This is a genomic window from Kribbella sp. NPDC056951 (assembly GCF_042674205.1).
In the GTDB taxonomy this organism is placed as follows: Bacteria; Actinomycetota; Actinomycetes; order Propionibacteriales; family Kribbellaceae; genus Kribbella; species Kribbella yunnanensis.
The window spans coordinates 173,015-228,213 of record NZ_JBHUQZ010000007.1; the positions used below are offsets into that span (position 1 = coordinate 173,015).

At 67.2% G+C, this 55,199-nt stretch carries 54 protein-coding genes and 1 tRNA gene (2 of these 55 running past the window's edge); 38 read left to right on the top strand and 17 right to left on the bottom strand.

Annotation, left to right across the window (positions count from 1 at the left end; translation table 11 throughout):
* The 3 genes in view from ACFTSF_RS26560 to ACFTSF_RS26570 are tightly spaced (at most 9 nt apart) and all read left to right on the top strand, a layout consistent with a single transcriptional unit that may run on beyond the window.
* On the top strand, positions 1-651 hold the 3' portion of the coding sequence (locus ACFTSF_RS26560) for a TetR/AcrR family transcriptional regulator (protein WP_380156522.1). The gene continues 21 nt to the left of window position 1, outside the view; only the last 651 of its 672 coding nucleotides appear in the window; the start codon falls outside the window, past its left edge; it ends in the stop codon at positions 649-651.
* A 1-nt stretch (position 652) separates the two neighbouring features.
* Positions 653-1,798 carry an N-methyl-L-tryptophan oxidase gene (gene solA, locus ACFTSF_RS26565; RefSeq protein ID WP_380156524.1) on the top strand — a complete coding sequence of 382 codons (1,146 nt, stop codon included), beginning with the start codon at positions 653-655 and terminating at the stop codon, positions 1,796-1,798.
* Positions 1,799-1,807: 9 nt separating this feature from the next.
* The gene (locus ACFTSF_RS26570) at positions 1,808-2,200 is read left to right on the top strand and encodes a RidA family protein (protein ID WP_380156525.1); all 393 of its coding nucleotides are present in this window, start codon (positions 1,808-1,810) and stop codon (positions 2,198-2,200) included.
* A 40-nt stretch (positions 2,201-2,240) separates the two neighbouring features.
* On the opposite strand, the gene ACFTSF_RS26575 is transcribed toward ACFTSF_RS26570, so the two are convergent.
* A tRNA-Arg gene (locus ACFTSF_RS26575) sits at positions 2,241-2,314 on the bottom strand.
* A 159-nt stretch (positions 2,315-2,473) separates the two neighbouring features.
* Between ACFTSF_RS26575 and ACFTSF_RS26580 the strand changes: the two genes are divergently transcribed.
* The 3 genes from ACFTSF_RS26580 to ACFTSF_RS26590 all read left to right on the top strand — a co-directional run bounded on the left by ACFTSF_RS26580 (position 2,474) and on the right by ACFTSF_RS26590 (position 9,507).
* A complete protein-coding gene (locus ACFTSF_RS26580) occupies positions 2,474-3,958 on the top strand; it encodes a PrsW family glutamic-type intramembrane protease (protein ID WP_380156527.1) in 1,485 nt (494 codons plus the stop codon).
* A gap of 90 nt (positions 3,959-4,048) precedes the next feature.
* Entirely contained in the window at positions 4,049-7,831 is a 3,783-nt protein-coding gene (locus tag ACFTSF_RS26585) for an AAA family ATPase (RefSeq protein WP_380156529.1), read from the top strand.
* Entirely contained in the window at positions 7,828-9,507 is a 1,680-nt protein-coding gene (locus tag ACFTSF_RS26590; protein ID WP_380156531.1) for an ABC transporter, read from the top strand. Before ACFTSF_RS26585 ends, ACFTSF_RS26590 begins: the two co-directional genes overlap by 4 nt.
* Here the strand turns inward: ACFTSF_RS26590 and ACFTSF_RS26595 are convergent.
* Positions 9,504-10,589 carry an epoxide hydrolase family protein gene (locus tag ACFTSF_RS26595; RefSeq protein ID WP_380156533.1) on the bottom strand — a complete coding sequence of 362 codons (1,086 nt, stop codon included), beginning with the start codon at positions 10,587-10,589 and terminating at the stop codon, positions 9,504-9,506. The two genes, ACFTSF_RS26590 and ACFTSF_RS26595, sit on opposite strands and share 4 nt — an antisense overlap.
* Before the next feature lie 111 nt (positions 10,590-10,700).
* Between ACFTSF_RS26595 and ACFTSF_RS26600 the strand changes: the two genes are divergently transcribed.
* Complete coding sequence (locus tag ACFTSF_RS26600; RefSeq protein WP_380156535.1) at positions 10,701-11,177, top strand: MarR family winged helix-turn-helix transcriptional regulator; 477 nt, start codon at positions 10,701-10,703, stop codon at positions 11,175-11,177.
* 17 nt (positions 11,178-11,194) lie between these two features.
* On the opposite strand, the gene ACFTSF_RS26605 is transcribed toward ACFTSF_RS26600, so the two are convergent.
* Complete coding sequence (locus ACFTSF_RS26605; protein ID WP_380156537.1) at positions 11,195-11,809, bottom strand: SRPBCC family protein; 615 nt, start codon at positions 11,807-11,809, stop codon at positions 11,195-11,197.
* A gap of 48 nt (positions 11,810-11,857) precedes the next feature.
* A complete protein-coding gene (locus tag ACFTSF_RS26610) occupies positions 11,858-12,436 on the bottom strand; it encodes a single-stranded DNA-binding protein (RefSeq protein ID WP_380156539.1) in 579 nt (192 codons plus the stop codon).
* Positions 12,437-12,568: 132 nt separating this feature from the next.
* Here ACFTSF_RS26610 and ettA point away from each other — a divergent pair, with 132 nt between their 5' ends.
* The 4 genes from ettA (at position 12,569) to ACFTSF_RS26630 (ending at position 15,778) form a co-directional block, all read left to right on the top strand.
* Positions 12,569-14,251, top strand: coding sequence for an energy-dependent translational throttle protein EttA (ettA, locus tag ACFTSF_RS26615; RefSeq protein WP_380156541.1), 1,683 nt, complete (start codon positions 12,569-12,571; stop codon positions 14,249-14,251).
* A gap of 104 nt (positions 14,252-14,355) precedes the next feature.
* Positions 14,356-14,691 (top strand): ArsR/SmtB family transcription factor, encoded by a 336-nt coding sequence (locus tag ACFTSF_RS26620; RefSeq protein ID WP_380156542.1) that lies wholly within the window; start codon positions 14,356-14,358, stop codon positions 14,689-14,691.
* On the top strand, positions 14,691-15,161 hold the full coding sequence (locus tag ACFTSF_RS26625; RefSeq protein ID WP_344159152.1) for an SRPBCC domain-containing protein: 471 nt from the start codon (positions 14,691-14,693) through the stop codon (positions 15,159-15,161). Before ACFTSF_RS26620 ends, ACFTSF_RS26625 begins: the two co-directional genes overlap by 1 nt.
* Positions 15,158-15,778, top strand: coding sequence for a dihydrofolate reductase family protein (locus ACFTSF_RS26630; RefSeq protein ID WP_380156544.1), 621 nt, complete (start codon positions 15,158-15,160; stop codon positions 15,776-15,778). The genes ACFTSF_RS26625 and ACFTSF_RS26630 overlap by 4 nt, the downstream gene beginning before the upstream one ends.
* Here ACFTSF_RS26630 and ACFTSF_RS26635 read toward each other — a convergent pair.
* Both ACFTSF_RS26635 and ACFTSF_RS26640 read right to left on the bottom strand, forming a co-directional pair.
* Positions 15,762-16,631: an aminoglycoside phosphotransferase family protein gene (locus tag ACFTSF_RS26635; protein WP_380156546.1), complete on the bottom strand. Its 870-nt coding sequence runs from the start codon at positions 16,629-16,631 to the stop codon at positions 15,762-15,764. The genes ACFTSF_RS26630 and ACFTSF_RS26635 overlap by 17 nt on opposite strands.
* 41 nt (positions 16,632-16,672) lie before the next feature.
* Positions 16,673-17,107 (bottom strand): MarR family transcriptional regulator, encoded by a 435-nt coding sequence (locus ACFTSF_RS26640; protein WP_344159161.1) that lies wholly within the window; start codon positions 17,105-17,107, stop codon positions 16,673-16,675.
* A 94-nt stretch (positions 17,108-17,201) separates the two neighbouring features.
* Between ACFTSF_RS26640 and ACFTSF_RS26645 the strand changes: the two genes are divergently transcribed.
* A complete protein-coding gene (locus tag ACFTSF_RS26645; protein ID WP_380156548.1) occupies positions 17,202-18,548 on the top strand; it encodes an FAD-dependent oxidoreductase in 1,347 nt (448 codons plus the stop codon).
* On the opposite strand, the gene ACFTSF_RS26650 is transcribed toward ACFTSF_RS26645, so the two are convergent.
* The gene (locus ACFTSF_RS26650) at positions 18,545-19,015 is read right to left on the bottom strand and encodes a MarR family winged helix-turn-helix transcriptional regulator (RefSeq protein ID WP_380156550.1); all 471 of its coding nucleotides are present in this window, start codon (positions 19,013-19,015) and stop codon (positions 18,545-18,547) included. The genes ACFTSF_RS26645 and ACFTSF_RS26650 overlap by 4 nt on opposite strands.
* Before the next feature lie 118 nt (positions 19,016-19,133).
* Between ACFTSF_RS26650 and ACFTSF_RS26655 the strand changes: the two genes are divergently transcribed.
* The gene (locus ACFTSF_RS26655) at positions 19,134-19,700 is read left to right on the top strand and encodes a YceI family protein (RefSeq protein WP_344159168.1); all 567 of its coding nucleotides are present in this window, start codon (positions 19,134-19,136) and stop codon (positions 19,698-19,700) included.
* Positions 19,701-20,292: 592 nt separating this feature from the next.
* On the opposite strand, the gene ACFTSF_RS26660 is transcribed toward ACFTSF_RS26655, so the two are convergent.
* Complete coding sequence (locus ACFTSF_RS26660; RefSeq protein ID WP_380156552.1) at positions 20,293-20,892, bottom strand: TetR/AcrR family transcriptional regulator; 600 nt, start codon at positions 20,890-20,892, stop codon at positions 20,293-20,295.
* 74 nt (positions 20,893-20,966) lie between these two features.
* Here ACFTSF_RS26660 and ACFTSF_RS26665 point away from each other — a divergent pair, with 74 nt between their 5' ends.
* The 3 genes from ACFTSF_RS26665 to ACFTSF_RS26675 are packed head-to-tail and all read left to right on the top strand — an operon-like array spanning position 20,967 to position 24,103.
* A complete protein-coding gene (locus ACFTSF_RS26665; protein ID WP_344148808.1) occupies positions 20,967-22,112 on the top strand; it encodes an acyl-CoA dehydrogenase family protein in 1,146 nt (381 codons plus the stop codon).
* Between the two features lie 15 nt (positions 22,113-22,127).
* Entirely contained in the window at positions 22,128-23,348 is a 1,221-nt protein-coding gene (locus tag ACFTSF_RS26670) for an acetyl-CoA C-acetyltransferase (protein ID WP_380156554.1), read from the top strand.
* Complete coding sequence (locus tag ACFTSF_RS26675; protein WP_380156556.1) at positions 23,348-24,103, top strand: SDR family oxidoreductase; 756 nt, start codon at positions 23,348-23,350, stop codon at positions 24,101-24,103. The genes ACFTSF_RS26670 and ACFTSF_RS26675 overlap by 1 nt, the downstream gene beginning before the upstream one ends.
* A gap of 12 nt (positions 24,104-24,115) precedes the next feature.
* Here ACFTSF_RS26675 and ACFTSF_RS26680 read toward each other — a convergent pair whose 3' ends face one another.
* Positions 24,116-24,682: a TIGR03086 family metal-binding protein gene (locus tag ACFTSF_RS26680; RefSeq protein WP_380156557.1), complete on the bottom strand. Its 567-nt coding sequence runs from the start codon at positions 24,680-24,682 to the stop codon at positions 24,116-24,118.
* 53 nt (positions 24,683-24,735) lie between these two features.
* Between ACFTSF_RS26680 and ACFTSF_RS26685 the strand changes: the two genes are divergently transcribed.
* The 4 genes from ACFTSF_RS26685 to ACFTSF_RS26700 all read left to right on the top strand — a co-directional run bounded on the left by ACFTSF_RS26685 (position 24,736) and on the right by ACFTSF_RS26700 (position 28,689).
* The gene (locus tag ACFTSF_RS26685; RefSeq protein ID WP_380156559.1) at positions 24,736-25,713 is read left to right on the top strand and encodes a helix-turn-helix transcriptional regulator; all 978 of its coding nucleotides are present in this window, start codon (positions 24,736-24,738) and stop codon (positions 25,711-25,713) included.
* Between the two features lie 207 nt (positions 25,714-25,920).
* Positions 25,921-26,823 carry a GNAT family N-acetyltransferase gene (locus ACFTSF_RS26690; RefSeq protein ID WP_380156561.1) on the top strand — a complete coding sequence of 301 codons (903 nt, stop codon included), beginning with the start codon at positions 25,921-25,923 and terminating at the stop codon, positions 26,821-26,823.
* A 3-nt stretch (positions 26,824-26,826) separates the two neighbouring features.
* Positions 26,827-27,735, top strand: a complete 909-nt coding sequence (locus tag ACFTSF_RS26695) for a GNAT family N-acetyltransferase (RefSeq protein ID WP_380156562.1) — start codon at positions 26,827-26,829, stop codon at positions 27,733-27,735.
* Between the two features lie 69 nt (positions 27,736-27,804).
* Positions 27,805-28,689, top strand: coding sequence for a GNAT family N-acetyltransferase (locus ACFTSF_RS26700; protein WP_380156564.1), 885 nt, complete (start codon positions 27,805-27,807; stop codon positions 28,687-28,689).
* Here ACFTSF_RS26700 and ACFTSF_RS26705 read toward each other — a convergent pair.
* Both ACFTSF_RS26705 and ACFTSF_RS26710 read right to left on the bottom strand, forming a co-directional pair.
* On the bottom strand, positions 28,686-29,141 hold the full coding sequence (locus tag ACFTSF_RS26705; RefSeq protein WP_380156566.1) for a MaoC family dehydratase: 456 nt from the start codon (positions 29,139-29,141) through the stop codon (positions 28,686-28,688). The genes ACFTSF_RS26700 and ACFTSF_RS26705 overlap by 4 nt on opposite strands.
* Before the next feature lie 10 nt (positions 29,142-29,151).
* Positions 29,152-29,907, bottom strand: a complete 756-nt coding sequence (locus ACFTSF_RS26710; RefSeq protein ID WP_380156568.1) for an SDR family oxidoreductase — start codon at positions 29,905-29,907, stop codon at positions 29,152-29,154.
* A 142-nt stretch (positions 29,908-30,049) separates the two neighbouring features.
* Between ACFTSF_RS26710 and ACFTSF_RS26715 the strand changes: the two genes are divergently transcribed.
* The 4 genes from ACFTSF_RS26715 to ACFTSF_RS26730 are packed head-to-tail and all read left to right on the top strand — an operon-like array spanning position 30,050 to position 31,729.
* Positions 30,050-30,424: an acyl-CoA thioesterase gene (locus ACFTSF_RS26715; RefSeq protein WP_380156570.1), complete on the top strand. Its 375-nt coding sequence runs from the start codon at positions 30,050-30,052 to the stop codon at positions 30,422-30,424.
* Positions 30,421-30,840 carry an acyl-CoA thioesterase gene (locus tag ACFTSF_RS26720; RefSeq protein ID WP_344148841.1) on the top strand — a complete coding sequence of 140 codons (420 nt, stop codon included), beginning with the start codon at positions 30,421-30,423 and terminating at the stop codon, positions 30,838-30,840. Before ACFTSF_RS26715 ends, ACFTSF_RS26720 begins: the two co-directional genes overlap by 4 nt.
* Positions 30,841-30,855: 15 nt before the next feature.
* Positions 30,856-31,275, top strand: coding sequence for a globin (locus tag ACFTSF_RS26725; RefSeq protein ID WP_344148844.1), 420 nt, complete (start codon positions 30,856-30,858; stop codon positions 31,273-31,275).
* Between the two features lie 25 nt (positions 31,276-31,300).
* A complete protein-coding gene (locus ACFTSF_RS26730; protein WP_344148847.1) occupies positions 31,301-31,729 on the top strand; it encodes an OsmC family protein in 429 nt (142 codons plus the stop codon).
* Positions 31,730-31,803: 74 nt separating this feature from the next.
* On the opposite strand, the gene ACFTSF_RS26735 is transcribed toward ACFTSF_RS26730, so the two are convergent.
* Both ACFTSF_RS26735 and ACFTSF_RS26740 read right to left on the bottom strand, forming a co-directional pair.
* Positions 31,804-38,514: a glycoside hydrolase family 88 protein gene (locus ACFTSF_RS26735; protein WP_380156572.1), complete on the bottom strand. Its 6,711-nt coding sequence runs from the start codon at positions 38,512-38,514 to the stop codon at positions 31,804-31,806.
* Positions 38,515-38,643: 129 nt separating this feature from the next.
* Positions 38,644-39,390, bottom strand: coding sequence for a mechanosensitive ion channel domain-containing protein (locus tag ACFTSF_RS26740; RefSeq protein WP_344148857.1), 747 nt, complete (start codon positions 39,388-39,390; stop codon positions 38,644-38,646).
* A gap of 209 nt (positions 39,391-39,599) precedes the next feature.
* Between ACFTSF_RS26740 and ACFTSF_RS26745 the strand changes: the two genes are divergently transcribed.
* The 7 genes from ACFTSF_RS26745 to ACFTSF_RS26775 all read left to right on the top strand — a co-directional run bounded on the left by ACFTSF_RS26745 (position 39,600) and on the right by ACFTSF_RS26775 (position 45,389).
* Complete coding sequence (locus tag ACFTSF_RS26745; RefSeq protein ID WP_380156574.1) at positions 39,600-40,589, top strand: hypothetical protein; 990 nt, start codon at positions 39,600-39,602, stop codon at positions 40,587-40,589.
* 50 nt (positions 40,590-40,639) lie between these two features.
* Complete coding sequence (malQ, locus tag ACFTSF_RS26750; protein ID WP_380156576.1) at positions 40,640-42,757, top strand: 4-alpha-glucanotransferase; 2,118 nt, start codon at positions 40,640-40,642, stop codon at positions 42,755-42,757.
* A gap of 121 nt (positions 42,758-42,878) precedes the next feature.
* Positions 42,879-43,475 carry a lytic polysaccharide monooxygenase gene (locus ACFTSF_RS26755; RefSeq protein ID WP_380156578.1) on the top strand — a complete coding sequence of 199 codons (597 nt, stop codon included), beginning with the start codon at positions 42,879-42,881 and terminating at the stop codon, positions 43,473-43,475.
* Between the two features lie 80 nt (positions 43,476-43,555).
* Positions 43,556-44,044, top strand: a complete 489-nt coding sequence (locus tag ACFTSF_RS26760; protein ID WP_380156580.1) for a hypothetical protein — start codon at positions 43,556-43,558, stop codon at positions 44,042-44,044.
* Between the two features lie 73 nt (positions 44,045-44,117).
* Complete coding sequence (locus ACFTSF_RS26765) at positions 44,118-44,399, top strand: hypothetical protein (RefSeq protein ID WP_344148870.1); 282 nt, start codon at positions 44,118-44,120, stop codon at positions 44,397-44,399.
* Entirely contained in the window at positions 44,386-44,784 is a 399-nt protein-coding gene (locus ACFTSF_RS26770; protein WP_344148873.1) for a DUF5130 family protein, read from the top strand. Before ACFTSF_RS26765 ends, ACFTSF_RS26770 begins: the two co-directional genes overlap by 14 nt.
* Positions 44,781-45,389 carry a GNAT family N-acetyltransferase gene (locus ACFTSF_RS26775; protein WP_380156582.1) on the top strand — a complete coding sequence of 203 codons (609 nt, stop codon included), beginning with the start codon at positions 44,781-44,783 and terminating at the stop codon, positions 45,387-45,389. Before ACFTSF_RS26770 ends, ACFTSF_RS26775 begins: the two co-directional genes overlap by 4 nt.
* On the opposite strand, the gene ACFTSF_RS26780 is transcribed toward ACFTSF_RS26775, so the two are convergent.
* Positions 45,338-45,952 carry a hypothetical protein gene (locus ACFTSF_RS26780; RefSeq protein ID WP_380156584.1) on the bottom strand — a complete coding sequence of 205 codons (615 nt, stop codon included), beginning with the start codon at positions 45,950-45,952 and terminating at the stop codon, positions 45,338-45,340. The genes ACFTSF_RS26775 and ACFTSF_RS26780 overlap by 52 nt on opposite strands.
* 235 nt (positions 45,953-46,187) lie before the next feature.
* Here ACFTSF_RS26780 and ACFTSF_RS26785 point away from each other — a divergent pair, with 235 nt between their 5' ends.
* Positions 46,188-47,297, top strand: a complete 1,110-nt coding sequence (locus ACFTSF_RS26785) for a serine hydrolase domain-containing protein (RefSeq protein ID WP_380156586.1) — start codon at positions 46,188-46,190, stop codon at positions 47,295-47,297.
* On the opposite strand, the gene ACFTSF_RS26790 is transcribed toward ACFTSF_RS26785, so the two are convergent.
* Positions 47,284-47,814 carry a hypothetical protein gene (locus ACFTSF_RS26790; protein ID WP_380156588.1) on the bottom strand — a complete coding sequence of 177 codons (531 nt, stop codon included), beginning with the start codon at positions 47,812-47,814 and terminating at the stop codon, positions 47,284-47,286. The two genes, ACFTSF_RS26785 and ACFTSF_RS26790, sit on opposite strands and share 14 nt — an antisense overlap.
* Before the next feature lie 38 nt (positions 47,815-47,852).
* Positions 47,853-50,423, bottom strand: coding sequence for an aminopeptidase N (gene pepN / locus ACFTSF_RS26795; protein ID WP_380156590.1), 2,571 nt, complete (start codon positions 50,421-50,423; stop codon positions 47,853-47,855).
* 111 nt (positions 50,424-50,534) lie between these two features.
* Here pepN and ACFTSF_RS26800 point away from each other — a divergent pair, with 111 nt between their 5' ends.
* The 3 genes from ACFTSF_RS26800 (at position 50,535) to ACFTSF_RS26810 (ending at position 52,765) form a co-directional block, all read left to right on the top strand.
* Entirely contained in the window at positions 50,535-51,131 is a 597-nt protein-coding gene (locus ACFTSF_RS26800; protein ID WP_380156591.1) for a DsbA family protein, read from the top strand.
* Between the two features lie 121 nt (positions 51,132-51,252).
* Positions 51,253-52,287 carry a hypothetical protein gene (locus ACFTSF_RS26805; protein WP_380156593.1) on the top strand — a complete coding sequence of 345 codons (1,035 nt, stop codon included), beginning with the start codon at positions 51,253-51,255 and terminating at the stop codon, positions 52,285-52,287.
* A gap of 10 nt (positions 52,288-52,297) precedes the next feature.
* Positions 52,298-52,765: a ribose-5-phosphate isomerase gene (locus tag ACFTSF_RS26810; RefSeq protein WP_344148897.1), complete on the top strand. Its 468-nt coding sequence runs from the start codon at positions 52,298-52,300 to the stop codon at positions 52,763-52,765.
* Here the strand turns inward: ACFTSF_RS26810 and ACFTSF_RS26815 are convergent.
* Entirely contained in the window at positions 52,729-52,914 is a 186-nt protein-coding gene (locus ACFTSF_RS26815) for a hypothetical protein (RefSeq protein WP_344148900.1), read from the bottom strand. The genes ACFTSF_RS26810 and ACFTSF_RS26815 overlap by 37 nt on opposite strands.
* Positions 52,915-52,924: 10 nt before the next feature.
* Between ACFTSF_RS26815 and ACFTSF_RS26820 the strand changes: the two genes are divergently transcribed.
* The 3 genes from ACFTSF_RS26820 to ACFTSF_RS26830 form a co-directional block, all read left to right on the top strand.
* Complete coding sequence (locus ACFTSF_RS26820; RefSeq protein WP_380156595.1) at positions 52,925-53,749, top strand: Fpg/Nei family DNA glycosylase; 825 nt, start codon at positions 52,925-52,927, stop codon at positions 53,747-53,749.
* Between the two features lie 63 nt (positions 53,750-53,812).
* Positions 53,813-54,907 (top strand): PP2C family protein-serine/threonine phosphatase, encoded by a 1,095-nt coding sequence (locus tag ACFTSF_RS26825; protein WP_380156597.1) that lies wholly within the window; start codon positions 53,813-53,815, stop codon positions 54,905-54,907.
* A 30-nt stretch (positions 54,908-54,937) separates the two neighbouring features.
* Positions 54,938-55,199, top strand: partial view of a hypothetical protein gene (locus tag ACFTSF_RS26830; RefSeq protein WP_344149275.1) — the 5' portion only. 170 nt of this gene lie beyond the right edge of the window; the window shows 262 of its 432 coding nt (coding positions 1-262); it begins with the start codon at positions 54,938-54,940; the stop codon falls past the right edge of the window.

Below are 55,199 nucleotides of genomic sequence, written 5' to 3' on the forward strand. Positions count from 1 at the left end.
GAGCGTCCCGCCAAACCTGCACTGACCCGTGAAGGCATCATCGACACGGCAGTGCGGGTGATGGATAGCGAGGGTCTGCAGCGCGTCACGATGCGCCGCCTCGCGCAGGAGCTCGACACCGGCCCCGCCTCGCTTTATGTGTACGTCGCCAACACCCACGAACTCCATGGCGCGATCCTCGATCGCCTGCTGGCGCAGGTCGACCTGACACCGGCCCAGCACGCAGACGACTGGCGGGAGGCGTTGCAGCAAGTCCTCGGCAGCTACACCGACCTGCTGCTCGCCCATCCGAGCCTGGCGCAGTCCGCGCTCAACACCCGCCCCGACGGGCCTAACTATCTAGCGCTGGTCGACAGCTTGCTCGGCCTGCTCGCCGCCGGGCGAGTACCCGCCGGCCAGGCGGCCTGGGGTTTGGACTACCTCCTTCAGACAGCCACCGCCACGGCCGCGGAACACGCTACCGACGGCAAGGACGGCAACTCCGAAGCCGAGTGGCAACGACTCAGCGAATCCATCACCAGCGCCTCGGCACAGCAGTTCCCGCACCTGACCGAACACGGCGCCGACCTGCTCTCCGGTACGCCGTCCGAACGCCGCCGCTGGGCGGTCGACATGCTCATCAACGGCATCATCGCCACGGCCAGGCCCTGACATGCGCACCGATGTGGTCGTCGTCGGCCTGGGAGCGTTCGGTTCGGCAGCGCTGTGGCGGTTGGCTGCTCGCGGAGTGAACGTGGTCGGGATCGAGCGTCAGGCGATCGGTCACCCGCTCGGTTCCTCGCACGGTACGACGCGGCTGTTCCGGGTCGCCTGTATGGAGCACCCCGGGCTGACTGCGATCGCGCGGAAGTCGCTGGAGCTGTGGACCGAGCTGGGGGAGCGGACCGGCGAGACGTACGTCCGGCAGACCGGCTCACTGAACGTCGGTGCGCCCGACAGCAGGCCGGTCAGCGGCGCACTTAGGGCCGCAACCGAGGCCGGCGCGCCAACCACCGACCTGTCTCACCACGAGCTCAGGGCGCGGTACCCGCAGTACGGCGGTCTCGCCGCCGGCGATGTCGCTGTACTGGATCCAGGTGCGGGGATCTGCTTCGCCGAACCGATCGTCCGCGCGCACGTCACCGAGGCCCGCCGCCTGGGTGCCGAGGTCTACGAGCACACGATGGTGACCGAGATCGACCCGCGCGCCGACGAAGTGATCGTGCGCACGCCGACGGCTGAGTTCCACGCCGATCAGGTCATCGTGTGTGCGGGCGCCTGGCTGGGGTCGCTGTATCCCGAGTTGCCGCTGACACCTCGCCGTACGCCGATGTTCTGGTTCGCACCGAAGGACCCGGACTCGGAGGCGTTCCGGCTCGCGAACTTCCCGTCGTTCATCTGGGAGCTCGCCGATGGACGCGGCCTGTGGGGCCACGGCTCCGACGACGGCTTCGGTGTGAAGGTCGGCCTCGAGGGCGACACCTCCCACGTGACCGGCTTCGCCGCCGACGACCTGGACCGCTCGATCCGCCCGATCGAAGACATCGCCGAACTGGCCGCCGCCGTCGGTCATGCCTTCCCCGGCCTAGACCCGGCACCCGTCCAGGTCATCCCGTGCATGGTCACCGACTCACCCGACGGACAGTTCCTGGCCGGCCGGTACGGCGATCGCGTGGTGGTCGCCGGCGGCGACAGCGGTCACGGCTTCAAACACAGCGGCGGACTCGGCGAACTCCTCGCCCAGATAGCGATGAAGGAAACGCCGTACACGGACGCATCCTTCATCGACCCCCATCGCTTCGGACCTTCCGTGCCCTAGGTTTCGAGCATGACCGTCGACTTGCTGAACCCGGACGACCTGCCGACCCCGACGATGTACAGCCACGTGGCGATCGCCACCGGCACCAAGCTGGTCTTCATCGCCGGGCAGGAGCCGGAAGATCTCCAAGGCGAACTGGTCGGCCCCGGCGACCTCGCGGTCCAGGCCCGGCAGACGTTCGCGAACCTGGCCCGCGCCCTGGCCGCGGCCGGCGCCCGACCCGATCAGGTCACCCGGCTCGGCATCTACCTGGTCGGCTACCTCCGCGAACACCAGGCAATCGTCCAGGCAGCCCGCCACGAAGTGTTCGGCGACCACAAGCCGACCGACGTCATGATCGGCGTCGCGGCCCTCGCCCGCCCCGAGCAACTCATCGAGGTGGAGGCCATCGCCGTCATCTGACCGCCTGAAGCTGCGTCCTCGCAGGTCAGGGGGTGGTTTGCGCGCCAGGCAGGACTCGAACCTGCGACCAACGGATTAGAAGTCCGACGCTCTATCCAGCTGAGCTACTGGCGCATGCCAGGAAGAGTCTGTCAGATGGGCGGGTGATCGCGCTGCCGGGTTACCGGGTGTGGCGTGCTTCGGCGGTGGGGAAGTACAGGGTTGTCGTTCCATCCCGGTAACGCCGCGTGGGCGGTTCTGCCCTCGGGTGGATGATCCAACTAGGCTGCGGGCATGAGTTACCCCTCACCAGGCCCGGCCGGGTCGCCGCAACCCGCGGCGTCGTCGGCGTACCCGCCCGGCGGACAGTACCCACAGCCGAACGTGCTCGGGAACCATCCGGTCCCTGGGCAGCAGCGGAACCGGCGGGTTCTGATCGGCATCGTGATCGCCGTCCTGATGGCGATCGCCGGGCTGGCGATCTTCGCGATCGTGGCGAACTCGACGGGTGCGGGTGGTTTCACCTGGGGGATGGCGTTCGCGATGGTCCCGGTGATCCCGGTGATCGGGCTCTACCTCTGGCTGGACCGTTACGAACCGGAGCCGACCAAGTACATTCTGTTCGCGCTCTGCTGGGGTGCCTTCATCGCGACGCTGGTCGCGATCTTCATCAACACCGAGGTCGCGAAGCAGTTGGCCGAGACCGGCGCCGGCGGCGACCGGTCGGCCGTCTTCGTCGCCCCGCCGGTGGAGGAGTTCGCCAAGGGCTCCGTGATCCTGCTGCTGGCGCTGGTGCGCCGCAAGGAGTTCGACGGCATCATCGACGGTCTGGTGTACGCCGGGATGGTCGGTGTCGGCTTCGCCTTCACCGAGAACATCCTCTACTACGGCCGCATCTTCAGTGAGCTGTCCCACGAGGCCGGTAGCGACGAGGGCCTGCGTGGCGTCCTTGTCCTCTTCGTCCTGCGCGGCGTGATGTCGCCGTTCGCGCATCCACTCTTCACCTCTTTCACTGCGATCGGGATCGGCATCGCCGTCCGCCATCGCAGTACGGCGGTGCGGTACCTGGCCCCGGTCGTCGGCTACCTGGCCGCCGTACTCGCGCACGCAGCCTGGAACGCCTCGGCCAGCTGGGCCGAGGGCACCGGCTTCCTGGTGGCCTACTTCCTGCTGATGGTGCCGATCTTCATCGGCATGGTGGCGTTCGCGCTGGTACTGCGGTCCCGCGAAGGCAAGATGATCGCCTCGCGGCTCTACGACTACGTGCGGTTCGGCTGGATGGTCGCCCCGGAAGTACCACTGATCGCCACGATGCGCGGCCGCAAGGCCCTCCGCCAGAACGCCCGGCGGTACGGCGGTCAGGCCGAAGCCGCCGCGAAGGCGTTCCAGCAGAACGCGACCGACCTCGCCTACCTGCGGGACAAGATCGTCCGCCAGGTGATCGGGCCCGAGGCGCTGCAGGACGAGAAGCGGCTGCTCGACGAGCTACGTGCCCGGCGAGCCAGCGTCCCCTTCCCGCCGATGCCAGCCTTCCCCCAGGCGATGCCCCCGGGCGGACCAGGTGGGCCCGGGATGCCGGGACCGGGCGGTCCCGGGGTCCAGGACGCACCGATCGGGTACGGCGCGCCGCAGCCTGGCCCGGGTGGTTACGGAGCGCCCCAGCCGGGGTATCCCTCGGGGCAACCCGGTTACCCAGCGGGCCAGCCCGGTTACCCATCGGGACCCCCTGGTTCGCAAGGATCGCCGGGAGGATACGGTCCGTATCCACCATCGCAGTGACTGCCACCCGTCCACGCCGCCAAACGGGGATGACGATGACTTTGCTTCTGTGCTGTCCGACCGGGCACTCTGTGCTCGTGGGCGGACGCCGTGGCTGACATCAAGTCAGCAGCTGGTGAAGGTCCGGAGCCACAGGTTCCGGGCCGGGACCAGCCTGCCCAGGAGCTGGCCAACTTGATCGCGCAGTCCGAGGCCGGTGCCAAAGGCAAGGGCTTCTGGCGCCGCCGCCGCCGCAAGAACACCACCCCCGAGCCCACTCCAGCCCCCGAGCAGAACCCCGCCACCGACGAGCCGCCGAAAGCGACCACGCCTGGCGACCCCACCGAGCCCGCCCACGCGGCGGCCAGCGGGTCAACCGGGGCGAGCGGTGAGTCCGCCGGGTCAACCGGTACGGCGAGCGGTGAGTCGGTTGCGGCGACCGGTGGGGTCGCTGAGGCAACGGGTACGTCGAGCGGTGAGCCGGCGGAGACTGCTGCGTCGGCGACCGGGAAGTCCGCGGAGGCTGCTGAGGACAAGAGCAGCGCGTCCGAGGCTGCTGAGTCTGCGAGCAGCGGGTCCAAGGGATCTACCGAGCCCGCGGCCGGCGGTTCCGAGGCGGCTGCCGAGCCTGCGAGCGGTGCGGACGTGAAGGCTGACGGTTCTGGTGCGGATGAGTCTGCCAAGCCGGGTGACGCGGCGGCGGATGATGGCGCCGAGGTGTCTGCAGGCGAAAGCTCGGCTGAGGTGAGCGCCGCTGACGCTGGCGAGGGTGAGCCGAAGGACGAGAACTCCGCCGAGGTGGCCGAATCAGCTGATGGCGGTGCGGCAAGTGTCGATGCCGAGGATGGTGCGGCGGAGGTAGTCGGCGAGGTCGCCGCCGAGAGCGTGGATAAGGCTGAGAACGCGGGCGAGGGTGTGGCGGCGAAGGGTGAGCGGCCGCGGCCGACTGTTGGTGTGGTGTACGAGCCGGATGAGTCTCCGGACGGGTTCCCGCTCGAGTATGGCAACATCATCGTGGGGCTCCCCAAACAAGCTGATGGATCGTCGGTCGAGGTCGACGAGGCGCGGGCGTACGCGGAAGAGCTAGCCGCTGTCCAGTCCGCAGGCATGGAGTCGGCGCAGGCCGAGGAGCCGGCCGAGCAGGCCGCAGCCGACAAGCCTGGCGAAGATGTCGCGCAGGCCGAGCAGGCTGCAACCGACCAGCCCGGCGACGAGGCCGCCGAAGCCGCGGAGGCCGCCTCGGAGCAGCCTGCGGCCGAGGCTGAGCCGGCGTCCGACCACTCTTCGGACCAGGTCGAGACGGCTGAGGCGCCGGAGGGCGCGGTCGTCGAGGACTCGAAGGAGTCGGCTGAGTCGGCCGCTGGTGACGAGTCTGCGGATGACGTTGCGGAGCCGGTAGCCGAGGAGCCTGCCGACGAGAAGTCGGCCGAGGATGGTGCGCCGGCGGCCGCGGACGGCGAGCAGGCGTCGGATGGCGAACAGGCGTCGGGCGATGCTGAGGTGGCGTCGGGCGCGGAGCCGGCGGCTGCGGTTGCCGAGAAGGCTGCTGAGGTTGCCGAGGGCGAGTCCGGTGCTGGGGTCGCGGAGACTGCTGCAGGTGAGGCTGCGGAGGCTGTGGCCGGCGCCGAGGCAGACGCCGAGCAGGGTTCGGAGGACGCCGTAGAGGGTGCTCAGGAGTCCGCTGACGCAGGTTCGGCTGAGGAGCCCGAGGACGAGTCCGCCCGGGAGTCGGCTGACGCCGGTTCGGCTGAGGAGGGCGGGGGCGAGTCCGTCCGGGAGTCGGCTGACGCGGGATCGGCTGAGGAGGGCGGGGACGAGTCCGCTCAGGAGTCGGCTGAGGTGGCTTCGGCTGATGGGGCTGCTGAGGGCGACTCTGGTGGTGAGGTCGCGGAGACTGCCGCGGGTGAGCCGGCGGAGGATGTGGTCGCCGAGGAGGCGGCTGGTGCTCCGGCGGTGGCTGCTGCGGACGGCGAGCAGGCGTCGGGTGACGCTGAAGTGGCATCGGCCGAGGCGGACTCGGCTGAGGAGTCCGATCAGGAGTCTGCTGACGAGCCCGCCGAAGAGCCCTCGGAGGATGCTGAGGCGGTTGAGGTTGAGCTGACTGCTGAGGAGTTGGCTGAGCGGTTGGCGGCTGAGCAGGCTGCTATGGCGCTGATTACCTCGTTGATGAAGTTGCGGGGGGCGTTGGCTGGGAGTCGGTTGCCTTTGGATGTTGTGGGGGCTGATGAGGCTCGGCAGCAGCAGAAGGCGATGCTGGATCAGCTGGATGACTACATCTTGCCGCGGCTCGTGCAGCTGGAAGCTCCGATTTTGGCTGTGGTGGGCGGGTCTACCGGTGCCGGCAAGTCGACCTTGGTGAACTCGGTGATCGGGAAGGTCGTGAGCGAGCCGGGTGTACTGCGGCCGACTACGCGGTCGCCGGTGCTGATTCATCACCCGGCTGATGCGGACTGGTTCATCGGTGACCGGGTGCTGCCGGGGATGGCGCGGACTACCGCGGAGAGCCCTGGGGGCATGGAGGATCCGGGGCAGCTGCGGTTGGTTGCTTCGGACACTGTGCCGCGTGGGCTTGCGGTTCTGGACGCACCGGACATCGACTCGGTTGTCGAGGCGAACCGGGACCTGGCTACCCAACTGCTTGCGGCTGCTGACCTCTGGTTGTTCGTGACGACGGCGGCGCGGTACTCGGATGCGGTGCCGTGGGAGTTCCTGCAGAGTGCGTCGGATCGCAGTACGGCGGTTGCCGTGGTGCTCGACCGCGCACCGGCGGAGACGATCGACGACATCACGGGGCACCTGGCGCAGATGCTGCTGGAGCGTGGGCTCGGCGACTCGCCGCTGTTCTCGATTCGGGAGACGGTTGTCGACGGCAACGGAATGCTGCCGGGCGAGACTGTTGCTTCGATCAAGGACTGGCTGGTCGACCTGGCGGCCGACGCTGAGGCGCGGGCGGCGGTTGTGCGCCGGACGCTTCATGGTGCGGTCACCTCGATGGTGAAGACGACGCCGCCGTTCGCGGCGGCGGTGCGGGCCCAGGGTGACACTGCGGTCGAACTGCGGTCGAGCGTGGAGGCGGCATACGACCAGGCGGTCAAGGACATTGCGACCTCGACCCAGGACGCGAGCCTGTTGCGTGGCGAGGTGCTGGCCAGGTGGCAGGAGTTCGTCGGGACGGGCGAGCTGCTGAAGGGTCTGCAAGGCAACTCGGGCAAGCTGCGCGAGAAGGTGAAGAAGTCGATCGCCGCTGCGCCGGCCCCGACCCGCGATCTGAACGATGCGATCGAATCCGGGTTGTCGTCGTTGCTGGTCGAGCAGGCCGAGGCGGCTGCCGAGCGCGCGGAGAAGATCTGGCAGGCGACGCCGGCCGGACGCCAACTGCTCGCGGTGGCCCGGGCCGCGGCTGAGCCGGCCACGGAGACCGGGGCGGACACATCGACCGGCTCCGAGATCGCCCTCGGGGCGATGTCGCCGGAGTTCCAGGCGAATGCCGAGCGGGCTGTGCGGGAGTGGCAGGCCGGTGTGCTCGATCTGGTGCGCCAGGTCGGTACCGAGAAGCGGCTGGCGGCGCGCATCCTGGATGCCGGGGTGAACGGGCTGTCGTTGTCGGTCATGGTGGTCCTTTTTGCCGAGAATGCGGGCATTCCGACCGGTGCCGAGGCGAGTATCGGGGTCGGTAGCGCGGTCGTCGGGCAGAAGCTGCTGACCGCGGTCTTCGGCGACGCAGCCGTCCAGACCCTGATGTCGAAGGCACGCGCTGATCTTGACGGTAAGGTTCATGCCTTGATGGATGCCGAATTCGCCCGGTATCTGGCTGTCCTCGACCAGCATCCGGTCGATCCCGAGGCTGCCAGGCAACTGACCGAGGCCGCGCGCGCGGTGGAGGACTGCACGTGACGGAAACGACGGAGACGGTCAAAGGCCCGGTACGGGGTGCGACCGACGTCCTGACCAAGATCGACGCTCTCGAGAAGGCTTCGGCCGCCGGCCAAGGCCGGCTCGATCCGGTGGTGCTGTCCGAGGCCACCCAGATCGTCGACCGCGCCGGGCAACGCCTGCGGATGTCGGGTGAGCTGACCGTGGTCGCGCTGGCCGGCGCCACCGGCTCCGGGAAGTCGTCGCTGTTCAACGCGATGACCGGCCTGGACCTGGCCGCGATCGGGACCCGCCGCCCGACCAGCTCGATGCCGCTGGCCTGTGTCTGGGGTGAGGAGCCGGCCGGTGAGGTGCTGAACTGGCTGGGTATCCCACGCCGGCACCAGGTGCAGCACCGCAGCTCGCTGGAGGACGCGCAGTCGGAGGACCTCGACGGCCTGATCCTGCTCGACCTGCCTGACCACGACTCGATCGAGGTCGAGCACCGGTTGATCGTCGACCGCCTGGTCGAGCTGGTCGACATGCTGGTCTGGGTCGTCGATCCGCAGAAGTACGCCGATGCGGCCCTGCACGACCGCTACATCAAGCCCTACGCCTCGCACTCCGGCGTGATGGTCTTCGCGCTGAACCATGTCGACAAGCTCACTCCGGACCAGCGGAAGAGCTGCCTGAACGACCTTGAGCGACTGCTGAAGACCGACGGCCTGAAGGCCCCGACGGTCGTCGCGACCTCGGCTGTCAGTGGCGACGGACTGGACGAGGTGCGCGGCCTGCTGGTCAAGCGGGTCAGCAACAAGCGCTCGGCCCGGGAGCGGATCGCCGCCGACGTGGATCGCGTCGCGGACCGGATGGCGAAGCAGTGCGGCACGGCCAAGACTCCGGAGATCGCCGAGGCCGAGGTCACCGAGCTGGTCGAGGCGCTCTCGGATGCGAGCGGTCTGCCGGTGGTCGTCGACGCCGTACGCCGGTCCTACCTGCAGCGCGCTCAGGCCGCGACCGGATGGCCGTTGACGAAGTGGATCGGCCGGTTCCGCCCGGATCCGCTCCGCGGACTGCAGCTCGATGAGGTCTCCCGCCAGCAGGGCAAGGCGTTGCGCAAGTCCGCGACGAGCGAGGTCGCGAGTGCGCGCATCTCGTTGCCTGCGGCAACACCGGTGCAGCGGGCCCGGATGGACAGTGCGGTCCGCACGATCACCGACCGGGCCGCGGCAGGTCTGTCGCGGCCGTGGGCCGATTCCGTGCGGACGCAGATCCGGCGTCGTGAGGAGTCGCTCGGCGACGAGCTCGACCAGGCCGTGGCCCGGACCGACCTCGGCAACACCACCAACCCGGGTTGGTGGGGTGCTGCGAAGTTCGTCCAGTGGTTGCTGTTCCTGGTGGCGCTGGGTGGTGCGGCCTGGCTGCTTGCGGCACTGGTGGCGCGGATCGCCGATGCCGGCGATGTGCCGCTGCCGGGCGCGGGCGGAATCGCCTACGCGTGGATCATGCTGGTCGGTGGTGCAGCCCTTGGCGTCGGCCTCGCGGTGCTTTGCCGGCTGGCGGCTGTCAGCGGCGCTGCGCGGCGGGCCCGGGCAGCCGAGCAGGCGCTGCGCAGCGAGCTCGAGAAGGTTGCCGACAGCCACGTCGTGGCGCCGGCCCGAGCCGAGCTCGATGCCTACAGCACCTGCCGCGACGCCCTCGCGATCGCTCGCGGCTAGACCTCGCGGAGGCTGACAAAGAAGGTCCGGATGTCCTCGGCGAGGAGATCCGGCACCTCCATCGCCGCGAAGTGCCCGCCGCGATCGAACTCGGACCAGTGCCTGATGTCGTACAGCCGCTCGGCCAGTGGCCGCACCGACTGGGTGATGTCGTAGGGGAAGACGGCGACCCCGAGCGGGACTGGGCATGGTTGAGCTCCTCTTGGTGTCTCGTGGTGCAGCCGCGCCGAGGAAGCTGCGGTGGCCGTCAACCAGTAGAGCGAGATACCGGTGAGCAGCCGTTCGTCGGTGATGGTGGAGCGCGGGTCCGTCCACTGTGCGAAGCGCTCGGCGATCCAGACCAGCTGACCGACCGGAGAGTCGGTCAGTGCGTACCCGATGGTCTGCGGCGTGAGTGCCTGCAGAGCCTGGTACGGCGGACGATTCGCCATCAGCTCCCGGACCTTCTGCAGGCGGGCCTCGTCGACAGGGGATAGGTCGACCTCGACGGTCGGATCAGGCCGTGTCGGGAGGTAGTTGACGTGCACCCCGACCACTTGCTCGGGAGCCGCCGCTCCGAGTGCCATCGAGATTCCTGACCCGAAGTCGCCGCCCTGTGCGCCGTACCGCTCGTAGCCGAGGCGGCGCATCAGCTCGGCCCAGGCCAGCGCGATCCTGTCGACGCTCCAGCCGCGCTCGTGCGTCGGTCCGGAGAAGCCATATCCCGGGATCGACGGAATCACCAGGTGAAAGTCGCGTGACAGCGGCTCGATCACGTCGAGGAACTCGAGGAACGAACCCGGCCAGCCGTGGGTCAGGATCAGCGCGAGCGCGTCCGGTCGCGAAGATCTGACATGGACGAAGTGGATGGTCTGGCCGTCGATCTCGGTGCGGAAGTGCGGCAACTCGTTCAGCGCGGCCTCGTGTTTGCGCCAGTCGTAGCTGGTGCGCCAATGGTCGGCAAGCTCCTGGAGTCGTGCCAGCGGGAAGCCGTAGTCGGACCCGGCGTCGGTCACCTCGTTCGGCCAGCGGGTGCGGCCCAGGCGGTCGGTTAGGTCGTCGAGGTCGGCTTGGGGGACGGCGATGTGGAAGGGGGTGATCATGTCCTCACTCCTGCGGAATCGATCGGCGGCGAAATGTTAGGGCGACTAACGTTAGTGTTCCGAACGGTAACACAATCGTTGGTCGGCCGAACGATTCGCTAGACTCGCCGGATGGATGGTGCGGAGAGTGAGGCTGCCCGGTGGGCGGGCATGCCCACCTGGCTGCTCGGGCAGACGGCTCAGCATGCTGCCCGGCTGGTGGTCGACGGCTTCTCGTCTGTCGGTGCTCGCGGCTACCACTACCGCCTGCTGGCGACACTGGACGACTTCGGCCCGGCCAGTCAGGCGTCGCTGGGTCGTCGGAGCGGTATTCACCTGAGCGACATGGTCGCGACGATCAATGAGCTGGCCGAGCTCGGGTTCGTCGAGCGTGCTGCCGATCCGTCCGATCGTCGGCGCAACGTCATCTCGCTGACCACGGCGGGGAAGCGGCAGTTGCGACGGCTGGAGAGCAGGCTGGCGGCTGCTCAGGAGGAGATACTCGCTCCGTTGTCGGCCGAGGAGCGACGGCGGTTGACCGCGCTCCTGTCGACCGTGCTTGATCACCACAACCGCCAAGCCGGCGTCCCGGACGAGCGGTGGCGTTGACTGCGAGATAGGGCAGGTTAGAGCTCGACGCCTGGGGCGAACTGGGCCATCGAGACCTTGGCGGCCTCCAGCAGGTCCTCCTCGCTCGTCGTGCCCGAATCGCGGACGACCTTCAGCCAGGCGCGGACGGACTGCTCGTTGAACTTGAGCATCTCCGGGGAGTCGGCGAACGTGACCGGGTTGTGGTCGTCTGGAAGCCCGGCGACGTAGAGCGCCAGGCCGAGGAGACCGCCGTCCCAGCCAGGGCCGACGTACAGAGCGCCACCGGCGCCGGGCGCCGGGATCCCCGTCACGACGTGCTCCAGCTCGAGATCCGTCGAGTTGCCGGCCGCAGGGTGCAGCCGGATCTCCAGAAAGCTGTTCGGTCCGCCGTACGTCACCTTGAAGCCCTTGGGGGGCTCGCATTCGAGGATGTCGCCGCCTGCCATGTCCTGCAGCTGGAAGCTGCCGCCGACCTGGAAGTCGCCGGTCGTCGGCCAGAACCAGCGGGCCAGCCGAGTCGGGTCGGTCAGTGCGTCCCACAGCTCCTCGGGTGTCGCCCGGTACGCGCGGCGCATCTGCAGGCTCACGGTCTCGCCGGTGCGGCTGACCTCCCGCTGGACAGCGTTGATGTGCTCGAGAATGTCGATCATGCCGTCCAGAATGCCGGGCGCTGCTTATATAAGTCAAGGCTGAGATAGTCATGCCGCCTCGGCCTCCCGGGTGGTCGGGGTGAGGGGGAGAGGCTTGGCGGGGAACTCGTCGGGTGGGTAGGGCGCGACAAGGTCAGGGTCGGGCGCGGCTTGGTGAAGAGGTGCGGGAGCGGTGGGAGTGATGGCGCCTTGAGCGGCTACGGGCCCCGGTGACATGGGGTCGGCGGGTGTCGCGGCGTTGGGGTCTGGCCAGGCTGCTTCGGTGCGGGGTGCGGACTTGGTGAAGGTGGTGGTGCCTCGGGAGAGGTCGTGGCCCACCGAGAGGGCGTCCAGGACTACTCGGGAGCGTTGCTCGCCGGCGTCGGTGGTCCATTCGTAGGTGCGGAGGCGGCCGGTGACGATGACTGGCTGGCCGACGTGGACCGATTCGAAGGTGTTCTGGGCGAGGGCGCGCCAGCATTCGACGTTGAACCAGGTGGTGGGTCGGTCGGACCAGCCGCGCTCCGGCTGGAAATGCCGCGGGGTGGAACCGATCCGGAAGCTGGCTTGCGGTGTCCGGCCGCCGACTTCCTTGAACTGGGGTTCGCTGCCGACCCAGCCCTGCACTGTCACGTAGGTCTCGCTCATCGTGGCCACTGTCCTTTCGATCGCTTTGTCACCGGAGAAGATGCAGGCGATCGGGCCTCGAATCAGCGCTGACTTGGGGCCTGTGGACAACCGGTTGGGCTCGGGCGGTGCCGAGCGCATAGGCTCTGGGGTATGGCGGAATTCATCTACACCCTTCGCAACGTCCGGAAGGCGTTCGGCGACAAGGTCGTCCTCGACAACGTCACGCTGAACTTCCTGACCGGGGCGAAGATCGGCGTGGTCGGGCCGAACGGCACCGGCAAGTCCTCGCTGTTCAAGATCATGGCGGGGCTCGATCACGCCTCCAACGGTGAGGCGCGGCTGGCGGAGGACGCCACGGTCGGGATCCTGCTCCAGGAGCCGCCGCTGACCGAAGGCAAGACCGTGCTGGAGAACGTCGAGGAGGGGGTCGGCGACACCAAGCAGAAGCTCGACCGCTTCAACGAGATCTCCGCCGAGCTGGCCGACCCGGACGCGGACTACGACACGCTGCTCGCCGAGATGGGCGACCTGCAGACCGAGCTCGACCACCGCAACGCCTGGGACGTCGACGCGCAACTCGAGCAGGCGATGGACGCACTGCGGTGCCCGCCGGCCGACGTACTGGTGGACAACCTGTCCGGTGGTGAGCGCCGCCGGGTTGCGCTGTGCAAGCTGCTGCTGCAGCAGCCCGACCTGCTGCTCCTGGACGAGCCCACCAACCACCTGGACGCGGAGTCCGTGCTGTGGCTGGAGCAGCACCTGCAGAAGTACCCGGGCGCCGTCCTCGCGATCACCCACGACCGGTACTTCCTGGACAACGTCGCCGAGTGGATCCTGGAAATGGACCGCGGCAAGACCTACGGCTACGAGGGCAACTACTCGAAGTACCTGGAGACCAAGCAGCAGCGGCTGGTGGTCGAGGGCCAGAAGGACGCGAAGCGGCAGAAGATCCTGGAGCGCGAGCTCGAGTGGGTCCGGTCGAACGCGAAGGCCCGGCAGACCAAGAGCAAGTCCCGGCTGGCCCGCTACGAGGAGCTCGCGGCCGAGGCCGAGCGGTCCAAGAAGCTGGACATCGACGAGATCAACATCCCGGCCGGTCCGCGGCTGGGCAGCACGGTGCTCGAGGTCAGCAAGCTGGAGAAGGGCTTCGGCGACCGCAAGCTGATCGACGGCCTGAGCTTCTCCCTCCCGCGCGCCGGCATCGTCGGCATCGTCGGCCCGAACGGCGTCGGCAAGTCGACCCTGTTCCGGATGATCGTCGGCGAGGAGACGCCGGACAAGGGCAGCCTGAAGCTCGGCGAGACGGTCAAGATCTCGTACGTCGACCAGTCCCGCGGCGGCCTGGACCCGAAGAAGACGGTCTGGCAGCAGGTCTCCGACGAGCTCGACTACATCAAGGTCGCGAACTTCGAGATGCCGAGCCGGGCGTACGTCGCCTCGTTCGGCTTCAAGGGCCCGGACCAGCAGAAGCCCACCGGCGTCCTGTCCGGCGGTGAGCGCAACCGGCTGAACCTGGCGCTGACCCTGAAGATGGGCGGCAACCTGCTGCTCCTCGACGAGCCGACCAACGACCTGGATGTGGAGACTCTGCAGTCCCTCGAGGATGCCCTGCTGGAGTTCCCGGGCTGTGCCGTGGTCGTCTCCCACGACCGGTGGTTCCTGGACCGTGTCGCAACCCACATCCTGGCCTGGGAGGGCACGGACGAGGACCCGGCGAGCTGGTTCTGGTTCGAAGGCAACTTTGCGTCGTACGAGGCCAACAAGATCGAGCGCCTCGGCCCCGAGGCCGCCCGCCCGCACCGCGTCACCCACCGCAAGCTCACCCGCGACTGACCGACGTCGTCCCAAGAACCCACCTCCGCGACGGAGGTGGGGTTCTTGCGTTCCCAATACTTAGCCCTTGCGCTAAGTATTGTCGTGAGCTAATACTTAGCCTCATGGCACAGTATTCGGGTGAGGTCGACGGGGTGTTCGTCGCGCTCGCGGATCCGACGCGGCGCGATGTGATTCGGCGGCTGGGGCGGGGGCCGACGAGCGTGGGGGAGTTGGCGGCGGAGTTCCCGATGACGCTGCCGTCGTTCATGAAACATGTCCGGACGCTGGAGTCGAACGGGCTGATCCGGACGGTCAAGACCGGGCGGGTGCGGACCTGTGTGCTCAATCGCGAGCGGCTGGCGCTCGTGGACGACTGGCTCGCTGAGCAGCGGCGGATCTGGGTGGACCGCACTGATCGGCTGGAGCGGTTCGTCAGCGAATCGATGGAGGAGCAGTGATGAATCCCGACCTGGATCTCAGCGTGGAGCGGATCATTCGGGCGCCGCGTTCGGTGGTGTGGAAGGCGTGGACGGACCCGGACAGCTTCGCGAAATGGTGGGTGCCGGCGCCGATGGTGTGTCGGGTCGAGCGCTTCGAGGCGCGGTCCGGCGGTGCGCTGGTGACGCGGATGAGTGAGGACGGCGTGGACTTCGTGCCGCAGCTCGATGCGATGTTCCTGGTGGTCGAGGAGCTGGAGCGGATCGTGTTCACGAACGCGATCGACAGCGGGTGGCGGCCGGTCAATCCCGAGCCGGTGACGATGGCGGCCGAGATCACCTTGGCCGATCATCCGAACGGTACGGCGTACAAGGCCGTCGTACGGCATGGTGATCCGGCCTCGCGCAAACGCCATGCGGAGCTGGGGTTTGCGGATGGTTGGGGGACTGTCACCCGGCAGCTTGCCGAGCTTGTGGAGGCGGCGCGATGAAGCTCGTACTCACGGAGTTCGTGACGCTGGACGGCGTTAGCCAGGGACCAGGTTCCGCGACCGAAGACACCAGCGACGGTTTCACGCGCGGCGGCTGGCTGGTCCCGTTCATTGACGAGGCGTTTGTACGACGTACTGCCGACTGGCTGGCGTTGGCCGATGGGCTGGTGCTCGGGCGGCGCACGTACGACGCCTTTGCGCGGGACTGGCCGCAGATCACCGACCCCGATGATCCGTTCACCGAGCGGATGAACGCACTGCCGAAGTACGTCGTGAGTCGCACGCTGACCGAAGGTTCGTGGCATCCGGCGACCGTCGTCAGCGGTCTCGAAGGTGTTGCGGAGCTGAAGAAGTTGCCGGGGAATGAGCTGCAGATCCACGGCAGCGCGCGGCTCGGTGATGCGCTGGTGAAGGCCGGTCTGGTTGACGTGGTGCGATTGGTGGTGGCGCCGACGGTGATCGGCGCCGGTCGGCGGTTGTTCGAGCACTCGGACGGCACTGCCGGGTTGAAGCTGGTCAAGCATGAGTCCACGCCGGGCGGGTTGATGCTGCTCGAGTACGAGACTGTCGGCGCGGCGCCGGTCGCGGAGTACGAAGGTGTTACTGCGTTCGTGTGACGTGGTCGTCGAGGACTCGCTCGACGATGGGGAGGTTCTCCGTGATGAGCGCCTTCCAGAGCGCCCAGCCGCGGGCGCGCGCCCACGTCTCGGCGTCCTGCCGAACAGCCGAACGGAAGGCTTCCCGCGACGAACCGGAGAAGAAGTTGAAGGCGATCACCAGGTCACAGGCCGGGTCGCCGACACCGGACGTACCGAAGTCGATGACAGCCGACAGCCGCCCGTCCTGGACCAATAAGTTGCCGTGGGCAATATCTCCGTGGAACCACACCGGCGGCCGATCCCAGGAACTGGCGAGAGCGGCGTCCCAGACCTCGCGGGCCAGGTCGGCATCGATGCGATCCTTCAGCGTGGCAAGGGCGTCCACGGTTTCGGAGTGGTAGTGCGAGGGTGGCGCGCCTCGGTAGAAGCTGTGTTCGCCGGCCAGTGGTCCACCGGTCGCATCGCACTGCTGGAGAGCCAGGATGAACGAGGCGATGTCGTGGGCAAAGGCGTCGAGGTCGGGGATATTCTCCAGCGACGCTGTGGAGCCGTCGATCCAGCGGCGGATCGCCCAGTGGTGTGGATATCCCTGCCCTGGCTCGCCTTTCGCAACAGCCTCCGGGATCGGCACCGGAAGGGCGGGTGCCAGCGCGGGCAGCCAGCGATGCTCTTTGTGTACGGCGGCCTCGTACGCCTGATGCGTGGGCAGCCGCGCGGTCAGTTCGTCGCCAAGCCGATACGTGCGGTTGTCCCAGCCGTCGATCTTGACCGGCGTGATCGGCAGGTCCGCCCACTGCGGGAACTGGTCGGCGAGGAGACGCCGTACAAGGTCTGCGGAGATGCCGGCGCGGCCGTCCTGATGCTCTGTCACGGCTCAATTCTCAAAGCAGAGGCGGAGTCCGGGCCAACGGTTTAGTCGGCGGCTACAGAGTCGGCGAAGAAGGCGAGGATCGTCCGCAACTCGTCGTCGCTGCGGCTCGCCAGGATCGACTGCATGCGGGCGCCCTGTTCGGCGTACAAAGGCATGAACGTCTTCTGGATCGCCTCGAATGACGGGGTCACGACCACCTTGCGGCGGTCGGAGCGATCGGCCTGGCGGGTGACGAAACCGTGCGACTCGAGCCGGTCGATGACGCCGGTGACCGTGCCGGAGGTGAGGCCGCTGTACTCCGCGAGTTGCCGCGGGGTAAGCGGGCCGTGGGTCTGCAGCAGGGTCATGAACTGCGAGTCGCTGGCGCCGAGCCCGAGCTTGGCGGAGACCGAGTGGTTGAACAGGATCACGTCCGCGATGAACCGAATCACCTGCTGCTGGATCCCGGCGGTGAGCTCTTCTCTGGCTTTCGTCATGGTCCGCCTCAGCATAGAGCTTGTATCTCTCTCGGATTTCCAAGATACTCGGATTGACAAGATACTTGAAGAGGCGAGAGATCAGGGAGAAATCATGAAGGTGCTGGTGATCGGTGGCGGGACCGGCGGGCTGGCGTTGGCCCACGGGCTGCTGCGGTCCGGGATCGAGGTGGCGGTGTTCGAGCGCGACGCGTTGCGCACCGACGGCCTGCACGGCTACCGGGTCGGCATCGATCCGGACGGGAGCCGGGCGCTGCACGCGCTGCTGCCGCCGGAGCTCTACGACACGTTCGTGGCGACGCGAGCCCGCGACCCGAAGTACTTCAACATGGTCACCGAGGACCTGAAGGAGGTCCTGTCGATGGACCTGCCGGCGGTCACTGATCCGATCGCCAGCGAGAAGTCGATCAGCCGGATGACGATGCGGCAGGTGCTGCTGACCGGCCTGGATGACGTGGTCGAGTACGGCAAGGAGTTCACCCGCTTCGAGCAGCACGGCGATCGGGTGACGGCCTATTTTGCGGACGGTACGTCGGCCACCGGCGATCTCCTGGTTGGCGCGGACGGGTCTGGTTCGCGGGTACGGCGGCAGTACCTCCCGCACGCGAAGACCGAGGAGACCGGGATCGTCGCGATCGCGGGGAAGCTGCCGATCACTGCGGAGAGCGCAGCGCTTGTTCCGCCGAAGGTGTTCGAGGGGATCACCATCGTCAATGCTCCGCGCGGACTGGCCTGCATCCTGCATGTGATGGAGTTCCAGTGGGACCGGGACGGCAAGGTCAAGAACGGCATCGGCGGGAACACTGAGGAGCTGATTCGCCGGTGGCCGGGGTTGCAGTTCGACAACACGCGCGACTACATCAACTGGGGTCTGTCAGGTACCAAGGACAAGTTGCCCGCGAATGTGATGGAGCTGCGTGGCCGGGAGTTGGTTGATGCCGCACTTGAGCTCACGCCTGGCTGGCATCCGGATCTGCGCCGGCTGTTCGAGCTGACCGATCCGAGCACCTGCTTCCCGGTGAACATCTGGACCTCGGTACCGCTTGAGGCATGGGAGTCGACGAATGTGACGCTGATCGGTGACGCGATTCACACCATGACGCCGGGGCGTGGAGTGGGCGCGAATACGGCGCTGCGGGACGCGGTGAACCTGTGTCGTCAGTTGATCGAGGTTCGGGATGGTCGGAGCGAGCTGGTGCCGGCGGTGCGCGAGTACGAGGCCAAGATGATCGACTACGGCTTCGATGCGGTGCGCAAGTCTCGCGCGCAGATGACCTCGGCCGATCCCGTCCACAAGCCGGTGATCGGTCGGCTGGCGCTCGCCGGGATGCGGACGGCAATGCGCACCGTCAATCACCTCGCGCCGGTCAAGCGCCGCATGCGCGACTCGATGATGGCCTATCGCGGCGCCGACCGGGATGAGTTGGATCTGAAGATCTAGTGCTGGCCGATGTGCTCGGACACGGCGTCGAAGACTCGTCCTACGGCTGCGAAATCCTCCGGGCTGGCTAGGTCGACCAGGTTCTCACGGACGCTGTCCACGTGCGTGGGTGCCGCCTCGACGAGCAGGTTGTAGCCCGCCTCGGTCAGCTCCGCCCAGACACCGCGCTTATCGCTGGTGCACGACTTCCGCCGTACCAGCTCGGCCGCTTCCAGCCGGCCGACGGTGTGCGTGAGCCGGGAGCGGCTCTGGTGGAGCCGGTCGGCCAGATCCGCCATGCGGAGCCGCCGATCGGGCGACTCGGACAACCGGACCAGGATCTCGTAGTCGTTGATCCCGATGCCGAATCGGCGCAGCTCGTCATCGAGCTTCGCCATCAGGCGCGCCGTGCCCAGCAGGTACGCGCGCCACGCCACCTGCTGCTCTGCGTTCAGCCACCGAGTGTCAGTCGTCGTCGTCACGATCACAGTGTACCGGGAATGTAGTTGACTTTTAAACCGTTGATCCGTAACGTCGTCGGCAACAGGTTGACACTTCAACCCAAGCCTACGTCGCCCCCAGACCTGTACTTCCCGAGAGGACCTCATGACCGAGACCGTCAGCACCCCGACCACCACCATCCCCGGACTGGTTTCGGGGACCTACTCCCTCGACACGGCGCACACCGAGATCGGTTTCACCGTTCGCCACCTGATGACCAAGGTGCGCGGCACCTTCCAGGAGTTCAGCGGCGAGATCGTCGTCAAGGACTCGCTCGAGGAGTCGACTGCCAACGTCAGCATCGAGCTCGCCTCCGTCCACACCCGCAACGAGCAGCGCGACGGCCACCTGCGCTCCGGCGACTTCTTCGACGCCGAGAACTCCCCGAAGATGACGTTCGTGAGCACCGCGCTGAAGGCCGAGGGTGACGACTACATCCTGGCCGGCGACCTGACCATCAAGGACGTCACCAAGCCGGTCGAGCTCGCCTTCGAGTTCCTCGGCGTCGACCAGAACGCCTACGGCCAGACCATCCTCGGCTTCGAGGCCTCCACCTCGATCAGCCGCAAGGACTGGGGCATCGACTTCAACGTCCCGCTCGAGGGCGGCAAGCTCCTCATCGGCGACAAGGTCGACATCCACCTCGACATCCAGGCCGCGCTGAACGCCTGATCTGCCCCAAAAGCCCCGCATCCAGGTGGATGCGGGGCTTTTCTGTTTCGGGCGCAGGTGGTCCACCCACCCGTGAACCACCTTCGTGCCTGGGTGATGTTGCCCGCCCAGGCTGCCGCGGGTACCCGCCGCGGCGCGGCCGGGTGGACCTGTGCCACTCACCAACCCGCTCCTGACCACTCCTGGCCGCTCGCGCTGAGCGTGAACCCAGCAGCCCACCCAGACTTGGTGAGTGCCGGCGGTCCGCCCTCACCCCAGGTCACCCCTTCGGCACGGTGGCTTCGCTCGTCGTGTCACACAAACAGCCCCGCGTCGACTGTGGGGAGAGTGCCGCCGGTAATCGATGGACAACAGCACGGAGATCGCAGTCGACCGCCCGCTCCCCACTCTCGTCGACCAGGCGAGCCCAATCACATCCGGCGGACTGGTTCGCTCAGCCCGGCGACCGCCTCATCGGCCGCGAGGGTGATCTGCGAGTGCCTGAACTGCTTCCATCGGCTGCTCGACTCGGGCCCGGCCCGCGGCATCGGTGTGGGGTGGGGGAAAGTGCGTGTGCACGAACTGCGTGCACGGGTGGGGTTGACCGCGGTTGCTAGGACTGGACCATTCGGTGGGCTAGGTCGCCGTACAGCTTGCCTAGGGCGTCGGGGTCGCCGCGGTGGGGGGTGTACCAGCGGGCTACGTCGATGGCGAGGGACAGTACGGCGAGGGTTGTGCCGGGGAGGTCTGGGACGGCGAAGGAGCCGTCGCGGACGCCGTCGGTCAGGACCTGCTCGATCTCCGTGGAGATGGCTCGGCGGATGGTGGCTACCTCGGCGAGGTGGTCGGGGGAGAGGGCGTTCAGTTCGTACTGGACTACGTGGGCGATGGTGTGGTGGCGGGCGTGCCAGGCGGTGAAGGCGGCGACCAGGGCGCGGAGGCGGTCGGCGGGGGTGCCGCCGGTGTCGGCGGAGCGTAGGACTTCCAGGGCTGCGTTGTGGCCGTAGAGGCTGATCTCGAAGAGGAGGCGCTCTTTCGAGGGGTAGTGCACGTAGAGGGCGGCCGGGCTCATGCCTGCGCGGGAGGCGATGTCGCGGGTGGTGGTGGCCTGGAAGCCGCGTTCGGCGAAGGCGTCGATGGCGCCCGTCAGCAGCCGGCGGGCGGCGGCGGGCTCTACGTGGGCCCAATCGAGGGAATCGGTGACTGCGGACACGTTGACACCCTGCACCAAAAGCGTGAAGCTAAGCAAGCGCTTAGCCACGAATCTCACAACCCGGGGAGTCCACGATGGAACGCGTCATCTTCAACGAGGATCACCACGCCTTCCGGGCCAGTGCCAAGGAGTACTGCGACCGCTCGCTGGTGCCGCGGATGGAGCAGTTCCTCGAGGAGAAGACGATCGATCGGGCCGCTTGGCTCGAGGCCGGTAAGCAGGGCTTCCTTGGTCTCGACGTGCCCGAGGAGTACGGCGGTTCCAGCGTTGGCGACTACCGGTTCAACCAGGTGTTCGCCGAGGAGGTCTCGAAGGTCTCCGCTGCGCTGTCGAGCTGTTTCGGGATCCACTACGACTGTGCCGCGCCGTACTTTGTCGACCTCGGGACCGAGGAGCAGAAGCAGCGTTGGCTGCCGAAGTTCTGCTCCGGTGAGTACGTCGCCGCGATCGGGATGACCGAGCCGTCGGGTGGCTCCGACCTGGCCGCGCTGAAGACGACCGCGAAGAAGGCCGACGGCGGCTGGGTGCTGAACGGGTCCAAGACCTTCATCACCAACGGCGACATGGCCGATCTGGTGATCGTGGCCGCCCGCACCACCCCGGAGAAAGGCGCGAAGGGCATCACGCTGTTCGTCGTCGAGGAGGGGATGGAGGGCTTCGCCCGCGGCCGCAAGCTGGACAAGGTCGGGCAGACTGAGTCTGGTACGTCGGAGTTGTTCTTCGAGGACCTGTTCGTTGCCGATGACAACGTCCTTGGCGAACTCGACCGCGGTTTCATCCACATGATGGAGCGCCTGGCGCAGGAGCGGATCGGCGCCGCGGTGTCGAATATCGCCCACGCGACCCAGATCCTCGACGAGACCATCGAGTATGTGAAGCAGCGCAAGGCCTTCGGGCAGTCGGTCGGCTCGTTCCAGTACAACAAGTTCCTGATCGCCGAGCTGGTCACCAAGGTCGAGGTCACGCAGGCGTACGTCGACAACGGTGTGGTCGCGCACGACGAGAACCGGCTGACCGCGGTCGACGCGGCGAAGACCAAGTGGTGGAGTGCCCACGTGCAGAACGAGGTGCTCGACGCCTGTGTCCAGCTGCACGGCGGCTACGGCTACATGAACGAGTACCGCGTGGCCCGCGCCTGGCGCGACGCGCGCGTCACCAAGATCTGGGCGGGATCGAACGAGATCATGAAGGAACTCATCGGCCGCGACCTGGGCCTGTAGAAGGAGATTCACGAAATGCCTGAAGCAGTCATCGTCTCGACGGCCCGCTCGCCGATCGGCCGCGCGAACAAGGGATCGCTGACCACGATCCGGCCGGACGACCTCGCCGTCCAGATGATCAAGGCGGCGACCGACAAGATCGGTCTGACCGGCGACCAGATCGAGGACCTGATGCTCGGGTGTGCGGAGCCGCACGACGAGCACGGTGGCAACATGGCCCGCCGGGTCGCGGTGCAGCTCGGCTGGGACAACGCGCCGGCGACCACGGTGAACCGGTTCTGCGCGTCGTCGACCCAGACCGCGCGGATGGCGTTCCACGCGATCAAGTCCGGTGAGGGCGACATCTTCGTCAGCGCCGGGGTCGAGTGCGTCTCGCGGTACAAGAACTTCGGTTCCGCCGGGGTCGGCGACCCGAGCTCGTTCAACGACCAGTTCACCGACGCGGTCGCGCGGACCGCGAAATACGCGGAGACCAACGAGACCTGGCACGACCCGCGGCAGGACGGCTACCTGCCGGACATCTACATCTCGATGGGCCAGACCGCGGAGAACGTGGCGACCCTCAAGGGCATCACCCGCGCCGACCAGGACGCGTTCGGTGTCCGCTCGCAGAACCTGGCCGAGAAGGCGATCAACAACGGCTTCTTCGAGCGCGAGATCGTTCCGGTGACGCTGCCGGACGGCACGGTCGTGAGCAAGGACGACGGTCCGCGCGCCGGCACCACGCTCGAAGGTGTGAGCGGTCTGAAGCCGGTGTTCCGCCCCGACGGCACGGTGACGGCAGGTAACTGCTGCCCGCTGAACGACGGCGCTGCCGCGGTCGTGATCATGAGCGACACCAAGGCACGCGAGCTCGGGCTGACCCCGTTGGCCCGGATCGTCTCCACCGGTGTGAGCGGTCTGTCGCCGGAGATCATGGGCCTCGGTCCGGTCGAGGCGTCGCAGCAGGCGCTGGCCCGGGCCGGCATGAGCATCAACGACATCGACCTGGTCGAGATCAACGAGGCCTTCGCGGTCCAGGTGATCGGCTCCGCGCGTGAGCTCGGCATCCAGGAGGACCGGCTGAACGTGCACGGCGGCGCGATCGCGCTCGGCCACCCGTTCGGTTCGACCGGAGCCCGGATCATGACCACGTTGGTGAACGGTCTGCAGTTCGAGGACAAGCAGTTCGGGCTCGAGACCATGTGTGTCGGTGGCGGTCAGGGCATGGCCATCGTCCTGGAGCGCCTCAGCTGATGAGTCTGGAGAACCGTACGGCGATCGTCACCGGAGCCTCCCGCGGTATCGGGCTGGCGATCGCCCACCGGCTGGTTGCCGACGGCGCCCGTGTCGTCATCACCGGCCGCAATCAGGAAGCTCTCGACGAGGCCGTCAAGTCATTGGGCGGTCGCGAGCACGCGCTGGGCATTGCGGGTAACGCAGCCGATGGCGCGCACCGCGGATCCACGGTCGCAGCGGCCGTGGCGACGTACGGGTCGCTTGACCTGCTGGTGAACAACACCGGTATCAATCCGATCTACGGCGACCTGCTCGACATCGAGGCCGGTGTCGCCGCGAAGATGGTCGACACCAACGTGCTGGCCACGATCTCGTGGGTGAAGGCCTGCCGGGATGCGTGGATGGGCAACCACGGCGGTGCGGTGGTGAACGTGTCCTCGCTGGCCGGCCAGTCGCCGTCGCCGGGGATCGGCTGGTACGGCGCGACGAAGGCGATGCTGTCCCGCGTCACGGCCGAGCTCGCGCTCGAACTCGCGCCGGAGATCCGGGTGAACGCAGTGGCTCCGGCGGTCGTGAAGACCAAGTTCGCCGGAGCCCTTTACGAAGGACGTGAGGAAGAGGTCGCGGGGACGTACCCGCTCGCTCGCCTCGGCCGCCCCGAGGATGTTGCCTCGCTGGTGTGGTTCCTGCTGTCCGACGAGTCGTCCTGGATCACCGGACAGACCATCACCATCGACGGCGGCCTCACCCTCAGCGGCGGCATCGTCGGCTAAGGCCCTATGGCCCTAGGGCGTGCGGCCCTGCCAGGCCGCCAACCGGTCGTAGGGCGATGCGTCGTCGGCGACCGGTACGACGGGGCCGAACGGGATGTCGCCACCCCGCGGTTCGGCCGGAAGGAACTGTCGAACCAGCGTCAGCACGTGCTCGGCAAGTTCGTCGTCGAGCTGGTCGAGTCGACCGGTGGCCTTGGCGAGGTCCCATGAGTGTGTCGTGAGCTCACCGGTGTAGGCGGCGATCGCTGCTGCGCCTGGCAGCGTGCCGAACGGCAGCTTGCAGATCAGCGCGAGGATGCTGTCGTCGGTCAGCGTCGCGTCGAGTGCGGTCCGGTGTTCCTTCCAGGTACCGGCGATGTCCGGGCTGTCGGTCACCTTCGGAATCGTTAGCGGGTCGCCACCGGTCAGTGCAAGGTTAATGCGGTGGGCAACTGACAGCAGATGCCCGAGCAGGGTGCGGACGTCGTACTCCGGGCACGGTGTCGGCCTGGTGAACTCATCAGGGCCGACGGTGTCGATGAGGTGCTGGGTCTGGTCGAGTGCGCGGATGAACATCGGGCGTGGATCAGGATTCGTCATGAGTCCACCCTCGTGCTCTATAGGTGACATCTTCTGTCGCCTATTCTGAGAGAGTGCGAGCCGACCGGTTGTTGCAGATCATTCTCTTGTTGCAACGGCATGCGCGGTTGAGCACTCGCGAGCTGGCCGAGCGGCTCGAGGTCTCGAAGCGCACCGTGATGCGAGACATGGAGGCACTGTCCGCAGCCGGAGTCCCCGTGTACGCCGAACGTGGGCGCAACGGTGGGTGTGTCTTGCTGCCGGGGTATCGCGCCGACGTGAGCGGCCTGACGCCGAGAGAGGCGCAGGCGTTGTTCGCGTGGTCCGGGCGGTCCGAGCTGTCGGACGAGCTAGGGCTTCGGGGGAGTCTCAAGTCGGCTATGGGCAAGCTCTCGGCGACTCTGCCGGCGGAACTGCAGAGTGATGCCGCAGCGTTGTCCGGTGCGATCGTGGTGGACCGCCGACGCTGGTTCGCCGAGGCTGAGGATCACGGTGCTTTGCCGGTACTGCGTCAGGCCGTGGTGGCCGAGCGTCGCGTGCGACTGCGGTACGCATCGGCGAGTAGCGGGCTCCAACGTCGTACCGTCGATCCGTGGGGTCTGGTCGAGCAGGCCGGGCGCTGGTACCTGGTGGCGGCGCATCGGGGCGCACCACGGATGTATCGGGTGTCGCGGATCGAGCAGGTCGACGTACTGGAAGAGGCGGCGGACAGACCGGACGGTCTGGATGTGCGGGCGGAGTGGGAGCGACTGCGCGCCAATCTGGAGCAGCCTGGTGGCGGTCCGAAGGGTGTGCAGGTTGAGGTTCGGGTGCATCCCGATCGGGTCGAGCTCTTCCGCCGCGTGGTCACCTCGATGCTGGCCAAAGGGGCAGTGCCGCAAGAGCGGCCCAGCGACGATGCATGGCCGCATCTGTGGCTCGACTTCCGTATCCGCGAGGCCGCGTGCGGGATGCTGATCGCGTTCGGGCCGGACGTCGAAGTACTGGCGCCTGTCGACCTGCGGGCGCAGTTGCTGGCGCTGGCTCAGGGGGCCGTGGAGCTCTACAGCTGAAGGGCTGTGGACTCCCCGCCGCCGGTGACCCCGTCGTGTCCCAGCACGATGGCACTTCCGGCGGTCGGGGCGATTAGTCCGACAGCACCGGCTCACTCTAATACCCCGGAGCTGCACGACCGAATCACAGTCCGCACGTACCGGTTGCGATCGCGTTACGCCCTAATTCCGTGGCGTGGCAGGAGTGCGGCTGGTTATGGTCCGGCCATGACGACAGGGGTGCAGATCCGGCCGGTGACGGGCGACGATGCCGAGGCGGTCGCCGCACTGCGCCGCGTTGTTTATGGATACAAGGTGTTGTCGCCGGCTGCGGCACATCACATGATCACGGTGTTCTCGCCGGCCGAACGCTTCCTGGCGCTGGTGGCCGAAGCAGACGGTGAGCTGGTCGCGTGGGGGTCGGCCGGGCTCAACACCTGGACGAGTGAGCCCGGGCGCAGCAACATCTCGATCTACGTGCATCCGGAGTACCGCAAGCAGGGCATCGGCGGCGCACTCGCCGACCGGTTGCACCAGCACCTCACTGAGGTCGGTGCGACCAAGGTGGGGGTGTTCGTGCAGCCGGAGGGGCTGGAGTTCGCCCGCAACCGTGGGTACGACGGCACTCGGCAGATGCACTTCGCCGGAGTCGACACAGCTGACGTGCCGGAGCAGCCGCCGACACCCGCGGACATTCAGTTGGTGACGATGGATCAGGTGGATCCGCGACAGGCGTTCGCGGCCGACACAGCAGCTTCGCTCGACGAGCCCAGCGACGCTCCGATCGACGCAGTCGACTACGACGACTGGTACGGCGAGGTCTGGACGGCGCCTGCTCTCGACAAGTCGCTGAGTGTCGCGGCAGTGGTCGGTGACGAGGTGGTGTGCTTCACCGCGGTCGAGACTGCGGGCGACCGGGCCTGGTCCGGCATGACCGGCACGATTCCGGCGTACCGCGGCCGTGGCCTCGCCAAGCTGGTCAAGTCGGTAGCGCTGCGTCGCTGCGCGGCCGCGGGCATCACCTCGGCGTACACGTCCAACGACGACGTCAACGGTCCGATGCTTGCCGTCAACAACTGGCTGGGTTATCGCCGCGTCGCTACCGAGTACGGTCTGATGCGTACGCTCTGACACATGCCTCTTCGCACAACCGTCGTCTCCGACGCCGATGCACTGGGTGAACTGTTCGCACTGGTGCGACCGCACGTCGTTCTGCCGCCCGGTGCGACGCGGCGGGTCCTGGAGCGGTCGGTCGGCGACGAGCGGGCCGGCGGCTGGGTGTACGAGCAGGACGGCGCAATTGTCGGTTGGGGGCGAGTGGCTCCGGCGGAGTACCGCACCGAAGCTGATGCCTACCAGGCGACGCTGATGGTGCACCCGGACCATCGCGGTCAGGGAATCGGCCGCGCGCTGGCCGACCTGATGCAGGAACACCTGCGTGCGCACGAAGCAAAGCGACTGGACGCGATGACCGAGGAAGCGACCGGTTTGGCCTTTGCAGTTGCCCGAGGTGGTGTCCCTGGTGAGAAGGCCCGGGTGGCGTCCGTTCGACTCGACGAGTTGCCTGCGGCACCCGACGTACCGGCTGAGCTGACGGTACGGCGACTCAGCGAGCTGGAGCCGAGGGACGTTCACCCGGTGTATGCCGAGACGGTGCTGCAAATTCCCGGCTTCGACGAGGGCTACGACGTCTCGTACGACAACTTTGTCGCCCACGCCTGGGACCCGGCGAGAGGTAACCAGCTCGACCTGGGCTCGGCAGCTGTTGTCGACGGCAAGGTTGTCGGTATGTCGACGGTGCAGCGCGCCGGCGAGAGGTTGTGGACCAATCTGACCGCCACGTCGACTGCGTACCGTGGCCGCGGGCTGGCCAAGATCCTCAAGTGGTCTTCTCTGACCTGGGCGGCGGAAGCGGGCTGCACTGTCGGCTATACGCAGAACAGTCCGCGCAATGCGCCGATGCTCGCTGTGAACGAATGGCTCGGCTACCAGGAGACGGCGACCGGAACTGCGGTTACGTGGCGTGTTGAGTCCGATCTGTAACGTGAGAATGTATGCAAGATACGCCGGGTGGGAGGCTATCTTTCGGAGAACTTCGGTGAAGGAGTTCTCGTGGAGATCAGAGCTGCTGAAGCGGGGGATCTATCGAGCGCACTGGCGTTGCACGACACGCTAGTGCCGTATCTCGTCGTCACATCGACCGCACTGAACGCACGCCTCGCTACGCCACCGGCTCCGGGGCGAGCGACCTTTGTGGCGGTGGATCGCGGCGAGGTGGTCGGCTGGGGCGTTGCCAATCTGGTGGCCGGGTCCGACCCGCTCGATGGTGAGGTGCGGGTGCTGGTCCGTCCCGACCATCAGCGTCGTGGCCTGGGAACCCAGTTGCTGGAGGCTGTTCATGACTCACTGCGGGCAGCCGGGGCAACGCGTGCTCGCGTGTTCGCGGAGCCGTCGACGGTCACGTGGGCGTCCCGCTGGGGCTACCAGCAGACGCGCCAGGTGCACTATGCCGGGATCGATCCGCGGAAGGCACCGGATCCCCCTGGACTCCCGTCCGATGTCCAGCTGGTGCCGTTGACGGAGGTGACACCCGAGGCGCTGTACGCCGCAGATGTCATTGCCCAGCGCACCAAACCGGGTGATGCCAGGATCATCGCGCAACCGTACGACGAGTGGTTGCAGGGGAAGTGGAACCATCCGGAGACGCAGCATGATCTCGGCGTCGCCGCCGTGCACGAGGACGAGATCATCGGTTTCACGTTCAATGTCGGCGACCGAACCAGGATCTGGTCGCGGATGACGGCCACCATGCCGGAGTATCGCGGTCGTGGGCTCGCCAAGCTGGTCAAGACCGCGGCCCTGCGGCGTGCGGCCGACGCCGGCGTCCAGAACGCGTACACGGCCAACTACGACGGCAATGCGCCGATGCTGGCCGTGAACGAGTGGCTGGGCTACTACCGGATCGCGACCCACGCCGTACTGGTCTGTCCTCTTTAAGGAACGAGCAGTACGACGGTCTCCGCGACGCAGGCGGGCTTTGTGGAGTTCTCCAGTTCGATCACCCAGTTGAGCGACACCTGGACGCCGGCCGGGGTCTCGGCCGTGTTCGCGATCGAGGCGCCGGCCCGGACCCGGGCGCCGACTGGGACCGGGGTCGGGAAGCGGACCTTGTTCACGCCGTAGTTGAGCTTCGCGGTGACGCCGGAGACGGAGAACAGCTCGTCACCGAAGCGCGCGATCAGGCTCAGGGTCAGATAGCCGTGGGCGATCGTGCCGCCGTACGGGCCCTTGGCGGCGCGCTCGACGTCGACGTGGATCCACTGGTGGTCACCGGTCGCCTCGGCGAACTGGTTCACCTGCTCCTGGGTGATCTCGAGCCACTCCGACTCGCCCAGGGTGGTGCCGACGGCGTTGACGACCTCGTCGACTCCGGTGAAGGACTTGGGCATGTTCGATTCCTCAGTTCCGGGGTCCGCCGGCGACGTACAGGACCTGGCCGGACACGAAGCCGGCCTCCTCGCTGCAGAAGAACGACGCAGCGGCGGCGATGTCGTCCGGCGTGCCGGTGCGCTGCACCGGGATCGCGGCCGCGGTCGCCTTCTTGAACTCCTCGAAGTCCACGCCGACCCGGGCCGCGGTGGCTGCCGTCATGTCGGTCTCGATGAACCCCGGGGCGATCGCGTTCGCGGTGACGCCGAACTTGCCCAGCTCGATCGCCAGCGTCTTGGCCAGGCCCTGCAGACCGGCCTTCGCGGAGGCGTAGTTCGCCTGGCCGCGGTTGCCCAGTGCGGAGGTCGACGACAGGAACACCATCCGGCCGTACCCGGCCTCGACCATGTGCGCCTGGACGCCCTTCGACATCAGGAAGCTGCCCTTGAGGTGCACGGACATGACCGTGTCCCAGTCGTCCTCGGACATCTTGAAGAGCAGGTTGTCGCGCAGTACGCCGGCGTTGTTCACCAGGATCGTCGGGGCGCCGAGCTCGGCCACGACCCGCTCGATCGCGGCGGCGACCTGGTCGGACTTGCTGACGTCGGCGCCGATCGCGACGGCCTTGCCGCCGGCCTCGGTGATCGCCTTGACGGTGCCTTCGCAGGCGCCCTCGTCCAGGTCGAGGACCGCGACCGCGTTCCCGTCCTTGGCCAGGCGGAGCGCGACAGCCGCGCCGATTCCCCGGGCTGCCCCGGTCACGATCGCCACTCGCTGCTGCGTCATCGCCGCTCCCTACTGGTAGGTACATGTTGCCGGGGATGACATTACCCACGCTGCGTCATGCCGGGAGCACCCAGGATGCGATGATCGCCGTGTGGCTCATCACAACCGGCACGTTTACCACTGTCCGCTCAGGTGGGGCGATATGGATGCGCTGGGCCACGTGAACAACGGCCGGTACGTCGACTATCTCCAGGACGCCCGGGTCGACTTCCTCTTCCGGACCGCCGCCGAACTGGGCGCGGACACGCTGGAGACCGGTCTGCTGGTGGCCCGGCACGAGGTCCACTACCGAGCGCCACTGCGGTTCCGGTCCGAGCCGGTCCGGATCGAGCTGTGGATCAGTGAGATCAAGGCGGCCCAGTTCACCGTCGACTACGAGATTCTCGACCTCGAACCGACCCGGACGACGTACGTCGAGGCGCGGACCAAGCTCGTCCCGTTCGACTTCAAGGCCAACCGCCTCCGCCGCATCACCCCGGAGGAACGAGTGGTCCTCTCGAGGCTGGTGGCGTCATGACCTTCACGCACCCGGTCCTGGTCCGCTGGTCGGACATCGACTCCTACGACCACGTCAACAACGTCCGGTACTTCGACTACCTCCAGGAAGCCCGCATTGCCTTCCTGAGCGACGTGCTGGGGACAGCTGGAGTGTTCTTCGACGATTACCCGTGTGTGCTGGCCAGTCTGACCGTTGACTACCTCCGTCCGATCCTGCTGCGACACCCGCCGTACGACGTCGATGTGTGGATCGAGTCGATCGGTACGTCGTCGTACACGCTCCGCTCGCACATTCTGGACCGGTCCGGTGCCAGCGAGGACGTGTACGCGAAATCGGTCGCCGTACTGGTCGCAGTGGACGGTGTGACGCACGCCAAACGCCCGCTCGGAGACGCCGAACGGGCAGCCCTCGAACAGCACGTTAGGGCGACTTGAGACACTGGTCTCGACATGAGTGACGCAGAGAGCTTCTACGACGCCGTCGGTGGGGCGGACACCTTCCACCGGCTGGTGGCGGCGTTCTACCGTGGCGTCGCCGCCGACCCCGAGCTTCGGCCGATGTACCCGGAGGAGGACCTCGGTCCGGCCGAGGTGCGCTTCCGGATGTTCCTGGAGCAGTACTGGGGTGGGCCGCGCACCTACTCCGACGAGCGCGGTCATCCGCGGCTGCGGATGCGGCACATGCCGTTCGCGGTCACACCGAGTGCGCGCGACCGCTGGCTCGGCCACATGCGGGCCGCCCTGGACGAGATCGCCCTGACGCCCGATCGGGACGAGGAGATCTGGCGCTACATGGTGATGGCCGCCCACAGCATGGTGAACACCGACGAACCGAACTATCCCGGCGCGATCGACGTGTCCGGCAACTAAAGCCTCGCAAGGAGAACAGACGAGCATGGCAACCACTCGTACGGCCAAGACGCACTGGGAAGGCTCGCTGCTGGAGGGCGCCGGGCAGGTCGCCCTGGAGTCCTCCGGGGTCGGCACCTTCGACGTCTCGTGGGCGTCCCGCGCCAACGACGCGAACGGCAAGACCAGCCCGGAAGAACTGATCGCGGCCGCGCACTCGGCCTGCTTCTCGATGGCGCTGTCGCACGCGCTGTCCCAGGGCGGCAACGCACCGGAGTCCCTGGACACCTCGGCCGACGTCACCTTCCAGCCGGGTGAGGGCATCACCGGGATCGTGCTGTCGGTCAACGGCAAGGTCCCGGGCCTGACCGCGGACGAGTTCGCGGAGTTCGCCGAGGACGCGAAGAAGAACTGCCCGGTCTCCCAGGCGCTGACCGGTACGACGATCACGCTGGACGTCACCTTCACCGCCTGAGCAACGCCTGAGCAAACGACGTACGAAGGCGCCCGGTGGATCACACCGGGCGCCTTCCCCCGTCCCCCCGGGTCTCAGCCGCGGAACTGCGCGACGACCTTGGTGAAGTCGTACGGGTTCTGCGCGATACCGCTGCAGTTCGCACCGGGGTCTGAGCCGCCGCTGCACGGCCGGTCCCGGTTGACGGCCCAGAAGGTGAAGCGGGCCAGGTGGTGCTGCTGGGCGTAGCTCAGCATGGTCCGGAAGTCCTGCAGCCGGACGGTCTCACTGGGTACGTCGGTCTTGCCGTTCATCGACGAGATACCCATCCGCCGGTAGGCCTGGTCGTCGCTGTACCCGTAGGCGCTCTTCAGCTTGGCCTTCAGGCCCTCCGAGGCCCGCGTGGTGAGTGTGGCCATGTTGGTCGAGCCACCGCCGAAGTCGAACGGCATGATCACCCAGCCGTCGTTGGCCAGCCCGGCTGCGGCCGCCTTGTTGATCAGCGCGGTACCCCACGAGTCCGGACCGGTCGTGGTGGTGCCGAAGGTGATGTAGGTCTTGATCCCGGCGTTCTTGTTCTTGACGATCTTCAGCGCGTCGACGACCCGCTGCTGGACGGTGTGGTTCTGGAACTCCTTGTCCTCGATGTCGATGTCGATCGCCTTCAGCTTGTAGGCGTCGATCACCTTCTGGTACGCCGCAGCCAGCGCGGAGGCCGATGAGCACTTCTGACCGAGTTTGTTCCCCGACCAGCCGCCGAACGACGGGATGATGTCGCCACCGGCGCCGCGGATGCTGTTGATGACGGACTGGTCGTTGCCGCCGGTGAGGCTGCGGTTGCCGTCCCACTTCGGGTTGCAGCCGCCGTCGGACAGCACGAAGGCCATCGTGAACCACTGGTTGCCGGCGGCCTTCATCACGTCGGTCGCCTTCTGCGGATTGCCCCAGCCGAGGTACAGGTACGGCGCCGCGCCCATGGCGGCCGGGTCGGCCTGTACTGCGGACGTGGCCAGGCTCTTCGGGCGGAGCTGTTCGTTCATGATCAGGAACGCGCCGAGGCCGTGGAAGTCGTTCGTGGCGCGCTGCCGGGCGATGTAGTAGCTGTAGTTGCCGACGTTGGTGCCGATGCTGATGTCTTTCAGGTTGGTGCGCCCGTCGCTGCCCAGCGAGATCTTGCCCAGCACACCTTGGTAGCCGCGATCGGCCACCGCCTGGTACGACGAGTCGACGTACCCACGCTGGATCGCCCGGGAGATGACGAAGGTGTACATCGACGAGCAGGAGGTCTCGGTCCAGTTGTCGGTCCGGCTGCCCTTGTCGACGACCTGGAACCAGCGCCCGGTCTTGGGGTCCTGATACCGCGCATAGCCGGCGACCAGCTTCCGCAGTACGTCGATCAGTTCGGCCCGCCGCGGCTGGTTCGCCGGGACCACCTCGAGCACGTCGATGACCGCCATCCCGTACCAGCCCTCGGCGCGGCACCAGACCTCCGGCGCCAGCCCGGTGTTCGGATCCGCCCAGGTCTGCGCCCGCGCCTCGTCGTACGCGTGCCGCAGTAGTCCGCTTGGGCGCTGCAGGTGCTTGGCAGTCGTCAGTAGCTGATCGACGGTCTCCTTGTTCGTGTACGTCGAGTCGCCGAACTCGCGACCGTACTCGGCGAGGAACGGGTCGACCATGAACACCCCGTCGCCCCAGAGCTGGTGCTGGCGGCTGGTGGCGTGCCAGAACCCGCCGTCCGCGGTCCGTGGGTAGCTGTTGAGCCGGGTGCGGATCTTGGTCGCCGCGACCTTGTAGCGGTTGTCGCCGGTCTCGTGATGCAGCAGGACGAGCAGTCGACCGGAGAGCATGCTGTCGAGGTTGTTGAAGCTGTTGCTGATGTTCCCGGACGAGTCGACGAACCTGTCGACCCACGTCTTGATGTAGCTCAGGTACTTCGGGTCATGGGTGCGCTGGTAGACCAGGTACTGCCCGTAGAGGTACAGGCCGATCGGGTAGGACCAGCCGCCGATCGCTGTCGGCTTGTAGCGCGCCATGGTCGAGTCGACCATCTCCTTCGACCAGTCCGTCGCCGCCAAAGCGTGTGCAGTGGCGGTGGTCGTGACGTCGAGGTAGTCGAGGTTCGGAGCGCCGTCGGCGGTTGTTGCCGTCACGCGGATGGTGTTCGCGCCGGCGTTGAGGTTCGCACTGGTCACCAGCGTGCGCCACAGCGTCCAGGCGCCGGTGGACGGTACTGCGACGTTCTTGGCGACCACAGTCCCGTTGACTGCGATGTCCACGGCCCGGTTGGCTGTAGTGCCATTGGCGTGGTCGAAGGCGAGGGTGGCCGGGCCAGCCTCTGGCCGGTTGACAGTCCACTGCACGTAGCTGCCGACTGCGTTGGGCGTGTTGACGAAACCAGTGCCCGAGAAGCCGGAGTGGTTGGTGTCGACCGTGCTACCCGCCGAGTACGTCGCCGCCTCCGCCTCCGACCGAGTCGTCGTACCGGCCCGACTGACGTGGTAGAGCACGGTGCCGTGCGCCGGGACCGAGGCGCTGATCGCACCTGAGGTGGTCCGGGTCGCCTTACTCCACAGGTCTTTCAGCGTGTACGACGAAGATCCGCCGAGGCCGAGTGCTGCCGCAGTCGTGGAGATGGTGGCTGCCGACGTCGTTTCGTTGGACAGGGCAACGGCACGGTCGCCGTTGGCCAGAGTCTTGCCATAGACCACCAGTCCGTTGGACGAGCTGACCACAGTGGCCTGGCGGCCGAGCTTGTCCTGATCGATCGCGATCACGTCGCGGTTGTTGAGGATCTCGAACGTCTCGGCGGATGCCTTGCGCAGGTCGGTGCCGATGAGCAGGGGAGCGGACATGATCGCCCACAGGCTCATGTGCGTGCGGTACTCGGTCGCAGTCATCCCACCGTTGCCGACCTCGAGCATGTCCGGGTCGTTCCAGTGCCCGGGGCCGGCGTACTGGGTGAGCACCCGGTTGGCCTGGGCCTTGCCGATCATGCTGCCCCAGTTGTCACTGATGTCACCTGTGGTCCGCCACAGGTTGCCGACATCCTTGCCCCACTGCCACACCCGCGGGGGACCGGTACGGCCCCACTCACAGATCGAGTAGACGATCGGACGACCAGTGTTGAGCAGTGCGTCCCGCATGGCCTTGTAGCGCTGCTGAGCGTCTACGCCCTGGTTGTTGCAGTTGTCGTACTTGAGGTAGTCGACACCCCAGGAGGCGAACAGGTTGGCGTCCTGCTGCTCGTGACCGAGACCGCCGGGGAAGCCCGCGGTGTTGCAGGTCTTGGTGCCGGCACTGGTGTAGATGCCGAACTTGAGTCCCTTGCTGTGCACGTAGTCCGCGACACTCTTGATGCCGTTCGGGAAGCGGGCCGGGTCGGGCACCAGGTTGCCTTGGGCGTTGCGCTGGGGGAGCGCCCAGCAGTCGTCGATGTTGACGTACTGGTACCCGGAGTCCTTCAGACCCTTGCTCACGAACAGGTCCGCGATGCTCTTGATCATCGACTCGTTGAAGGTGCTGGAGCACTTGGTCGAGTTCCAGTTGTTGAAGCCCATTGGGGGTGTCTTGGCCAGACCGTTGTCGAGCATCACTGCATTAGCGGGACAGTTGCTCGTCGAGCCGGTCGCACTGATCCGCAGCGCGCCACCGGTGGTGTTCTTGCCAGTAGCGCAGTACCCGGCCACTGTCTGGAACCCGAGGTCGTGTGGGCTCGCAGTACCGCGTTCGGCGACGAAATCGGTCAGTCCGACGTTTCCGGACTCGTTGGTGATCACTCCGGGCCGACCGTCGTTCTTGGTGAACCGGACCGAGCTGTTGGTGAACTTCACTCCGTTCACGCGACGCATGTACCACCCGTACGACGGCCTGGTGCCGATGCTGTTCGGGTTGTAGTTCTTCGGGTCGTTGGTCGGTACGCCGGTGCTCATCGTGCCGTTACCGCCGGGCACGTTCAGCTGCACGTTGTCGAACGTCAGGTCGTGGATGCGGTTGCCGGACTCGCCCCACAACGTCGGGCTGTACGCCGTCCCGCGGGAGCCGTCGTACGTGCCGGTGATGTTCTGGTAGGTGATGTTGCTGATCGAACCGACACCGGGGTTGTCGCCGCAGCGCTTGCGGGTGCCGACCTTCTGCATGATGTGGCTGCGGGTGCCGGTCATGGTGATGTCGCGGTAGTGCACGTCGGAGATGTTGCTGCCGTCCATCGACACCATGCCGAGGCCGGACTTGGTGGCTCCGGTGATCTTGATCCGCTCGAAGTTGTAGCCGGTGAAGTCACCACAGGTCTCCGAGCCGAACATCAACGCGTTGCAGCAGCCGGCCGACAGTTCGGCGTCGGAGACGCGGACGTTGCCGTTGTCGATCGTGCGGCCGAGAGCCCAGTCGCTCTTGAAGGCGAGGGCATCGTCGTTCGCGGCGAACTTCGCGTGCGTGATGGTCACGTTCTTCGCGTTGATCACGTTCCAGCCGTCGCGATCGCTGGCTGTGTCGATCACCAGGTTGTCCGAGCTGATGTTGTCGCAGCCGTTGGTGAGCATCGCGAAATGACCGCCGCGGCGCAGCCGGATGCCATCCACCCGGAGCCCGTTGCAGCGGGTCAGCGAGATGATCTTGTCCGCCTCGCCGGCCTTCGGATTGCCGGTGATCAGGTGTCCGCCACCGTCGATCGTGCCGGTCCCGGTGAACGCGATGTCGGTGAGCTGGTCGCCCCACATCATCGCGTTGTGGAAGTGGCTGTGCCCGTAGTCCTGGTAGTCGTCGTACGGGTTCGGTTCGGCCGCGTCGTAGGTGTCGTTACTCGCGCCGAGGATGGTCGCGCCGGAGTCGAGCTGGTAGGTGATCTTGCTCTTCAGGTGGATCGAGTTGGCGCTCTTGTAGGTGCCCGCGGGGAAGCGGACCGTGCCGCCACCGGCGTTGGCCGCGGCGGTGATCGTCTTGTTGATCGCCGCGGTGTCGTTGGCGCTGCCGTCCCCCTTCGCGCCGTAGGTCTTCACGTTGAACTCGGCAGCGGTCGCGGCCTGCGCAACCACGCCGGCGGATCGCGCGTACGCCGTACCGACCCAGGTCTCGTCGATGCGCAAGCGCTTGTAGCGGGTGGTGTCGCTGGAGGCAGCGTGCGTGTTGACGACCTCCAGCCTCACGTGGCGGGCGGTGGTCGCCGGTACGTCGATGTAGACCACGCCGCGGCGACTGGGCAGGGTGCCGGTCTTGATCGGCGAGCCCCAGTTCGTCCCGTCGGAGCTGGTGTAGACGCGGTAGTCCTTGATCCGGGCGGACTGCTCAGTGGCGGAGCGGGCGTAGGAGACCGAGTCCTCGCGCTGGTTGATGCCGAGGAACCGCACCGGCTTGGCTGAGCCGAGGTCGAAGCGCAGCGACACCGGAGTGGTCTTGCTGCTGTCCCAGTAGGTCGAGTAGTTGCCGTCTGCGGCCGCGGCAGCGTTGGTGCCGGCTGAAGCGGTGACGGTCGCCGGAACGAACCCCTCGCGGCCGACGGTCTCGACCTTGAACACGGTGTCGTACTGGTCCCACGCGCTGATGCCGGTCAGCGTCAGTACGCCGGTCGCCTGCGTGTGGGGAATCACGGCGCCTGTCCGGAGATCGGTCACTCGAGAGACCCGGTAGCCGTTGTCGCGGACCCGCAGGGTGTTCGTCGACGGCCGGGTGAGCACGTGGATGTAGTGCTCGTTGGGGTTGCTGCGGCTCACCGTGGTGACGCCGTGGGCCCCGTCGTTCCAGAAACCGGGCTTCAGGCCGCCGTACGCGTACCCGCCGCCCTCGGTGCCGTGCAGCGACGGCCAGATGGGCTGGAGAAATTTGTCAACAAGGTTGTTAAAACTCTCTTGCTTCGCCGGGAAGCGGCCGTTGACCATGGCGGTCTCGGCCATCAAGGCCTTGATCGACGAACCGGCGTTGGTGACGAGGCGGCCGATCGTGAGCTTGGCGTCCACGGTCGGGTCGGAGCCGTTGTACCACCAGGCTCCGGTCGACGGGAGCTTGAAATCGGCCTCGATCAGCCGCGGCGCGGCGGTGTAGACGGCTTGCGGGTAGTCGTAGTTCGGGGACATGCCGGTCTTCTGCTCGTTGCTGATCATGTCCATGATCGGCGTGTCCTCGTTGTTGTTGCTCAGCGTGTACGACGGGCGCTCGCGCCGGATCCGCTCGTACAGTCCGTTGCGTTCCCAGTAGGCGTTGTCGTTGTCGATCCAGAAGCCGCCGAGGTTCGGGTAGCGCTGCATCACCTCGACGAAGTTGTCGTAGCTGAACTCGCCGAATCCGTCGCGCGTGCTCAGGTCGACCGAGTGGCCCTTGTACTTCGAGTAGGCGGCGGAATCGAGCCAACTCTTGCCTGCAGGCAAGCCTTCGGCGTGCCACTGCGGATCGTCGGTCATGTAGAGGATGACCTTCAGGCCCTTGGCGGTCGCGGCGTCGATGGTCTCCTGGACGAGGTCGCGGCCGGTGTGGCAGCTGCCCGGGATCTTGCTCGGCCACGGCCGGGCGTAGCCGAGCCGGCTGTGGAAGGTCGCCAGGACCAGGTACTGCGTGTGCAGCTTCTGGGCCTCGCGAACCCAGTACGCCGGATCCCAGCCGCCGGACTTCACGGCGCTCTCCCAGGTGCTGCAACTCGTGTACCCGGGGGAGGTCCGCATTCCCCAGTGCAGGAACAGTCCGCCGACCGAGTCGCGGAGGAACTGCTGCCGGGGGTGTTGCGGCTCGGCGTTGGCTGGTTGGGTGGGGGCGACCAGCAGAGTGGTCGCCAGAGTGAGGGACAGGAGCGCCACCAGGGCGCGACGCAACGATCGACGCATCTCGAGCTCCAAAACCGGGGCGGGTGAGTTGGATGACTCTGGGAATTTGGTTAGGAAGGTTTCCTAATCCACTGCCGATGATGGCGCGCCGTACTCGTGCGGTCAAGATCTGTGATGATGAATTGTGTTCTATTCCGTCGGAAGGTGAGCGTCTTCCTCGGCCTTCTCGGTGCCGCTGCCGACGCCTGAGGAGCCGGTGGCTCCCGGGTCGCGGGTGGTCAGGTTGCCGATCCGCAGGACTTCGCCGTTCCGGACGTACCAGGTGGTGCCGTCCTCACCGCGCAGCGTGGTGATCCGCAGGCCGACCGCGATCACGGTGCCGGTCGCCTTCTCCATGTCGATCAGGTCGCCGACGCCGTACTGGTCCTCGAAGATCATGAAGACGCCGGCCAGGAAGTCCTTGACCAGCGTCTGGGCGCCGAAACCGAGCGCGACGCCGATGATGCTCGCGGAGGCGATCACCGGCAGGATGTTGAAGCCGAGCTCGGCCAGCACCATCACCACCAGGACGGCGCTGAGCACGATCGTCACGATGCTGCTCAGCAGTGAAGCGATCGTTTCGGCGCGCTGGGCCCGGCGCGTGGTGGCCAGGTTGTTCTCGACGAAGTCCTGGCCGAGCTTCGACTTCGACAGCACGCCGGCCACGGCGCCGTTGCCGGTGCGGCGGGCGAAGCGCCGGATCACCTTGTGCAGCACCCAGCGGAGCAGGAAGAAGCCGATGACGAGCGCGAGGATCCGGGCCGGCACACGGATGATTTCGTCGGTCACCTCGAGCTTGCCGTCGTTGCCCCACCGGAAGAAGGTTGGGAGCTCCAGCGGACGGGAAAACAGGGGGTGACTGATCGCGGACACAAGGTAGCTGGTCAGAATAGGCATATCGCCGCCCATGTTAGAGGGCGTCTGGGAACTCCACGCCTACTGCGCTGCACTCGGTACGGCACCTCGCCGCACTGGAGGAAAGGCCACGATGAACCACATCGAGGCCTCCCCTCCAGCACGACGATGCACCGCACCGAGCACATGCTCGCTACGGCGCGGAGTACCCAGACACCCTCTCAGTGACCTCGACCAGGGAGACGAATCGCATGCCCAGCCGCTTGGACGACGAGCTGCTCAGGCTCGTGAGCGCGGGCGTGCTGCGCCAGTACCAGGCGGAGGCGCTGCGCGCGGCGGCCGACGCCGAACTCGATGCCGCCCTGGAGCGGTACAAGCCTGAGCCCCCGGCCGCTCCGCCGCCGAAGCCCCGGACGCCGCCGGTTGCCCCGCATTCGAATGCACTGATCGAGGTGCTCGGGTACGTCGGCGGTGCGCTCCTGCTCGGCGCTGTGGCGCTGCTCACGCTGGCCAACTGGGGCGAGATGGGCCGGGCGGCCCGGATCAGCACCGGGACTGTGGCTGCAGTCGTGCTGCTCGGGGCGGCCGTCGTACTGAAGACCTTCCGGCGCCGGGACCAGCTCGCCTCGGCGCTGGCCTCGCTTGGCTGCTGTGTGGCCGGTTTCGCCACCTATGTCGCGATCGAGGGCGAGGCGGGCCGGGTCACCGGGGTCGCTGTCGCGCTCACTCTGGCCGGTCTCGGCCTGTGGTGGCTGGCCGGGTCGTCGTTGCTGGTGGCAACGTTCGGCATCCTGGCCGTCGGGGTGCTGGTGATCACCGCCGACGTGCTGACCCCGGACGACGGATCGGCGTCGAACTCGGCCGGGATCGCCGGGACCGGTTTCATCCTGGTCGCGTTCGTGCTGGCCATGCTCGGGCTGGTTCGTGACCAGCCCACCGCCTGGTCGCTGGCCGGTGCAGCGATGTTCAGCTCGTCGATCTGCTGGCTGATCCAGGAGCGCGGCGAGATCATGGCACTGGCCGTCGGAACCGCCGGTCCGGCCGCACTGCTGGTCGCCTACGGGAGGCGGCGCGCATCGGCGTACGCGGTGGTCGGTTGCTCGATCCTGCTGGTCATCTGGCCGACTGCGCTCTACCAGCTCACCGACAACGTCGCAGGGGTCGCCATCGGGCTCGTGGTGGCCAGTGTGGCCCTCCTGTTCGCCGTACTGGTGCTCAGCAAGCGCCGACCGGCCGACTGACACGGCGCTGCGTTACACACCAAGGGCCTTGATGCGGCAGACTCGCTGAGGTGACTGCTCCCACTCCGGCCCTTGTCGAGCTAGCGGTTGCCCATGGCGTGGCGACGGAGTACTGGAACTGGCAAGGCGAGCATGTGATCGTCTCCAGCGAGGTTGTCTCCACTGTGCTCGCGGCACTCGGTGTGGATGCGTCCACACCGGATAAGGCTGCTGAGGCGCTGGATGAGCACCAGTTGGCGCGTTGGCGACGGACACTGCCGGCCACTGTGGTGATGCGCGCGGGCTGGACGCCATGGTTCGCCGTACACCTGCCGCACGGGTCCACTGCTGAGGTGTGGGTGGACCTGGAGGATGGCGGCCAGCGACGGGATATCCCGCAGCAGGAGCACTGGGTCGAGCCGGAGTGGGTCGACGGCGTGCAGACCGGCGAGGCGACGTACCAGCTGCCTGGAGACTTGCCGCTGGGCTACCACCGGCTGTGCGCGCGGATCGGTAGTAGTCCGGAGATCTCGGTCGGCTCGCTGATCGTCACTCCCGCGAAGCTGGAGCCGGAGAAGCTCAACCGCACCTGGGGCTGGGTACTGCAGCTGTACTCCGTCCGCTCGCGACGCTCGTGGGGGATCGGCGATCTGCACGACCTCGCCGATCTGGCCGCTTGGTCCGCCAACGACCTGGGTGCCGGGTTCGTGCTGATCAACCCGCTGCATGCGGCGGAACTGGCCGGTCGAATGGAGCCCTCGCCGTACCTGCCGGCTTCGCGGCGGTTCGGCAACCCGATCTACCTGCGCATCGAGGACATCGACGAGTACGGCGATCTGGCACCGGCCGAGCGGGATCGGGTCCGGACGCTCAGTCTGCAGGCGCGGGCTCTGAGCGAGGACGCGAACGCTCTGGACCGTGACACTGTCTGGGCCGCCAAGCGCGAGGCGCTGCAGCTCCTGTTCGGCGTGCGACCCTCGATCGGCCGTATCGCCGAGTACGGCGCGTACTGCGACCGTGAGAACCAGGGGCTGGTCGATTTCGCGACGTGGGCGGCGATCTCCGACGTACACGGGCCTGAGTGGAGTAAGTGGCCCGAGGAACTGCAGGACCCGACCAGCTCGGCGGTCACCGCGTTCCGGAACGAGAACCCCGACGCAGTGGAGTTCCACTGCTGGCTGCAGTGGCAGATGGACGATCAGCTCGCCCGCACGCAGGCCCGGGCCAAGGCCGCCGGCATGTCGCTGGGCGTCGTACACGACCTGGCAGTCGGCGTGCACCCGGACGGTGCGGACGCGTGGGCGCTGCAGCACGTGCTGGCACAGGGCATCCACGTCGGAGCGCCGCCGGACGCGTTCAACCAGCAGGGGCAGGACTGGTCCCAGCCGCCCTGGCGGCCGAACGCACTGGCCGAGACCGGGTACGCCGCCTGGCGGGACCTGGTCCGCGCGGTGATGCGCCACGGCGGTGGACTGCGGATCGACCACATCCTCGGCATGTTCCGCCTCTGGTGGGTGACCTCACCGGAGGCGCCGACCGAGGGCACCTACGTGCGCTACGACCACGAGGCGCTGATCGGCATCCTCGTACTGGAGGCCACCCGCGCTGGAGTGACAGTCGTGGGGGAGGACCTCGGCACTGTCGAGCCCTGGGTGCGCGACTACCTCACCGAGCGCGGAGTGCTCGGTACGTCGGTGCTGTGGTTCGAGCGGGATGCCGACGGCAAGCCGCTCGCCCCTGAGCGCTGGCGCGAGCTGTGCCTGGCCACCGTCACCACACACGACCTGCCGCCGACCGCGGGCTACCTGGCCGGCGACCATGTCGAGCTGCGCAACCGCCTCGGCCTGCTGACCCGCCCGGTCGCCGAAGAGCTGGCCGTCGACGAGGCGGATCGGGATGCGTGGCTGGACGCACTGCGCGAGCGCCACCTGCTCCGCTACACCGACGGCGATGTCGAACGCATCGTGGAGGCACTGCACCAGTACGTCGCTCACACTCCGTCGAAACTCGTCGGTGTCGCACTGACCGATGCCGTCGGAGAGCGCCGTACCCAGAACCAGCCGGGCACCACCGACGAGTACCCGAACTGGCGGGTCCCGCTCGGCGGCCCCGACGGCGAACCGGTGCTCATCGAGGACCTCCCCAACAATCTCCGACTCAGACGCTTGATCGGCGCTCTGACAATCTAGCTTTCCGTATTTCCCTAGTCACGAGTTGTTGACAATAGATTTGAAGAGTTGTTTTCTATTGGTCAACCACGAAGGCGCCTTCCTTCACTGTCACCGCCCCTACAGTTGAAGGAGTTATCTCATGCTGCGATCACGCAAAGTCAGCATGGCCGGTGTTGCTGTCGGTGCCCTGGCATTGACGTTCAGCACCTCGGTCCCGATGGCCAGTGCACACGGCTGGACCAACGCACCGATCAGCCGAGCCAAGCACTGCCAGGCCAATCAGTCGCTGAACTGCGGCAACATCCAATGGGAGCCGCAGAGTGTCGAGGGGCCGAAGGGCTTCCCGAACGGCGGCCCGCCGGACGGCAAGATCTGCTCGGCCGGGATCGGTGCCTTCGCGCAACTGGATGACCAGCGGAACGGCAGTTGGCCGACCAATCGCCTGACCTCAGGCGCGAACTTCACGTTCAAGTGGCACTTCACCGCCTCGCACTCGACGACCGACTTCCGGTACTACGTCACCAAGAACGGCTGGAACCAGAACGCTCCGCTGACCCGCGGGGCGCTGGAGCTGAACCCGTTCCTGACCGTTCCGTTCAGCGGCCGGCCGCCGTCGGACCTGGCGCACAGCGGCAACCTGCCGAGCGGTAAGAGCGGCCGGCACATGATCCTGTCGGTCTGGACCATCGCCGACACGGGGAACGCCTTCTACCAGTGTTCGGATGTTAACTTCTGATCTATCTAAAGGTTTGGTAAATAACTTTCTTGGGCATTCCACTCCTTGAAATAACCGCCCCTATTTCAAGGAGTGTCCCCATGAAGGTTGTGCTCCGTGTTCTGACCGCCGCCGTCGTGATGGTGGCCGGCCTGCTGCCGGCCGTCGAAGCGTCCGCGCTGACCAAGCTGACGCACTCGCAAGCCGCCTCGATCTTCAGCGCGGCCGGCATCACCTGGTCGTCGAGCGGCAACTGCTCGGACTGGAACAACTCGACCTGCACGTCGTTCACCAACATCAACGACAGCACCGTGTACGGCGTCCGCACGCTGAAGCAGGCGAGCGGGTGTGCCGTGAACGTCACCGGCGGTACCGAGACCGGTCACGCGAGTGGTACCTACAGCCACCGCAACGGCTACAAGGTCGACATCTCCGTCTACACCTGCGTGAGCAACTACATCCGCAACACCTTCACCCGGATCGCCGACCGTGGTGACGGCGCCCAGCAGTGGCGCTCCGGCGCGGGCAACATCTACGCCAACGAGGGCAACCACTGGGACATCCTCTACTACAACTGCGGCGGCTGCTGACGATCTGAGGCTCCCGGCTGCTGCAGGCGAGGCCCTGGAGCAGCCGGCGGTCCGGAAGTACTAGGCTGCGGGTGTGATTGCTGAGCTGTCCGGCCACACGGTGTTGGTGTTCGTCGGCATTCCTGTGTTGGTGGCTGCGGTGCTGGCCCTGCTGGTGTTCGCGGGGTCGATCGCGAGCGGCCCGCGGTACCGGCCGGGGTTGTCCTGGTGGGCGCCGCCGGTCTGGATCAACGGACCGGTCGCCACCAAGCCCGACCCTGCCAACCTGCCCGAGCTGCCCGCCGCTCCGGGAACCCTCGCGACCGCCGGTGCCGGCGTCGCCCGTACGACCGGAGGCGCAAGTGCCAGTTGGTGACGCGTTCACGCCCGACCAGCTCTACGACATCGAGCGCGCGGTCCGGCACGCCGAGGAGGCGTCCGGCCTGCACTTCTCCGTGTACGTCGGTGGCGCGGACTCCGAGACCCGTCCGTTCGCCGTCGAGCTGCTGAACGAGCTCGAGGACCCCGACCACACCGTCCTGGTGTACGTCGACCCGGCCGGTCGCCGGCTGGAGATCGTCACCGGTTCGGAGGCGAAGCGCCAGCTGTCGGACACCGCAGCCGGCCTGGCCGCGCTGACGATGCAGACGTCGTTCGCCACTGGTGACCTCACCGGCGGTCTGGTGACCGGAGTGCAGCAGTTGGGTACCAACGCGCACCAGGCGCCGCTGCTGCACGCCAACGAGCCCCACAAGCAGTGACCCCGGCCCTGCAGCCGCACCGCATCGAGCTGGACGACGTCGTACTGCGTCCGTTCGTAGCCTCTGATGAGGAGGCGGTGGCCGAGGCGCTGCGGGATCCTGACGTACTGCGCTGGACCGCGGGGACTGCGGTGATCCGTACTCCCGCGGACCAGCGGGCGCGGCGCTGGCTCGGCCCGCGCCTGGACGCCTGGGCGCGTGGCAACGCCATCTTCGCCATCGCGGACCGCAGTACCGACTACGTGCTCGGGAACGTCGCCTTGCGGGATGTGCACCGGGTCCCGGACCAGGCGGTCGCCGCCTACTGGGTCAGTCCGGCCGCTCGCGGTCGAGCCCTCGGGGCCCGCGCTCTGGACGCGGCTGCACGATGGGCGTTCGCCCCGGACGGTCTGGGGCTGCACCGCATCTCGCTCGACCACTCGCTGGTCAACGAGGGGTCCTGTCGGGTCGCTCTCCGCGCAGGGTTCCAGCTGGAAGGGACCATGCGGGACTACTACGTCGAGCCGGACGGCGAGCGGCATGACTCACACCTGCACGCCCGGCTGGCGACCGATCACCTGCCGGCGGTCGCCGGTTCGAAGGTCGGGCAGGCAGGGTTGTCGTAGGCGCGCTGCGTCTTCGGTGCGGTGCACAGATTGAGCATCTGGGCCGACGACGTACCAGGGCCGAGGTAGACGACCCATGTGTCGAGCACCGGCTCGCCTGAGCTGTTGGCGAAGCCCGGGTACTGGCCGTTGACCAGCATGGCCTTCGCGGGGACACCAGCCGCGATGATCTTCGCCGCCGTGTTCTGCGCGAGCTGACCGGCGTCCAGTCCGGTGTCGGACGAGTACTTGTCGAGCACCGCGATCCACTGGCCGCGTGTGAAGCGAGGTGAGGTCGGCCCAGTGTTTGGCGGTGTACTCGTTGTCATCTCGGGAGCAGAGCGGCTGGTCGGCGGCTTCCGGTCGGCCTTGGACACGACCGAGGGGTGCGCACTGGGAGTCGGCGTCGAGGCAGGGCTGTCCGGTACGGCGGCTGCGCGCACCGCGTCGTCATCCGGTGGCGTGGATTCGCCTTTGGTCAGGATGAACGCGGACACGGTGGCGATCGCGGCAGTCGCAACTATGGCGGCACCGACCGCGCTGCGCGAGCGTTGCTGCTTCTTTTTCCGGCGATGTGATGTCACGGCACAGGACCCCTCCCCAGGTCTCTCCGCGTGAGCTTAAACCGAACCGGGCTGGAAGTGAGTGTTCTTCAAGTGGTGAGAATCTCCTTCTGAGCAAGGAGATCGCAGTCCGCGCACGACTCCTCACGGTGTGCCGACGAGCAATCGTTTGATGGCTACAGGTCGCGTTCGCGCTACCACTGTCCGGGTCCGTAGGCGATGGTGACGTGATTGGTGCGTTGAAAGCCTTCGAGACATGAGAAGACGACTTTTCGCCGCCATCGCCCTGACGCTGGTGGCAACCGCCGTACCGGTCAGTGCCGAGGCCGGCCGATCCACACTGCAACGAGACGCCGACGGAATCGTCGCCACCGGAGTGACCGGCGTACTGGCTCGAGAGACGTCACCACACGGCTCGCGAACTGCAGTCAGTGGAGTGCAGGTGCGCCCAGACGGCCGGTTCCGGATCGGCAGCACCAACAAGGTGCTGGTGGGGACTGTTGTGCTCCAACTGGTCGCCGAAGGCCGCATGCGGCTGGACGACTCGGTGGAGAAGTGGCTGCCCGGTCGCACTGCCGGTACCGAGTACAACGGGCGGAAGATCACTGTGCGGCAGTTGCTGCAGCACACCGCCGGCATCTCCGACGAGAGCTTCCCGAACATCGAGAGCGCGCAGCAGTACTACGAGCGCCGGTACCTCGTGCACACCGAGGAGGCGATCGTGCAAGCGGGTCTGAAGAACCAGCCGACGTTCCCGCCGGGGAAGGGCTGGAGCTACTCGAACACCGGCTACGACCTCGTGGGTCTGGTGATCCAGGCCGTCACCGGGCGGACCTGGTACGACGAGGTCGACCGCCGGATCGTCCGCCCGCTGCACCTGCGCGACACATACTTCCCGCGCACGGACCCGCGGATCGCCGGTCCGCATGCACGCGGCTACACCCGCTTCACGGCGGGCGAGTACACCGACACCACCGACGTGATCGACGCGGACGCGTCCGGCGGCTACATCTCCACGCTGAAGGACCTGGATCGGATTCTGCGCTCGATCTTCGACGGACGGTTACTCGCACCGGCTCAGCTGGATGAACTGACCACGACGGTCGAGACCGACGAGACAGCCGAGCTGGTGTGGCGGAACCCCCGCTACGGACTAGGGGTCTTCTCCCGTGATCTGCCGTGTGGCGGGCGGGTCTGGATTCCGGGTGGTGACCAGATCGGCTTCAAGACTCGTGCAGCTGTCAGCGCCGACGGCCGCCGCAGTGTGGTGGTCTCGATGTCCACGCAGCTGTACGACTCGATGGACGCGCTGCTGGCTCAGGAGAAGGCGGCCAGCAAGCTCATCGACGAGGTCATGTGCCGCTAGGGATGCCGTCCGGCTTCGGCTGGGGGCGTGTGTCGAGCGCGTCCTCCAGCCAGGCGTCCACGTCGACGCCACCGCTCAGGATGTGCGTCACGTACGCCGTTCGCTCGTGGCTGAGCACCTCGAGCTCCCACACGCTCGGTGCGACGCCGGTCGGCACCGGCCGCAAGTCGTCCACGTCGACGCCGCTGAATCGGCTCAGTCTGGACTGGTAGTCCTTCGTCCAGCTGTGCACGACCAGGTAGGCACCGTCGTCACTCAGATGCAGTACGACGACGGCCAGGCCGACCGAGCCCATCGCATCGTCGAAGTCGAGCTGCCGGCTCGCACCGGCCCGAGCGAACTCGACCATCTGGTCGTCCCACTGCCTACCGCGCGCAGTAATGATGTACGGCTTGACCAGCCGATGCGGATCCCGCCAGGGGAGCAGGGGTGTGACAGGGCGCGGGCGGTACGCCTCAGCGAGTCCAGTCAGCGCGACAGCGGCTGCACCGGCCAGGGCGGGGTCAGAAGCAGGCATCTGCTCTGTTCTACCCCGGCCGGGTGCACGCTGTCTCCCTAGCTCGCGTCTCGGACCTGTGCGGCGATCGCCCGAGTGAGGTCGGCCTGGGCCTCGGAGACGTAGCGCCGGGTCGGTGCGTCGACCGCCGTCGACTCTGCGGCCAGCCAGTCGGTGAGCGCGTCCAGCGTCGGCTGCTCGGCCAGGTTGCGCGGCGACAGGTAGACCAGCACGTTCTCGCCCATGGACGAGCCGAGCCGGGTGTAGACGTCCTTGGCCGCGCTCAGGTACTTCCCGACGTACGGGCGGAGCAGGTCCTCCTGGCCGGGCTGCTGGAAGCCGAGGATGGTCCGGAACTGCGTCTCGTTCGGAGTGTCTCCGGACTCGACCGCGATCCGCCACGCCTCTTCCTTGGCCTCGGCGGTCGGCCGCGCAGCGCGGGCCTGGGCGGCCCGCTCGCCACCGGTGATGGTGGTGTCGCGGGTCAGCTCGTCGTCGATCTCGTCGGCGCCGATCCGGCCTAGCCGGGACAGTGCGACGATCAGCGTCCAGCGCAGGTCGGTGTCGACGACCAGGTCGGCGGGCAGCTCCCGGTCGTCGAGCCACGCGACCAGCCGGTCCGCACCGGCCTCGGAGAAGACCGCGCTGGTGTAGGCCCGGACGAACGCGAGCTGGTGATCGCTACCGGCTTCGGCGTCGTTGACGAGACCCAGCAGGGCCTCCTCGAACTGGATCCGCAAGGCGTCCCGCTTGTCCGGTGCGGCGTACAGGTTGATGGCGCTGGTCACCTGCGAGAGCAGCGACCGGACGCCGGTCAGGTCGCTCTCGGCGCGAATCCCGCGCAGCACGATGTCGACGTACTGGCTGGCCGGCATCTCGGCGTCCCGGGTCATGTCCCAGGCCGCACCCCAGGCGAGTGCTCGGGGCAGCGACTCCGACAGCTGGTCGATGGACTCGACCAGAGTGGCCCGCGAGCGCTCGTCGAGCCGGATCTTCGCGTAGGTGAGGTCGTCGTCGTTCAGCAGCACGAGGTCCGGCTGCGTGGCGCCGACGAGCTCGGCCAGCTCAGTGCGGGCGCCGTCGATGTCCACCTCGAACCGCTCGGTGCGGACCAGGCCCTCGTCGGTACGCCGGTACAGACCGACGGCCAGCCGGTGCGGACGCAGTACGGGATACTCCGCGGCAGCGGTCTGCTCGATCGCGAACGACGTGAACTTGCCGTCCGCGTCGACGCCGAAGTCCGCCTGCAGCGTGTTCACGCCGGCGGTCCGCAGCCAGCGCTCGGTCCAGTCGTCGAGGTCGCGGCCGGAGGCCTTCTCGAGCGGCTTGAGCAGGTCGGTCAGCTCGGTGTTGCCGAACGCGTGATCGGCGAAGTACTCCTTCAGGGCGGTGATGAAGGTGTCCTCACCGACGAACGCGACCAGCTGCCGCAGGGTGGAGGCGCCCTTGGCGTAGGTGATGCCGTCGAAGTTCACCTCGACCGCGTGGAAGTCGACCATGTCGGCCGCGATCGGGTGCGTCGAGGGCAGCTGGTCCTGCCGGTACGCCCAGTTCTTGCGGGCGTTGCAGAACGTCGTCCAGGCACCGGCGTACTTGGTGGTGGCCGTCGCCTGCGCCCAGTGCGAGGCCCACTCGGCGAACGACTCGTTCAGCCACAGGTCGTCCCACCAGGTCATCGTGACCAGGTCGCCGAACCACATGTGGGCCAGCTCGTGCAGCACGGTGTTGGCGCGGCTCTCGAGCTCCGCGTGCGTGGTGCGGCTGCGGAAGATGTACTCGTCGCGAAGGGTCACGCAGCCCGCGTTCTCCATCGCGCCCATGTTGTACTCCGGCACGAACGCCTGGTCGTACTTGTGGAACGGGTACGGCGTCCCGAAGGCCTCCTCGAAGAGCGCGAAGCCCTGCTTGGTCACCTCGAACAGGTCCTCGGTGTCGAGTGAGTCCTTGAGCGACGGACGGCACAGCAGCGACAGCGGGTAGGTGCCATGCGGGCCTTCGTAGGCGTCGGTGACCACGTGGTACGGGCCGGCTACCACAGCGGTGATGTACGTCGACATCCGCTCGGTCGGCGGGAACTCCCAGCGCGCGAGCTCCTCGCCGCTCGGACCGGCGTACGGCGTCGGCTCGGGGGTGGGGGAGTTGGAGATGACGACCCAGCGGGCCGGGGCGGAGACGGTGAAAGTGAAAGGGGCCTTGAGGTTCGGCTGCTCGAAAGTGGTGAACACCCGGCGGGCGTCCGGCACCTCGAACTGGGTGTAGAGGTAGGTCTCCTTGTCGGCCGGATCGACCGAGCGGTGCAGCCCTTCACCGGTCCGCGAGTACAGGCAGTCCGCGACCACGCGCAGCTCGTTCGCGGCCGCGAGACCGTCGAGCTGGATGCGAGCGCCGTCGTACACCGTGTCCGGGTCGAGGGAGGTGCCGTTCAGCGTGACCTCACGGACCTTGTCCGCGATCAGATCGGCGAACGTGCTCGCGCCGTCGGTCGCGGTGAAGGTGATCGTGGTCACGGACGGGAAGGTCGGCGCTCCACTCGGGGCGTTGGTCAGATCCAGCTCGATGGCGTAGCTGACATCGCTGACCACACCGGCACGGGTACGCGCCTCATCGCGCGTCAGGTTGGTTCCAGGCATATCGGCATCCTATGCACCTGACGCTTCCGTTGGATGCGGGTTTCCCCGCGACATCCATCGATGGATACCAAGCCGGTACCTCTGATCTTTCAATTTTGTATGATCGAGCACATGACTGCTTCCGCCGATTTCTGGTTCGACCCGGCCTGCCCCTGGGCCTGGATGACGTCCCGCTGGATGCTCGAGGTCGAGCAGGTCCGCGACGTGACCACGACCTGGCATGTGATGAGCCTCGCCGTACTGAACGAGGAACGTGACGAACACGACGCCAACTGGCACCGCAAACTCGGCTACGTCCGGGTCCTGATCGCCGCCGAGCAGGCGCACGGCAACGAGGTGCTGCTGCCGCTCTACACCGCACTCGGCCGCCGGATCCACAACGACGGCCGCGGCACCAAGGACGAGCAGGTCCTGCCCGAGGCGCTCGCCGAAGCCGGTCTGCCGCCGTCACTGATCGAGGCCTTCGGCGACAGCCGGTACGACGAGGCGCTGCGCAAGTCGCATCACGCCGGGATGGACCAGGTCGGGATGGAGGTCGGTACGCCGGTCATCTCGGTCGCGGGCACCGCGTTCTTCGGACCGGTCGTGACGCCGGCGCCGAAGGGCGAGGCGGCGGGCAAGTTGTGGGACGGCGTCCTGCTGGTGGCCGGCACCGACGGATTCTTCGAGATCAAGCGCAGCCGCGACCGCGACCCGATCTTCGACTGAAGGTTTGATCTAAGGCCCGGCCGGAAAGATTCGGTCTGGGGTTCAAGGGTTGAACTGAGCTGCCCGTGCCGGTGAAGGTTGCTCACCAACGGGAATTCTTCAAGTGGTGAGTAGGTATCACATGACGTTACGTGACGAGCGCACCGAGCTCGATGTCGTCCCCGCCGGTGTGACCGCCGGCATCGCCGTGTTCGACCGGCACACCGGGCGGTTCGTGCAGCAGTCCAACGCCGACCATCGGTTTCGCTCCGCCTCGGTGGTGAAGCTCCTGATCGTCCTGGACCTGCTGTGGGAACTCGGGCCGACGTACACCGTCGAGGCGGCGGACCGGGCGCGTTTAGAGGTAATGCTGCGCAGTAGTGACGACGATGCAGCCAGTTACTACTGGGATCACAACGGTGGCGCGGCCATCGTCGAGCGGATGGTGCGGCGACTCGGGCTGACTCACACCGACGGCCCGCCGCCTACCCATCCGGGCTTCTGGGGCTACGTCGCGATCACTGCCGCGGACACCGTCCGGATCTATCGATACATCCTGGATCACGCGCCGGCGCCGGTCCGGAACCTGGTGATGGACCTGCTGCACGAGCCGACCAGGTACGGCACCGACGGCTTCGATCAGTTCTTCGGGATCGCCTCGGTATTCGATCCTGATTTCAGCATCAAGCAGGGCTGGTCCGGCTTCCTCGGCTCGAGTGGCTACAGCAGCGACCGCGCCAAGCCGGTGGCCAGCCTCGACCTCGTCAGCGACGCCTTGCACACCACCGGCACCGTCGGCAAGGACGACCGCTGCATCGTGTCGGTCTACACACTGCATCCGCGGGGGACGCAGTACGGGAAGGCATACACCGATGTGACCCGGTTGACCCGGTCGCTGATCGTTCCGGGCGGGGTGCGGACCAGTGGGAGCTGGCTGGCCACGACCGGGGAGGGAGTGCGGGTCCGGACGGCCCCGAACACCTCCTGCGGGATCCTGGGCATGCTGCCGGCCGGAGTCGAGGTTCTGGTCAGTGGTCAGAAGCAGGGTGAGCTCATCGACGTACCGCCGCGCTCCAGCGACTGGTGGGCCTATCTGCCCAAGTACGGCGGCTACGTGACCACCGTGTACGTCGGGTCCGGTGCACCCAAGCTGCCAGGCGTTCCGGTGTATCAGTAGATTGCAGCTCATGCGAGTGCACATCGGCTCTGACCATGCCGGCTTCGAGCTCAAGAATCACCTGGTCCAGCACCTCACCGCTGCTGGCCACGACGTCGTCGACCACGGTCCCGCCGTGTACGACGCGGTGGACGACTACCCGCCGTACTGTCTGCGGGCCGGTGCCGGAGTGGTGGCGGACCCGGGCAGCCTGGGTGTGGTGATCGGCGGCTCCGGCAACGGGGAGCAGATCGCGGCGAACAAGGTGAAGGGCGTGCGGGCCGTGCTGGCCTGGAGCACCGACACCGCCAAGCTGGGGCGTGAGCACAACAACGCCAACGTGGTCAGCGTCGGGGCGCGGATGCACTCGACCGAAGAGGCGGTCGGGTTCGTGGAGACGTTCCTGGCCACCGACTACTCCGGCGAGGCGCGGCACACCCGGCGGATCGACATGCTGAGTGCTTACGAGTCGACGGGCGAGTTGCCGCCGCTCTCCTGATCCTGATCCTCCGGAGGCTTGACCCCGCGGCGTTTGAACGGCTCTCGTGGCCGGGAGACGTCGCGGGCCCGCATCGACCGGCCGATGCCGACCACGGCCGGTGTGGCCGGTCCGGACCGGCCCTTCGGCGTACCACCTGCAATCCCCATAAGAGGAATCATGCCTGAAGGCCACACTCTGCACCGGCTGGCGAACGACGTCTGGGACGCGTTCGGCGGCCGGCCGGTCCGGGCGAGCAGTCCGCAGGGACGGTTCGTCGACGGCGCCGCACTGCTCGACGGGCACGTGCTGCGGCAGACAGAGGCCCACGGCAAGCACTTCCTCGCCGACTTCGAGGGAGCGGGCTGGCTGCACATCCACCTCGGTCTGATCGGCAAGGTCGACTTCGGGGCGGCCCCGGTCCCCGAACCGGTCGGCCAGGTCCGCCTGCGGCTGCAGAACGAGACGTCGTACGCCGATCTGCGCGGTGCGGCCGTTTGTGAGGTGCTGACCGACGGCGAACGCGAGGTGCTGATCGGACGGCTCGGTCCGGACCCGCTGCGCGACGACGCCGACCCGGAGCTCGCCTGGAAGCGGATCCATCGCAGCAAGCAGCCGATCGGGCAGCTGCTGATGGACCAGGAGGTGTTGAGCGGCGTCGGCAACGTCTACCGCGCCGAGGTGCTCTTCCGCGCCAAGCTGCACCCGATGACCCGCGGCAACCGGGTCAAGAAGCGCGAGTGGCAGGGCATGTGGGACGACCTGCTCGAGCTGATGAAGTACGGCGTCGAGACCGGCCGCATCGACACTGTTGCCGACGACCACACACCCGAGGCGATGGGCCGCGACCCACGCCAGGACGATCACGGCGGCGAGGTCTACGTCTACCGCCGGCAGGGGCAGCGCTGCCATGTCTGTCACTCGGTGATCCGCACCGAGATCCTGGCCCAGCGCAACCTTTTCTGGTGCCCGAAGTGCCAGCGCACCGGGCTCACCAGAAAGTAAGTCTGAACAGTTATCAAGTTTTTTGATGCGCGGACCAAGGAGTGCCGTTATCTTCTTCACACCATGATCAGGAGTGGCGGACGCGCTGTAGTACGACGAGTCGGCCGCTTGGTCGTCGCGGTGGTCAGACGCGCGCGTCGGTTGCACCCGCTCGCCTTCTTCGCGTTGCTCTCGTTGTCAGTCGTGTTCGCGATCGCCAGTGCGGCGTGGCCAACGCACGTTCCGGCCTCTGCGCTGGTCATCCCGTTGTTGCTGGGTGGCTTGGTTCTGGGCTTCCGGCAACTGGTCGTCTTCACGCTGGTGACGTTGATGATCGCGTCGTTCGTGCTCGTGTCCCGGCAGGCGCCGGTTCCGATGACCGGGTTCCTGCTGGTGATCGGTGCGATCGGCTGGATCGTCATCGCGGGCGCGAAGGTTCGCAATCAGCTCGGCGTCCCCGGCACCCGTGGTGAGTCGATGCTGATGGAGTTGCGCGACACCCTCACCGCTCAGGGCGAGTTACCGCCACTGCCGAGTGGGTGGCGGGCCGAGGTCGCGATCCAGTCGGCGGGTAAGTCGAAGTTCTCCGGCGACTTCGTGGTGTCGACCCAACGGGACGACGTACTGGAGGTCGCGCTGGTCGATGTCTCGGGCAAGGGAGTCGATGCGGGGACACGGGCGCTGCTGCTCTCCGGTGCCTTCGGCGGACTGCTCGGCGTCGTACCGGTCGACGACTTCCTCCCGGCCGCCAACCGCTATCTGCGGCGGCAGGACTGGGAGGACGACTTCGCGACCGTCGTCCATGTCGCGGTCGAGCTGACCACCGGACAGTTCTGCGTGCGGACCGCCGGGCATCCGCCGGCGATTCAGTTCGACGCCTGGTCGGGGCGGTGGCAGACGCGGGACGCGGACGGGCCGTTGCTCGGGCTGATGGAAGCACCGGAGTTCGCGCCGAACCACGGCCAGCTGAAGCCGGGCGACGCGCTGTTCCTGTACAGCGACGGCATGGTCGAGACGCCGCGGCGCGACATCGGGCGCGGTACCGACCGGCTCGCCGGGGCCGCGGAACGCCTGGTGGCACAGGGATTTCGGGGCGGCGCGGCCGAGCTGGTCGCCGCGGCCGGGGGACCGGGGGACGACTCGGCGATCGTGATCATCCACCGGCTCGAGCATTCCTAACCTGGCGATGGCGTAGCCTGCTCCGTCGTGATGGATGCTGCTGATCGGAGTGCGCCGGACGTCTCGTTCGACGAGCTGGTCGCGTCGATGCCGGACGAGCTGCGCGCAGTCTTCCCGCCGACCCGATGGCAGCTCGAGAAGCTGTGGGCGCTCGACCTCAAGGTCGAACCGATCGAGGTCGCGGACCTGGTCTGGATGTTCGACCTGCCGTTGTGGCACCTCGACGGCGAACGCTTCAAGGTGACGCCGAACCAGGTCGCCGAGACGCCGATGAACTACCGCCCGCACTACC

Coding starts and splice junctions, on each gene's coding strand:
- solA (WP_380156524.1), top strand. CDS start 653: ATGCGCACCGATGTGGTCGTCGTCGGCCTGGGAGCGTTCGGTTCGGCA.
- ACFTSF_RS26570 (WP_380156525.1), top strand. CDS start 1,808: ATGACCGTCGACTTGCTGAACCCGGACGACCTGCCGACCCCGACGATG.
- ACFTSF_RS26580 (WP_380156527.1), top strand. CDS start 2,474: ATGAGTTACCCCTCACCAGGCCCGGCCGGGTCGCCGCAACCCGCGGCG.
- ACFTSF_RS26595 (WP_380156533.1), bottom strand. CDS start 10,589: ATGATCACCCCCTTCCACATCGCCGTCCCCCAAGCCGACCTCGACGAC.
- ACFTSF_RS26600 (WP_380156535.1), top strand. CDS start 10,701: ATGGATGGTGCGGAGAGTGAGGCTGCCCGGTGGGCGGGCATGCCCACC.
- ACFTSF_RS26605 (WP_380156537.1), bottom strand. CDS start 11,809: ATGATCGACATTCTCGAGCACATCAACGCTGTCCAGCGGGAGGTCAGC.
- ACFTSF_RS26610 (WP_380156539.1), bottom strand. CDS start 12,436: ATGAGCGAGACCTACGTGACAGTGCAGGGCTGGGTCGGCAGCGAACCC.
- ettA (WP_380156541.1), top strand. CDS start 12,569: ATGGCGGAATTCATCTACACCCTTCGCAACGTCCGGAAGGCGTTCGGC.
- ACFTSF_RS26620 (WP_380156542.1), top strand. CDS start 14,356: ATGGCACAGTATTCGGGTGAGGTCGACGGGGTGTTCGTCGCGCTCGCG.
- ACFTSF_RS26625 (WP_344159152.1), top strand. CDS start 14,691: ATGAATCCCGACCTGGATCTCAGCGTGGAGCGGATCATTCGGGCGCCG.
- ACFTSF_RS26630 (WP_380156544.1), top strand. CDS start 15,158: ATGAAGCTCGTACTCACGGAGTTCGTGACGCTGGACGGCGTTAGCCAG.
- ACFTSF_RS26640 (WP_344159161.1), bottom strand. CDS start 17,107: ATGACGAAAGCCAGAGAAGAGCTCACCGCCGGGATCCAGCAGCAGGTG.
- ACFTSF_RS26645 (WP_380156548.1), top strand. CDS start 17,202: ATGAAGGTGCTGGTGATCGGTGGCGGGACCGGCGGGCTGGCGTTGGCC.
- ACFTSF_RS26655 (WP_344159168.1), top strand. CDS start 19,134: ATGACCGAGACCGTCAGCACCCCGACCACCACCATCCCCGGACTGGTT.
- ACFTSF_RS26665 (WP_344148808.1), top strand. CDS start 20,967: ATGGAACGCGTCATCTTCAACGAGGATCACCACGCCTTCCGGGCCAGT.
- ACFTSF_RS26670 (WP_380156554.1), top strand. CDS start 22,128: ATGCCTGAAGCAGTCATCGTCTCGACGGCCCGCTCGCCGATCGGCCGC.
- ACFTSF_RS26675 (WP_380156556.1), top strand. CDS start 23,348: ATGAGTCTGGAGAACCGTACGGCGATCGTCACCGGAGCCTCCCGCGGT.
- ACFTSF_RS26680 (WP_380156557.1), bottom strand. CDS start 24,682: ATGACGAATCCTGATCCACGCCCGATGTTCATCCGCGCACTCGACCAG.
- ACFTSF_RS26690 (WP_380156561.1), top strand. CDS start 25,921: ATGACGACAGGGGTGCAGATCCGGCCGGTGACGGGCGACGATGCCGAG.
- ACFTSF_RS26695 (WP_380156562.1), top strand. CDS start 26,827: ATGCCTCTTCGCACAACCGTCGTCTCCGACGCCGATGCACTGGGTGAA.
- ACFTSF_RS26705 (WP_380156566.1), bottom strand. CDS start 29,141: ATGCCCAAGTCCTTCACCGGAGTCGACGAGGTCGTCAACGCCGTCGGC.
- ACFTSF_RS26710 (WP_380156568.1), bottom strand. CDS start 29,907: ATGACGCAGCAGCGAGTGGCGATCGTGACCGGGGCAGCCCGGGGAATC.
- ACFTSF_RS26715 (WP_380156570.1), top strand. CDS start 30,050: ATGGATGCGCTGGGCCACGTGAACAACGGCCGGTACGTCGACTATCTC.
- ACFTSF_RS26720 (WP_344148841.1), top strand. CDS start 30,421: ATGACCTTCACGCACCCGGTCCTGGTCCGCTGGTCGGACATCGACTCC.
- ACFTSF_RS26725 (WP_344148844.1), top strand. CDS start 30,856: ATGAGTGACGCAGAGAGCTTCTACGACGCCGTCGGTGGGGCGGACACC.
- ACFTSF_RS26730 (WP_344148847.1), top strand. CDS start 31,301: ATGGCAACCACTCGTACGGCCAAGACGCACTGGGAAGGCTCGCTGCTG.
- ACFTSF_RS26735 (WP_380156572.1), bottom strand. CDS start 38,514: ATGCGTCGATCGTTGCGTCGCGCCCTGGTGGCGCTCCTGTCCCTCACT.
- ACFTSF_RS26740 (WP_344148857.1), bottom strand. CDS start 39,390: ATGCCTATTCTGACCAGCTACCTTGTGTCCGCGATCAGTCACCCCCTG.
- ACFTSF_RS26745 (WP_380156574.1), top strand. CDS start 39,600: ATGCCCAGCCGCTTGGACGACGAGCTGCTCAGGCTCGTGAGCGCGGGC.
- ACFTSF_RS26755 (WP_380156578.1), top strand. CDS start 42,879: ATGCTGCGATCACGCAAAGTCAGCATGGCCGGTGTTGCTGTCGGTGCC.
- ACFTSF_RS26760 (WP_380156580.1), top strand. CDS start 43,556: ATGAAGGTTGTGCTCCGTGTTCTGACCGCCGCCGTCGTGATGGTGGCC.
- ACFTSF_RS26785 (WP_380156586.1), top strand. CDS start 46,188: ATGAGAAGACGACTTTTCGCCGCCATCGCCCTGACGCTGGTGGCAACC.
- ACFTSF_RS26790 (WP_380156588.1), bottom strand. CDS start 47,814: ATGCCTGCTTCTGACCCCGCCCTGGCCGGTGCAGCCGCTGTCGCGCTG.
- pepN (WP_380156590.1), bottom strand. CDS start 50,423: ATGCCTGGAACCAACCTGACGCGCGATGAGGCGCGTACCCGTGCCGGT.
- ACFTSF_RS26800 (WP_380156591.1), top strand. CDS start 50,535: ATGACTGCTTCCGCCGATTTCTGGTTCGACCCGGCCTGCCCCTGGGCC.
- ACFTSF_RS26805 (WP_380156593.1), top strand. CDS start 51,253: ATGACGTTACGTGACGAGCGCACCGAGCTCGATGTCGTCCCCGCCGGT.
- ACFTSF_RS26810 (WP_344148897.1), top strand. CDS start 52,298: ATGCGAGTGCACATCGGCTCTGACCATGCCGGCTTCGAGCTCAAGAAT.
- ACFTSF_RS26815 (WP_344148900.1), bottom strand. CDS start 52,914: ATGGGGATTGCAGGTGGTACGCCGAAGGGCCGGTCCGGACCGGCCACA.
- ACFTSF_RS26820 (WP_380156595.1), top strand. CDS start 52,925: ATGCCTGAAGGCCACACTCTGCACCGGCTGGCGAACGACGTCTGGGAC.
- ACFTSF_RS26825 (WP_380156597.1), top strand. CDS start 53,813: ATGATCAGGAGTGGCGGACGCGCTGTAGTACGACGAGTCGGCCGCTTG.